Source organism: Amycolatopsis sp. NPDC005232, from assembly GCF_040607795.1.
Taxonomy (GTDB): domain Bacteria; phylum Actinomycetota; class Actinomycetes; order Mycobacteriales; family Pseudonocardiaceae; genus Amycolatopsis.
The window spans coordinates 115,343-173,013 of record NZ_JBEXHL010000005.1; the positions used below are offsets into that span (position 1 = coordinate 115,343).

The following is a 57,671-nucleotide window of genomic DNA, read 5'->3' on the forward strand; positions in this document are numbered from 1 at the left end:
GAGAACCACCTCATCCCGGTGCGGGACTTCGCCCACCGGCTCGGCATGACGATGCGCGTGCAGCCCTACGGCCTGCAGACCGACGCCATCCGCAGCGCGGCGCTGCTGGACGTCCCGGAAAGCGAGTCACTGGGGTTCAAGAACCTCGACGACTACCGCGTGCTCGCGTCCGGCCGCGACATGGGCGGGCGGAAACTGCTCTCGTGCGAGTCCGCGGCGTACGCGAACGGCGCGTATAACACCACCTGGGACAAGGTGCTGCAGACGATGGGCAGCGTGTTCGCCGGCGGGGTGAACCAGGCCGTGCTGCACGGGTTCGCCTACGCCATGGCGCCCGGTGCGTTGTGGCCCGGGTTCGCGGCCTTCTCGCCGTACAACGGCACCGGCATCGGCTATGCCGAGGCGTGGGGACCGCGGCAGCCGACGTGGGGGCACGTGCCGGACATCGCCGGCTGGTTCGCCCGCACCCAGCTGGTGCTGCGCACCGGGAAGCCACAGGTGGACCTCGCGTTCTTCCGGCAGAAGGGCTGGACTTCCACCGGCATCGGCGCGCCGTGGGCGACCAACGACGGCATCCCGGCCGGCTGGACCCACGGTTTCCTCAGCGAGGCGGTGCTGGACCTGCCCAGCGCGGTCGTCCGACGGGGTCGCCTCGCGCCCGACGGGCCCGCGTACAAGGCGATGATCCTCGGCGGCGACCAGTTCCACGGCAGCGAGCACACGCTGTCGGTGCACGCGGCGCAGCGGCTGCTGGACCTGGCCCGCGCCGGCTTGCCGACGATCGTCATCGGCACCTGGACCGACGTGCGCGCCGAGGGCATCGCGTTGCCGGGGGAGAACGACCGGCTGCGGAGCCTGGTCACGGCGTTGCTCGCGCAGCGCACGGTCCGAGTGGTCGCGGACGCCACCGGCATCCCCGCCGCGCTCGCCGAGCTGGGCGTCACCCGCGATGTGGAGCACGACCCGTCCACCGTGATGAGCGTGCACCGGATCGACGGAGACACCGACTACTACTACCTCTGCAACGCCCGGCACGCGGAGAACCGCAAGATCACCGCCGTCACGCAGGACGTGTGGCTGACCGCGCAGGACCGCGACGCCCAGCCGTCCGTGCTCAACGCCTGGACCGGCGAAACCGAGCGGCTCGGCGTGTTCGCCCGCTCCGGCGATAAGGTGCGGGTTTCGGTGTCGCTGAACCCGGGCCAGTCGGTGATCATCGCGCTCGGGCGCGGTGACCACGGTCCGAGCGCCGAGTCGAGCGACGCGCCCGAGGTGCGGTACCTCGACGGCAAGCTGGTGGTGCGTTCCTCGGCGGCGGGCACGTACTCGACGACACTGTCGACCGGCCGGGTCGCGCACACCACCGTCGCGGCCCCGCCGGCACCGATTGCACTGTCCACTTGGGACCTCGAAGTGGAGGACTGGCAGCCGGGCGCGACGCCGACTCAGACGGTCAAGCCGAAGCGACAGCTCTCGCTGACGGCGCTCGCGGCCTGGCCGTCGCTCCCCGGACTCGAGGACGTCTCGGGCATTGGTCGCTACCGGACCACTGTCGACCTCGGCCGGTGGGACCGGGGGCTCGGCGCGTACCTGGACCTCGGGGAGGTGTTCGACACCTACCGCGTGCGCGTCAACGGCACCTCGCTGCCTCCGGCCGACGTGCTCGACACCGTCGTCGACATCGGGCCCTGGCTGCGGTCCGGGCGGAACAGCATCGAGGTGGAGATCGCCACCACGCTAAACAACCGGCTCCGGGTGAGCCGTCCCGAGGTGTTCGGGATCGCGGCGCGGCAGGCCTACGGGCTGGTCGGGCCCGTGCGCCTGGTGCCGTACCGTCACGTGGAGGTCCGATGAAGGTCACCCGGCGCGCCGCGCTCGGCCTCGGTGCCGTGCTCGGTGTGGCAGCGGCAGTGCCTTGGGAGGCTTCGGCTTCGACTGCGGCACCGGTGCGGCCCGTCGCGCTCGGCGGCGTCCGGCTGCTGGAGAGCCGGTACCTGGCGAACATGCGCCGGACCGTGGCGTACCTGAAGTTCGTCGACCTCGACCGGCTGCTGCACACGTTCCGGCTGACCGCCGGGCTGCCGAGTGCGGCCGAGCCGTGCGGCGGCTGGGAAGCGCCGGACATCCAGCTGCGCGGGCACACCACCGGGCACCTGCTGTCGGGCCTGGCGCTCGCGGCCGCGAACACGGGTGATGCCGAGCTGGCCGCGAAGGGCGCGGAGGTGGTGGCCGCTCTGGCCGAGTGCCAGGCCGCGTCGCCGGCCGCGGGGTTCACCGAGGGCTACCTGTCGGCGTTCCCGGAGTCGGACTTCGTCAACCTCGAAGCCGGGAAGTCCGTGTGGGCGCCGTACTACACGATCCACAAGATCCTCGCCGGGCTCCTGGACCAGCACCGGCTGCTCGGCAGCGCCGGGGCCCTCGACGTCGCCCTCGGCATCGCGAGCTGGATCGACGCGCGCACGGCGCCGCTTTCCCGGGACGCCATGCAGAAGGTCCTGCACACCGAGTTCGGCGGGATGAACGAGGCACTGGCCAACCTGTACGCGATCACGCGGGACCCGCTGCACCTGGAGCTGGCCCGGCGGTTCGACCACGACGAGATCTTCACCCCGCTCGCGGCGCGCCAGGACACGCTGGCCGGGCGGCACGCCAACACCGACATCGCGAAGATCGTCGGCGCGGCAGCGGAGTACGACGTGACGGGCGAACAGCGCTACCGCACGATCGCGACGTACTTCTGGGACCAGGTGGTGCACCACCACAGTTACGTGATCGGCGGTAACGCCAACGCGGAGTTCTTCGGTCCACCCGACCAGATCGTCAGCCAGCTCGGCGAGAACACCTGCGAGAACTGCAACAGCTACAACATGCTCAAGCTCGGCCGGCTGCTGTTCCTGCAGGACCCGAGCCGGACCGAGTACCTCGACCACTACGAATGGACGCTGCTCAACCAGCTGCTGGGCGAGCAGGACCCGGACTCGCCGCACGGCTTCGTCACCTACTACACCGGGCTGGTGCCGGGCACCGAGCGCAAGGGCAAGGAGGGCGTGGACTCCGACCCCGGCACGTACAGCAGCGACTACGGCAACTTCACCTGCGACCACGGCACCGGCCTGGAGACGCACGCGAAGTACGCGGAGAACATCTACTTCACCTCGGGCGACACGCTGTCCGTCAACCTGTTCATCCCGTCCACAGTGGACTTCCACGGTGCCTCGGTGCGGCTGGAGACCGCGTACCCGTACGACGAGACGGTGCGGCTGCGGGTCGACGGCTCCGGTGAGTTCGCCTTGCGCGTCCGGATCCCGGCGTGGGTCTCGAAGCCCCGGCTGACGATCAACCACACGCCGGTGGCCGCTTCGCCCGGGTCTTTCGCGACGATCCGGCGGCGGTGGCACGAGGGCGACGTCGTCGAGCTGCACCTGCCGATGGCCGCGCGGTGGCTGCCCGCGCCGGACAACCCGGCGGTGCGGGCGCTGGCCTACGGCCCGCTGGTGCTCGCGGCCCGGCACGGTTCCGCGGTGCCGCCGGTGATCCCGACGGTGGATCCGCGCACGCTGCGGCGTGAGCCAGGCCCGGCCGAGTTCAGTGTGCGATCGGGGGAGCAGCGGCTGCGGCTGAGCCCGTTCCTCGACGTGCAGCACGAGCACTACAGCGTCTACTTCGCCTCGCCGCCGGACCGACCGGCGCCGAAGACCGTGGCGGTGTACCCGCTCGGTGCGGACCTGACGGAGGGGACGCATCGCTGGCCCGCCGCGGTGCTGGCCGGCGGCGCGGTGGCCGGGGAGCGGGGCATCGAGCTCGACGGCGTCGACGGGCACGTGCGATTGGCCCCGGGCCTGCCGGCGAACCTGACCGAGCTGACGGTGTCGATGTGGGTGCGGTCGGACACGATCGTCAACTCGGCGCGGGTGTTCGACCTCGGGTTCAACGCGCAGTCGTATCTGTTCCTGACCTCGCGCACGGGCAACGGCGTGGCCCGCTGCGCGATGAAGCTGGGCGGGATGGCGGCGGAGGACTACGTGGACGCCGCCATCGCGCTGCCCCAGGGCGTGTGGACCCACGTGGTAGTCACCGCGGGATCCGGGCTGCGGGTGTATTTCGACGGCGAGCTCACCGGGGTCAACCCCGCACCGCCGATGAGCCCGCTCCTGCTGGGCGCGACCCAGCTGAACTACCTGGGTCGCTCCCAGAACCCGAAGCACCCGTACCTGAAGGGCGCTGTCGCGGACTTCCGCCTCTACGGCCGAGCGCTGGGGGAGACGGAGGTGCGGGCCCTGGCGGCGGGACAGCACTGAGCACCGTCCGCGGTCCGGACACCGGCGGTGCAGAGCCGCATCCTGTTCCGACGCGCGGACACCGGCGATTGCCCGAGCCGATCTTGTGCCGCAGCTTGAACTCACTCCAGGTCAAGTTCGCGTGGCGAGTGTGGGCTCCGATGCGCTTTCGGGTACGTGGTCCGTGCGTCGGCGGGTGGCGATCGCGAGGCCCGCCAAGGACGTGGCGACGCCGGTGCCGAGGATCAGCAGCCAGCCGCGCCGGAAGGCTGCGAGGTCCTGTGTGTCGGCGTAGATCGCGACGAGCACGGCGGTGCCGAGCACCGTGCCGATCTGGCGGCTGGTGTTGATCATCGACGACCCTGCGCCCCAGCGGGCGGCGGGCAGGACCGTGGCGACGATGCCGGAGACGCTCGGCATGGTGAGGCCCACGCCGGCGCCGGTCAGGAGCTGTCCGGGCAGCATCGCCGTCAGGTAGGCCGGTTCGGATCCCATGCGCAGCAGCCACACCGTCACGCCGAGCGCCATGGCCAGGCCGCCGGCCGCGATCACCGGCCCGGGGCCCGTGCGGTGCGCGAGGCGGCCCGCGAGTTGCGACATCGGCACGACCACGAGCGGGCCGGGCGCCAGCGACAAGCCCGCCACGAGGATCGAGTCGTGCCACTGCGACGTCAGGAACAGCACGTTGCCGAACAGCATCGCGCCGAAGCCCGCCGAGTACACGGCGACCGCGAGGCACGCCAGCCACAGCGTCGGCACGCGCAGCGCCGGCAGGTCGAGAACCGGCACGGCGTGGCGCGCGGAGCGCCACGGGACCCACGCCAGCGCCACCGCGGCGACGGCGAACGCGATCAGCACGGCCGGCGAACCCCAGCCGCGGTCGGGCGCCTCGACCAGGGCGTACGCGAGCGCCCCGACGCCGACGAGCAGGCCGAGCGCGCCGAGGAAGTCGGGCACTCCGGTGGTGCCGTCGCGAGTTTCGCGCAGCACCCGCGGGCCGAACACGAGCGTGAGCACTCCGATCGGCAGGTTCACCAGGAACACCCAGCGCCAAGACGCTTCCACCAGCAGGCCGCCGACCGGCGGGCCGAGCGCCGCGGCCACCGCGCCGATCGACGCCCACACCCCGACCGCCATCGAGCGGCGGTGGGGTGGGAACGCGGTGAGCAGCAGGGCCAGCGCGGTCGGCATCACCAGCGCCGCGCCCACCGCCTGCAGCGCACGGAACGCCACGAGCAGCTCGATCGACGTCGCCGCCGCGCACGCGGCCGAGGCCAGCGTGAACACCGCGACGCCCAGCAGGAACAGCCGCCGGCGGCCGTAGCGGTCGGCCAGCCGGCCCGCCGGGGCGAGGAAGGCGGCGAAGAGCACGGTGTAGCCGTTGAGCACCCACGACGTCGTCGCGAGGTCGGCGCCGGTGAAGGCCGTGCGGATGGCCGGGAACGCGACCGTGACGATGAACAGGTCGAGGCTCGCCAGGAATGTCGCGGCCGAGACCACGAGCAGGACCGCGCCGGGACGGACCGGGGCTGGGGACATGGACGGGCTCCCGTCGAGCTCGGTTGGCAAAGGCAACCTAGCTGGCGGGAGTCGGTCCTCACAAGAGACTGTGCTGGTTGTTACCCGCCGGACTCAGCCGGCGACGGAGTCGTAGAGCCGCTGGATGTCGTCGTCGAAGTACGCGCTGTAGGACACGTCCGGGGTGTCGCCGCCCTGCTCGTAGCCGCCGATCACGCCGACCACCGTGCCGAGCCCGGTCGCGGGGTCGGCCGCCGTGACCCACGGGCCGCCGCTGGTGCCGTCGGGGAAGCCGGGGCATTCCACGCGCTGCTGGTAGGTGTCGGACTGCGTCGTGGTGTTCGCGCAGACGACCGGGGCGTCGGCCGTGTCCGGATAGCCGGTGAGCGTGATGGGGTTCGTGAAGCCCCGGTCGACGCCGAGCTGGTTCGCTCCGGTCAGGCTTTCCAGCGACGCGGCGGTGCCCGGCTGGTCGACGGTGAGGAACGCGAAGTCGAGGTCCTGGTCGGCCGAGGCCGTCCAGCCCGCCGGCACGGCCGCGGCGGTCACCGTCCAGCTGCCGTAGGGGGCGACGCCGTCGTGGTAACCGGGCTCGAACGTCAGGCCCTCGGTGCCGCCGCCGAGGCAGTGCGCGGCGGTGAGGACGAGGTCGCCGGCGGCGCTGTGGACCACGCTGGCGGAGCAGAAGTGCTTGCCCCCGGAGAGCAACGCGCCGACCGCGTCGGTGGCCGCGGTCGCAGGTGCAGGCGCCGGCGACGAGGGCACCGCCGCACTCGCGACGGTGTCGTCGCCGAGCAGCCCGCCGGAGTCCGCGACCGAGGCGGACACCGCCGCGCCGCCCGTCAGCACCAGCACCGCGGCGGCGGACACCGCCAGCGCCGCCCGGGAAACGTTGATCACCACCCGTTCAGGTCAGCACGCTTTCAGGCGCAAAGCACGCCGAGCGCCCGGATGCACAGCAACCTCACAGTGGCGCCGAACGGTGGTGCCGGCCCGGGGGATCCCGCCGCCGGGATCCCCCTGGTCCGGCTCAGAAGCGCGTCACCAGCAGGATCACGCCCGCTTCGCCGCCGCAGTCGACCAGGACCGGCCCGACCCCCGAGCCGATCTGGTCCGACACGCGGGCGGTGGCCCGGTAGTGCGCCGGGTTCGGGTCGACGACGTGGATGTCGACGAGCGCCGGGTGGTCCGGCAGCCCGCCCAGCACGGACTTCAGCCCGGTACCGCCACCGCAGTTCCCGGTGATCGAGACTTCCTGGCCCCGCGCGGTGGCCGGGTTGGGGCTCACGTGCACGGTGGCCCGCGCGCCCTCCGCGACTGGTCGCCGCTGGCCGACGCGGTGGTGATCCCGATCGTGCCCGCCGCCGCCAGCGTCACGGCCACGGCCGCCACCAGCACTGCTTTCCTGTTCCCCACGGCGTTCTCCCTCCTCGGGTGTCCACTTCGGACACCAGTCGGACGGCCCCACGGCGTGGGACCTGCCGGGCCAGACGCCCGGGGGTGACGGCGGAGGTTCTCCGTATGGTCCGGATCACCGAAGATCGTCGAGGAACGCGGTGAGTACGGCCTCGTACGCCTCCGGGGTCTCGTCCTGCGGGGTGTGGCCGGCGCCGGGCAGCACCTGCACTTCGCCGCGCCACAACCGGGGCGAGGTGATGGTGCGCAGGTACTCGCGGTTCACCAGCTGCTCCTCAGCGCCGTGCAGGATCGCCACCGGCACGCGGGAACCGGCGACGATCGCGCGCTCGTCGGCGTTCTCGACGCTCTGCAGGCTGCGGCCGAGCGCCGCGCGCGCCTCGGGGTCGGTGGCGAGGATGTGGGCGACCGCCGCGTCGACCCGCAGGGGCGAGCCGAGCGCGAGCTGGGCGCGGGCGTACGCCGTCGCGTCCTCTCGGGACACTTCGCCGGTGAACCCGGTGGCCACGGCCGGGTTCGGCAGGAACGCCGTGACGAGGTCGGCCGGCGACGCGACCGGCGGCGTGCCGTGCACGACGATCCCGCGCACGCCGGGCAGCCGCGTCGAGGCCGAGAGGGCGATGTGCCCGCCGAGGCTCCAGCCGACGAGCACGGCGTCGCCGGCGCCCGCCGCTTCGGCGAAGTCCGCGACCACGCGGGCGTAACCGGGGATCGAGTAGGTGGCCGGGTCCTGGGCGCGCGCGGACTCGCCGTGGCCCGGCAGGTCGAGCGCGAGTACGCGGAACCGCCGTCCGAAGGGGCCGTCGAGCACTCGCGCCCACGCCGCCGAGGACGAGGAGTTGCCGTGCACGAACACCACGGCGGGGCCGGAACCGGGGCTGGTGCGGTAGGCGATCCGCTGCCCGCCCGCGTCGAGGGTTTCCATGCGGCGAACGCTAGGCCGGGTGGCGTCCGCGCGGTAGCGGCCGCACGGCGGATCGTCCGGCGCTACGATGGCGTGAATCGTCGCCGGAGCCCCGCAGGGTGGTCGTTTCGTGGCAGAAGCCGGACAGACGCGGCAGCCCGGGGAGCGCCTGAGCCCGCGAGTGGCCAAGCAGGTTCGCGACCTCATCATGAGCGGCGCAGTCCGCGGCGGCGAACGGCTGCGCACCGAGCACCTCGCCGAACAGCTCGGTGTGAGCGCCACTCCGGTGCGCGAAGCGCTGATGTCGCTCACCGGCGAGGGCATGGTCGACTTCCGGCCCGGCCGAGGCTTCAGCGTCGTGCCGGTGACGCGCCAGGACGTGACCGACCTCTACGACACGCAGGCCTACCTCTCCGGCGAGCTCGCGGCCCGCGCGGCGGGGCGGCTCACCGCCGCGGACCTCGCCGGCCTGGCCGAGCTGCAGGACGAGCTGGAACGCGCCGTGGCCGCCGGAGATCTCGACGCCACCGAACGCGCCGACTTCGAGCTGCACCGCCGCGTGAACCACGCCGCGGCCGCGCCGAAGCTCACCTGGATGCTGTCGCTGACGCTGCGGTACGTGCCGTTCACCGCCTACGCCGAAATCCCCGGCTGGCCGCTCGCCGCGCGTGACGGCCACGAGCCGATCCTCGCCGCGCTGCGCGAAGGGGCCACCGCGCCGGCGCGCGCCGCGATGAGCGCGCACATCCGGCTCGCCGGCGATCTGCTCGTCGACTTCCTCGCTGCGCAGGGCGTGCTGGCGGGCGAGTGACGAATCCGCACTGGGCACACCGCCGGAGTTTTCTATAGAATCCGCCGCGAAGGCGGTTCCCGGTCGAAGGAGACTCGGTGCAAGAGCGCAACGTGCTGTACATCGGCGGCGAGTGGGTCCCGGCGGCGGGAGCCGCCACGATCGCCGTCGAGAACCCGGCCACCGAACAGGTGCAGGCGCAGATCCCGGAAGGCTCGGCCGACGACGTCGACCGAGCGGTGCGGGCGGCGCGTGAGGCTTTCCCGGCGTGGTCGGCCACCACGCGGGCCGAGCGCGCGGAGCTGCTGCGCAAGCTCCACGAAGGACTCGCCAAGCGCGCCGAGGAAATCGGCGAGACGATCGCGCGCGACGTCGGCACGCCGCTGCGCATCGCCACGCGCATCCAGGCCGCGCTGCCGCAGACCGACGTGCAGACGTACGTGGACCTGCTCGGCGAAGACGCGCCGGAGGAGAAGGTCGGCAACTCGCTGATCGTGCGCGAGGCCGCGGGGGTCGTCGCGGCGATCACGCCGTGGAACTACCCGCTGCACCAGATCACCTGCAAGATCGCGCCCGCGCTGGCGGCAGGCTGCACCGTGGTCGTCAAGCCCAGCGAGGTCGCGCCGCTGGGCGCCTACCAGCTGTTCGACGCGATCCACGAGGCCGGCTTCCCGGCCGGCGTGGTCAACCTGGTCACCGGCTTCGGCCCGGTGGTCGGCGAGGCGCTCGCGACGCACCCGGAGGTCGACGTCGTGTCGTTCACCGGTTCCGTGCGCGCCGGCACGCGCGTGGCCGAGGTCGCCGCGCGCTCGGTCAAGCGCGTGACGCTGGAGCTGGGTGGCAAGTCCGCCAACGTGATCCTCGACGACGCCGACCTGGCCACGGCCGTAAAGGTGGGTGTCTCCAACGCTTTCCTCAACGCCGGCCAGACCTGCACCGCGTGGACGCGCATGCTCGTGCCGCGCGAGAAGCACGAGGAAGCCGTTGCGCTGGCGAAGAAGTTCGCCGAGGGCTTCACCCCCGGCGACCCGCTGGACGCGAAGACGAAGCTCGGCCCGCTGGTGTCGGCCGCGCAACGCGAGCGCGTGCGGGAGTTCATCGCGAAGGGCGTCTCCGAAGGCGCGACGCTGGTGACCGGCGGCGCCGAGACCCCCGAAGGGCTCGACACCGGCTACTTCGTGCGGCCGACCGTGTTCGCAGGCGTGGACCCGGACTCGACGATCGCGCAGGAGGAGATCTTCGGCCCCGTGCTGTCGATCATCCCGTTCGACGACGAGGAAGACGCGCTGCGGATCGCCAACAACTCGAAGTACGGCCTGCACGGCGCGGTGTGGTCCGGGGACCAGGACCGCGCGCTGGCGTTCGCGCGCCGCGTGCGCACGGGCCAGATCGACGTGAACGGCGGCGCCTACAACCCGCTGGCGCCTTTCGGCGGCTACAAGGCCTCCGGCGTCGGCCGGGAGATGGGCCGGCCCGCGCTCGACGAGTTCACCGAGATCAAGTCCATCCAGCTCTGAACCAGTTCTCAGGCGCGACGAAGGAGAAGACACCGTGGTCAAAGCCGTGGTCGTGCGCGAGCCGGGTGCCGTGCCCGAGGTCCGCGACATCGTGCTGCCGCCCGTCGGACCGGCCGACGTGCGGGTGCGGATCGCCGCCGCCGGCGTCTGCCACTCCGACCTCTCGATGGTCGACGGCACGCTGAAACCGCAGTACCCGTTCGTGCCCGGGCACGAAGCTTCGGGCATCGTCGCCGAGACCGGCGCGCAGGTCACGCACGTGAAGCCCGGCGACCGCGTCGTGCTCAACTGGGCCGCGGCGTGCCGCGAATGCTGGTTCTGCCAGGCCGGGGAACCGTGGCTGTGCTCCACGATCGAAGGCATCACGACCTTGCCGCGTGGCGAGATCGACGGCGAGCCTCTCAACGTCGTGCTCGGCGTCGGCGGCTTCGCCGAGGAGACGGTGCTGCCCGGCAAGTCCGTGGTGCCGCTGCCCGACGGGGTGCCGCTCGACCTGGCGGCGCTGATGGGCTGCGCGGTGCTCACGGGCGTCGGCGCCGTGCGCAACACCGCGAAGGTCCGCAGCGGACAGTCGGTGCTCGTGATCGGCCTCGGCGGGATCGGGCTGTGCGCGGTGCTGGGCGCGAAGCTCGCCGGCGCGTCGCCGATCATCGCCGTGGACGTCTCGCCGGAGAAGGAAGAGCTGGCCCGCGCGGCGGGCGCGACGCACTTCCTGCTGAGCGAGGAGAAGCTCGCCAAGCAGGTGCGGGGCCTCACCGAGGGCCGCGGTGCCGACCACGCCTTCGAGTGCGTGGGCGCGGCCGCGACGATCCGCACGGCGTGGAGCTCGGTGCGCCGCGGCGGGCACTGCACGGTGGTCGGCGTCGGGCGGCGTGACCAGGAGGTGGTCTTCAACCCGTTGGAGATCTTCCACTTCGCGCGCACGCTCACCAGCACCGTCTACGGGGCGTCCGACCCGGACCGCGACATCCCGGTGCTCGCCGAAGAGGTGCGCGCCGGTGAGCTGAACCTGGAAAGCCTGGTGACGCACCGCATCTCTCTCGACGAGGTGCCCGAGGCGTTCGACCGGATGCGCGCGGGCCAGGGCGCCCGCTCGCTGATCCGGATCGCGGCGGAGGACTGATGGGGGAGCTCGACACCGAGGAACAGGCCATTGTGGACACGGTGGCCGAGTTCGTCGACCGCGACGTCCGCCCGGTGGCGCGCGACCTCGAGCACTCGGACACCTACCCCGAGGCGCTGATCGAGCGCATGAAGGAGCTCGGCGTCTTCGGACTGGCCATCCCGGAGCCCTACGGCGAGGTCAAGGTGTCCACGCCGTGCTACGCGCTCGTCACCGCGGAGCTCGCGCGTGGCTGGATGAGCCTCGCGGGCGCGATGGGCGGCCACACCGTCGTCGCGAAGCTGCTGCTCATGTACGGCACGGAAGAGCAGAAGCAGAAGTACCTGCCGCGCATGGCGACCGGTGAGCTGCGGGCCGCGATGGCGCTCACCGAGCCGGGTGGCGGCTCCGACCTGCAGGCGATGCGCACGCGCGCCCGCCGGGTCGACGACGGGTACGTGGTCGACGGCACCAAGACGTGGATCACCAACGCGCGCCGCGCCGGCCTGGTCGCGTTGCTGTGCAAGACGGATCCCGAGGCCGAGCCCAAACACCGGGGCATCAGCGTGCTGCTGATGGAGAAGGTGCCCGGCTTCGAGGTCTCGCGCGACCTGGGCAAGCTCGGGTACAAGGGCGTGGAGACCTGTGAACTGTCCTTTTCGGACTGCCGCGTGCCCGCCTCGGCGTTGCTGGGCGGGGAAGAGGGCCGCGGCTTCGCGCAGATGATGCGCGGCCTGGAGATCGGCCGGATCCAGGTCGCCTCGCGCGCGCTCGGTGTGGGCCGGGCCGCGTTCGACGACGCGTTCCGCTACGCGCAGGAACGCGAATCGTTCGGCAAGCCGATCTGGAAGCACCAGGCGGTGGGCAACCACCTCGCCGGCATGGCGACGAAGCTGACGGCCGCGCGCCAGCTCATCCTGCACGCCGCGCGCCAGTACGACTCCGGCGCGCGCTCCGACCTCGAGGCCGGCATGGCGAAGCTGTTCTGCTCCGAGGCCGCGATGGAGGTGGCGCTCGACGCCATCCGCGTGCACGGCGCCTACGGCTATTCCACCGAGTTCGACGTGGAGCGCTACTTCCGCGACGCCCCGCTGATGATCGTCGGCGAGGGCACCAACGAGATCCAGCAGGACGTGATCGTGCGCCAGCTCATCGCCCGCGGTGGTCTCTGACCGACCGCGGGCGATCGGCGCGTCAGTCCGCGACGTCCAGCGCGGCGCGGATGATGTTGTCGGTGTCGATGCCGTGGTGGCGGTACACGCTCTCCAGGTCGCCCGACTGCCCGAACCGCGTCACGCCCAGGTGCGCCGCCCGCACGCGGTGCACGTTGGCCAGGAACGCGAGCGTGTGCGGGTGCCCGTCGAGCACCGTCACCATCGGCGCGGAGCGCTCGGACGGCAGCGCCGAGTCGAGGATCCACGTGTCGGCGGTGTCCTGGCCCGAGCGCGCCTGCAGCGCACGGAAGAGCAGGCCCGTGCTCGTCACGCACACGACGTCGGCGTGCTTGCCCAGCGCGTCGAGCCGGTCGGCGGCGGCCAGAGCCTCGGTGACCATCGCGCCCATCGCCACGATCGTCACGTCCGGGCGCGCGACCGCGGCCGTGCGGATCGGGTAGGCACCGGCCACGACCTGGCGGCGGCGGCGTTCACGCGCGGCCGGGTCGGTGGGCACCGCGGCCAGGTTCTGCTCCACGGGCCGGGTCGAGAGCCGCAGGTACGCCGACGTGCCGTCGGGCCGGCCGAGGCGCGCCAGCGAAGCCAGCAGAGTCCACTCGACGTCGATCGCGAACGCGGGCTCGTAGGTGATGCAGCCCGGCTGCTCGAGCCCGACCGACGGCGTGGTCACCGACTGGTGCGCACCGCCTTCCGGCGCCAGCGTGACGCCCGAGGGCGTGCCGACGAGGATCGACTGCCCGCCGCCGTAGATGCCGAACGACCACGGTTCCAGCGCACGCTCCACGAAGGGGTCGTAGAGCACGCCGATCGGCAGCAGCGGCCGGCCCCAGCGTGACCACGTGGTGCCCAGCTCGCCCAGTGCGCTCACTAGGTTCACCTCGGCGATGCCCAGCTCCAGGTGCTGTCCGGTGGGCCGCTCGCGCCAGTGCAGGATGGTCTCGGGGTCGTCGGCGAACCAGTCCACGCGCTCCTGCGGCGACCACACGCCGACCTTGTTGACCCAGCCGCCGAGGTTGGTGCTCGACGAGACGTCGGGGCACAGCGTCACCACGAGCTTCGCGGCTTCGGGTGCTTCCCGCGTCAGGTCGAGCAGCGCGCGGCCGAGCGCCGCCTGCGTGGTCGTGCGGCCCGACGGCGTCCGGCCGATGTCGGTGGGAATGGCCGGAACCTCGTGGGCGACAACGGGTTCGCGGTGCAGCCGGGTCGCTGTTTCGGCGCACAGCCGAGCCGCGGCCGAGCCTTCGGGGAACTTGTGCCACGGGTCGTCGAGCGAGGTGCCGACGCGCTCGGCGAGCTGCCCGAGCTGCTCGGCCGTGAGCAGCGAGGAGTGGTTCTGCGGGTGGCCCTCGCTCGCGAGGCCGAAGCCCTTGACGGTGTAGGCGAAGATCACCGTGGGGCGGCGGTCGTCGATGGCGTCGAACGAATCGAGCAGCGCCGACAGGTCGTGGCCGCCGAGGTTGCGGATCGCCGCGTGCAGCGTCTCGTCGTCGAGCGAATCCAGCAGCGGCGCCAGCTCGGCCGACGCGAGGCGCTCGCGCAGCTGGGCCGGCGTGCAGCGCAGCAGGCGCTGGTACTCGGGGTTGGGCATGTCGTCGATGCGCTGGCGCAGGGCTTCGCCGCCCGGGCGCTCGAACAGCTCCTGCAGCAGGCGGCCGTACTTGACGGTGAGCACCTGCCAGCCCGCCGCGTCGAACATGCCCTGCAGGCGCGTGGCGCCGATGTTGGGCACCACGCGGTCGAGCGACTGGCGGTTGAGGTCGACGATCCACACGACCTCGCCGAGCTCCTGGACGTTCGGGTCGAGGATCGACTCCCAGACCGCGCCCTCGTCGAGCTCCGCGTCGCCGACGAGCGAGTACTGGCGGCCGGTGCCCGCGCCGCCGGTCGTCGACTCGACGTAGCGCCGGGCCAGCGCGCCCCAGATCGGCGCGGTGGCGCCGATGCCGACCGAGCCCGTGGAGTAGTCGACCTGGTCGGGGTCCTTCGAGCGCGACGGGTAGCTCTGTAGGCCGCCGAACTCGCGCAGCGACGTCAGGTACTTCTCGTCGAGGCCGTCGAGCAGGTAGTTGATCGCGTGGAGCAAAGGGGAGGCGTGCGGCTTCACCGACACCCGGTCCTCGGCACGCAGCCGCGCGAACCACAGTGCGGTCATGATCGAGACCATCGACGCGCTGGAGGCCTGGTGGCCGCCGACCTTGAGCCCGGTCGGGTTCGGGCGCACGCGGTTGGCGTGGTCGATGATCGCGGTCGAAAGCCAGAGCACGCGGTCCTGCACCTCGCGCAGGACTTCCGTGTCCGCTGCGGTTCCCGGTGTGCGCTCGGCGGCTGGACTGCTCACGACGACAACGACCTCTCTACGATCTTCTTGGGCGTAACGCGGTCTTCAGTCCAACAGAGCTGGGTATGCTGCACAACCGATGGTCTTTTCAGTGAGCAGAACGCCCAGAATCGCGCCTCAGGCGCCGAGAGGACTGCGCACCATGCCCAGTGGTCAGCGGCTCGATGCCACCGACGCCCGGATCCTGCTCGCGCTCAACCGCAACCCGCGCGCCACCGCGGTCGCGCTGGCCGATGAGCTCGGGCTCTCGCGCAACACCGTGCAAAGCCGCCTCGCGCGGCTGGAACAGGGCGATTCGCTGCGCTCGGTCGAGCACCGGATCGACCCTGCGGCACTCGGCTACCCGCTCACGGCGTTCGTGACCGTGCAGGTCACGCAGCGGCTGCTCGATGAGGTCGGCCGCGCGCTGGCCGCCGTGCCGGAGGTGCTGCAGGTCCGCGGGCTGACCGGGCAGTCCGACCTGCTGGTGCACGTCGTGGCACGGGAGGCCGACGACCTCTACCGCATCGCGGGGCAGATGCTCGAGATCCCCGGCGTGGAGCGCACGCACAACGCGCTCGTGATGCGCGAGATGGTGCCCTACCGGATCACGCCGCTGCTGGAGCGCGCCGTGGCCGGGAAGTGACCCGCGAGGGCACACTGGAGCCGTGAACGATCTTGTCGCGCGGGCGCGGGAGCTGCGGCCCCTGCTCACCGCCGAGGCCGCGCAGGGGGAGACCGACCGCAGGCTCACCGACAAATCCGTGCGCGCACTCGACGACGCCGGCCTGTTCCGGCTCGGCACGCCGGGGCGCTTCGGCGGCCACGAGGCGAGCCTGCGGACGCTCCTCGACATCGGCGCGGAAGCGGGCGAGGCGGACGGCGCGACGTCGTGGGTGCTCACGCTCGTGAACGCGTGCGCGTGGGTGGTGAGTCTCTTCCCGGAGCGAGCGCAGGAGGACGTTTTCGGGGCGGACGCGCAGGCGAAGATCGCGGGCGCGCTCGCGCCGACCGCCCGGGCCGAGCGGGTGCCCGGCGGGTACCGCGTCGGCGGGCGCTGGCCGTACGCGTCGGGGATCGCGCACGCGGGCTGGGCGCTGCTCGGGATTCCCGTGGGGGACAGCGGCGAACCCGCGATGGCGCTCGTGCCGGCGAGCGACTACGGCATCGAGCACACGTGGGCCGTCGCCGGCATGCGCGGCACGGGCAGTGACACCGTGGTCGCGGACGAGCTCTTCGTGCCCGAGCATCGTGTCGTGCGCACGGCCGCGCTTCTGGAACGTGTTTCAGTCTTCGCGCCGTACCTGACCGTGGTGCTGGCGGCGCCGCAACTGGGTCTCGGCCGGGCCGCGCTGCGCCTGGTGCGCGAGGCCGCGTCGGCAAAAGGTGTGACCGGAACCGCCTATGCGCGCCAAGCCGATTCGGCGGTGTTCCAGGTGCGCTTCGCCGAAGCCGCGTTGAAAATCGACACCGCGCACCTGCACTCCGCGCGGGCCGCGGACGACGTCGACGCTGCCCTCTCGAGCGGCGAACCGATGACCGAACTGGCGCGGGCGCGGGTGCACGGGGACATCGGACTGGCCGTGCAGAGCGTTGTCGACGCGATCGGGATCCTCGTGGCGGCGCACGGCACGGGAGGGTTCGCCGACGAGCACCCGTTGCAGCGCATCTGGCGCGATGCGAACTTCGCACTGACCCACGCGATGGCACAGCCGGCGGTGAACCACGAGATCTACGGCAAGGCGCTGCTCGGTGTCCGGCCGAACATCACCGCGATGCTCTGACCCTGCGCTAGGCCTTGGCGTCGTCGGCCGTGTGGTCGCGCTTGCGCATGAGGATCGACCGGTGGATCCAGACGAGCACCGGGATCGTGACGAGGCCCCACAGGAACATGCCGGTGCTGCCGGCCAGCAGCCCGACCACGATCATCAGCACCACCGTGACGTCGGCGAGGATCAAGGTGGTGAGCCACGTGCGTGACCGCACGGGCGGAGCGCCGGCGCTCAGCGCCGCGACGAAGTCAGGGTCGCTCGCGGCCAGCTCTTCTTCGATCTTCCGCAGTGCACTGCGGTCACGATGGGGAAGCATGACCCCCTCCTCAGGACGGATCGGGCCGGGTGATCGCCCCTACCAGTTCAGTCCCCCGGCCCACCCCACGTCAAGCGCCGTTTTTCCAGGAATAATCGCCAAACCGGGCGGGCGGTGCGGTGCTCCGTGGCCCGAGGGCCACCTGCGCACGGTAGAACACTTCCGGCGGCCAGGCGGATTTCGTTGCAAACTGAAACACGTTCTAATACTGTCGAGAGTCGTGAGATACGGCATCGTGCTCTTCACCAGCGACCGCGGGATCACTCCCGCGGCGGCGGCGCAGGCGGCCGAATCGGCCGGGTTCGACACCTTCTACGTCCCTGAGCACACGCACATCCCGGTCAAGCGCACGGCCGCGCACCCGCGCACCGGCGACGCGAGCCTGCCCGACGACCGGTACCTGCGCACGCTCGACCCGTGGGTCTCGCTCGCCACCGCGGCCTCGGTCACCACGCGCATCCGCCTGGCCACGGCGGTCGCGCTCCCGGTGGAGAGCGACCCGATCACGCTCGCCAAGGCGATCGCCACGCTGGACCACCTCTCGGGTGGGAGAGTCACGCTCGGCGTCGGGTTCGGGTGGAACACCGACGAGCTGGCCGACCATGGCGTGCCGGCGGGCAAGCGCCGCACTGTGCTGCGCGAGTACCTCGACGCGATGCGTGCCTTGTGGACCGACGAGGTCGCGAGCCACGACGGCGAGCACGTGGCGTTCGGCCCGAGCTGGGCGTGGCCGAAACCGGTGCAGGAGCGAGTTCCCGTGCTCGTGGGCGCGGCCGGAACCGAGCGCACGTTCCGCTGGATCGCGCGCTCGGCCGACGGCTGGCTCACCACACCGTCCGAAGTGGACGTCGAGGAGAACGTCGGGCTGCTGCGCGAGATCTGGCGCGCCGAGGGTCGCGCCGGCGAGCCGCAGGTGGCCGCGCTCGGCCCGCGGCCCGATCCCGAAGGCCTCGCGCGGCTCGAAGCGGCCGGGGTCACGGAGGTGGTCTTCGGGTTGCCGGACCGCGAGCCGGCCGAGGTCGTGGCCTGGCTCGGGCGGCTCGCGGGTAAACTCGATCACGGAACCCTCATCCGGCCCTGACAAGTTCCTGACCGGTTCGGCCCGCCGTTCTGCCAGCCTGGCGCGGTGCTGAAGAGAGTGTGGGCGACCGCGGTCGCCACCGGCTCGATCCTCGTGCTCGCCTCGAGTACGGCGGTCGCCGCCCGAGCCCCGGGTCCGACGGCGTCGGCGACCCGCTGTTCCCGCAGGACGGCAACGGCGGCTTTCGCGTGAGCCACTACGACGTCGCGTTGGACTACGACCCCGCGAAACCCGATTTCCTTACCGGCGACACGACGGCCGACGCCGTGGCCACCCAGGACCTGAGCCGTTTCGACCTCGATCTCGAGGGCTTCACCGTGCAGAGCGTGACGGTGGCGGGCGCGCCCGCGGCCTTCACGCGCACCGGCGAGCACGAGCTCGTGATCACACCCGCCGAACCCCTGCGGCGCGGGCAGTCCTTCCGGGTGCGGGTGCGATACCAGGGCACGCCGGGCTTCTTCTGGATGACGGCCGACGACGCCGGTGCGGTGCACGCGTTCGGCGAGCCGCATTCCGCGTCGAGCTGGTACCCGGTGAACGACCATCCGTCGGACAAGGCGACGTTCCACCTCGCCGTGACGATGCCGGACCTGCCGGGCTGGGCCGTGGTGGGCAACGGGGTGCCCGCGCCGCCGGTGGTGCGCGGCGGGCGCAAGACGTTCTCGTGGACCGAGGACCACCCCGTGGCTTCCTACCTGACGGGCGTGGTGATCGACCGGATGACAGTCCACACGGGACGCCTCGCCGACGGGACCCCGGTCGTCGACGCGTACACCACGGGCGCGGAGGCCGCGAAGCCGTTCGAGGACCGGCTGCCCGAGGTGCTCGGCTTTCTGTCCAGCCGCTTCGGCGAGTACCCGTTGTCCTCGGCGGGCGGGATCTTCTACCCCGGCGACACCGGCGGCGGGTTCGAACTGCAGGACCGGCCGGTCTACCCGGGCGGGGTCCCGCCGGAGCGGTTCACCGACATCGTGCACGAGCAGGCGCACCAGTGGTTCGGCGACAGCGTCTCGGTGGCGCGCTGGTCCGACATCTGCCTCAAGGAGTGCTTCGCCACCTACGCGGAATGGCTGTGGCGGGAGGCGAAGGAGGGCCACGACCTCGACGCCGACTACCGGGCCGCGCTCACCGCCGCCGCTGACCCGGACTTCTGGAAGATCCCCCTCGCGGACCCGGGCGACGGGTTCTACGGCGGCTCCTACACCGTCGGCCCGCTCATGCTGCACGCGCTGCGCCGCACCGTCGGCGACCCCGTGTTCTTCCGGACGCTGCGCGATTTCCTCGGCCGGCACCGCGACGCCAACGCCTCCTGGGCCGACTTCGAGCACCTCGCGGCCCACGAGTACAGCCACGACCTCACCGGCTTCTTCACCGCGTGGGCACACAGCACCGTGATCCCGCCCGAGCCCTACCTCCACCCTGGAACCCTGAAGGAACAAGCATGAGCTGGTACAAAGCGCTCGCACTCGTCGCGAGCGGAGCGGCGGCGCTCGGCATGGCGCAGCCGTCGGCGATCGGCGCGGACGGCGTCGGCGACCCGTACTTCCCGCAGGACGGCAACGGCGGTTACGACGTCTCGCGCTACGACGTGAAGGTGTCCTACGACCCCGCGAACCCCGGTTCCTTCACCGGCGACACCACGGTCCACGCGGCCGCGCGCCAGGACCTCGACCGGTTCGACCTCGATCTGGAGGGCTTCACGGTCTCGGCGGTGACCGTGAACGGCGTGCCGGCCAAGGCGATCGCCCGGTCGGGCGCGCACGAGCTGGTGATCACGCCGCGCACGCGGGTGCGGCGCGGCAGCACCTTCGCCGTGCGCGTCGTGTACTCGGGCCCCCCGGTGGGCGCGAGCCGGCACCGGCTCGTGGGCGGCGGCATCGACGTGAGCGGCGAGCCGCACTCGGCCACGGCGTGGTTCCCCTTGAACGACCACCCCTCGGACAAGGCGGCGCTGCACCTGGAGGCGACCGTGCCGACCGGGTGGACGGTGGTGGGCAACGGTTTGCCCGGCCCGACGACCACGAACGCCGGCCACACGACGTTCCGCTGGCACGAGGACCACCCGATCGTCTCCTACGCCACGACGATGGCGATCGACAAGTTCACCGTGCACACCTCGAAGCTCGCCGACGGCACTCCCGTGATCACCGCGTATGGGCAGAACACGAGCATCCTCCCCGACTCCGAGGCGCTGCTGCCGAAGATCATGGGCTTCCTGACCGACACGTTCGGCCCGTACCCGTTCGACTCGACCGGCGCGATCGTCGTCGAGCCGGAGGCCACCGAGGGCAGCCTCGCGCTGGAGACGCAGACCCGCCCGACCTACGACGGCGCGTTCTTCGACGCGTCGGCCGTGCACGAGCTGGCGCACCAGTGGTTCGGCGACGCGGTGTCCTTTTCGGACTGGCGCGACGGCTGCCTGGCCGAATGCTTCGCCCAGTACGCCGGGCAGCTGTGGGACGAGGCCGAGAACGGGGCCGACCTCGATGAGAGCTACCGCTCGATCGTCGAGCAGAACGCGGGCGACGCGGCCTACTGGCAGGTGCCGATCTACGACCCGGGCAAGGACCGGCCGCTCGACTACGCCCTGTACGACCGCGGCTCGCTCATGCTCCACGCGCTGCGCCGCACGATGGGCGACGACAAGTTCTTCGGCCTGCTGAATCACTGGATCACCGCGCACCGCGACGGCAATGCGTCCTGGCCCGACTTCGAGCACTTCGCGTCGGCGCAGGCGGGGCAGGACCTGTCGGGCTTCTTCACCGCGTGGGCGCACAGCTCCGTGATCCCGCCGGCCCGATACCTGTACCCGGGCTCGCTCGCGCGCTGAGCGGGGAGAACTTCACTCGAACAGGTGACGTGCGTCCCCACGCGTCATTCTGTTCACCGGATGGCCTCTCGGTGGGTGTGGCGGTGACCGGCCGGCACGCCCCCCGACTGGCCGGTCACCGCTGTACGCATCCGGCATTCGGGTGCCGCCCGGCGAGGCGATTGGCGCGCCCCGGCGCGGGCCGCGACACTGGGCCGGTGCAGAGCCCGACCGCCTCCGGATCACCGACCCCCGACGTTTCGCCCGAGCTGGCCGAGCTGGCCGCCGCCTACGGCGTGGCGACCCACTACGAGAACTCCGACCGCGTGGAAGTCCGGGTCGAGGCCGACGTGGTCGTCGCCGTCCTCGCACAGTTCGACGTGGACGCCTCGAGCGCGGAGTCGATCCGCCGGGCACTGGAGCGCGTCCGGGAGTCCCGGGCGTCGGCCGATCTGCCGCCCACGATCGTCGTGCGCGCCGGTGACACGCGCGAGCTGGGCCGCGAGGTCACCGTCGAGCTGGAGGACGGCACGACTCGCGACGTCGGCACCACGCTGCCGGCCGACCTGCCGCTGGGCTGGCATCACGTCGTCGCCGGCGAGCGCCGGATGCCACTGGCCGTGGTCCCGGCGAAGCTGCCCGAGGTGCCCGCCGCGTGGGGCTGGATGCTGCAGCTCTACGCCCTGCACTCGGCCGGGTCGTGGGGGATGGGCGACTTCGGCGACCTCCGGACCACGGCTACGCGCTCGGCCGCCGAGCTCGGCGCGGGAGTGCTGCTGGTCAACCCGGTGCAGGCGTTCAGCCCCGCGCACCCTGTGGAGCGCTCGCCGTACTCGCCGTCGAGCAGGCGCTTCGCGAACCCCGTGTACCTGCGGGTCACCGACACCGAGGCGTTCGCCCGGGCCGGCGAGGCCACGCGCACGAAGGTGCTGGCCCTGGCCCCGGACGCGGTTCCGGACCTGATCGACTACGACGCCGTGTGGGACGCCAAGCGCACCGCGCTCGAGCTGCTGCGCCCGCACCACCCGCGGCCCGTCGAGCTCCACGGCGATCTGCGCGACTTCGCGACGTTCGGCGCGCTGGCCGAGGTGCACGGCGCCGACTGGCGCGAGTGGCCCGAGGCCCTGCGCGACCCGGCGAGCCCCGAGGTGGCCGCGGCCCGCGAGAAGCTGGCCGACCGCGTCGAGTTCCACGGTTGGCTCCAGCAGCTGTGCCACGAGCAGCTCGACGAGGTCCGTCTCGCGGCGCGTGAGGCCGGGATGACGGTGGGTGTCGTGCACGACCTGCCCGTCGGCGTGCACCCCGGCGGCGCCGACACGTGGGCGCTGCGCGACGTGTTCGCGGCCCGCGTGCGCGTGGGCGCGCCGCCCGACGCGTTCAACCAGCAGGGCCAGGACTGGAACCTCCCGCCGTGGCGGCCCGACCGCCTCGCCGAGGCCGGGTACGCGCCGTTCCGCGACGTCATCCGCGGCGTGTTGCAGCACGCCGACGGCATCCGCGTGGACCACATCGCCGGCCTGTGGCGCCTGTGGTGGATCCCGCCGGGCGAGCCCGCCGGCCGCGGCACCTACGTGCACTACGACGCCGAGGCGATGCTCGGCGTACTCGCGCTCGAGGCTCACCGCGCCGGCGCCGTGGTGGTCGGTGAGGACCTCGGCACGGTCGAGGAAACCGTTACCGAGACCATGCACGAACGCGGCGTGCTCAGCTCCGCCGTGCTGTGGTTCCAGCGCGACTGGGACGCACCGGGCAAACCGTTCGTCCGCCCCGCGGACTGGGACCCGCACGCGATGGCGAGCATCTCGACCCACGACCTGCCCACCGTGTCCGGCTGGCTCGACGCGGAGCACGTGCGCGTCCGGGCCGAGCTGGGCCTGCTCGACCGGCCCGTGGAGCAGGAGTACACGGAGGCGGCGGCCGAACGCAGCGCGCTGCTCGACCTCGTTGCGCGCGAAGGCATCCCCGCCGACGACCCGGTGGTGGCCCTGCACACGCTCCTGGCCTCGGCGGCGTCACGCCTGGTGCTCACCTCACCAGCCGACGTGGTCGGCGAACGGCGCCAGCCCAACCTGCCCGGGACGATCGACCAGTACCCTAACTGGCGGATCCCGCTCCCCGTCAGTGTCGACGGGTTCTTCGCCGACGCGCGGGTGCGTGCGGCGGTCGCCCCGCTCAAGGCCGCCCGCCCGCTCCCGTAACCGCCCGGGCCGGCCTTCGTGGTTCGAGACCCGCCCGCGCGGGTAAGTCAGTCTTCCCCGAGAAACCCGACAAACCGATGTCCCCCAAGGAGAGTCCCGTGCGTCCCTGGCCCGGAAGGCCCTACCCGCTCGGCGCCACCTACGACGGGGTGGGCACGAACTTCGCCCTGTTCTCCGAGGTCGCCGAGTACGTGGAGCTCTGCCTGTTCGACGAGGACGGCACGGAAACGCGTTCGCGCCTGGAGGAGGTCGACGGGTTCGTCCACCACGGCTACCTGCTCGGCATCGGTCCCGGCCAGCGCTACGGCTTCCGCGTGCACGGCCCGTACGACCCTGACCGCGGCCTGCGCTGCAACCCGAACAAGGTCCTGATCGACCCGTACGCCAAGGCGCTTTCGCGTGGCGTCGACTGGTCGGAGGCGCTGTTCGGGTACGAGTTCGACAACCCGGAGACGCGCAACGACCAGGACTCGGCCGGGCACGTGCCGTATTCGCTGGTGGTGAGCCCGTTCTTCGACTGGGCCAGCGATCGCGCGCCGCGCACGCCCTACCACGAGACCGTGATCTACGAAGCGCACGTGCGCGGCATGACGATGACGCACCCGTTCGTGCCCGACCGCCTGCGCGGCACGTATGCCGGCCTTGCGCACCCCGCCGTGATCGAGCACCTGAAGAAGCTCGGCGTCACGGCGGTGGAGCTCATGCCCGTGCACCAGTTCGTGACCGACCACGGCCTGGACCAGAAGGGCCTGCGCAACTACTGGGGCTACAACACCATCGGCTTCTTCGCGCCCCACGACGCCTACGCGGCGATGCCGGGCCAGGGCGGGCAGGTGCAGGAGTTCAAGGGCATGGTCCGTGCCCTGCACGAAGCCAACATCGAGGTGATCCTCGACGTCGTCTACAACCACACCGCCGAGGGCAACCACCTCGGGCCGACATTGTCCATGCGCGGCATCGACAACGAGGCCTACTACCGGCTGGTCGAGGACGAGCCGAAGTACTACATGGACTACACGGGCACGGGCAACTCGCTCAACGTCCGCAACCCCCACACGTTGCAGCTGATCATGGACTCGCTGCGCTACTGGGTCACCGAGATGCACGTGGACGGGTTCCGCTTCGACCTCGCCTCCGCGCTGGCGCGCGAGTTCTACGACGTCGACCGCCTGTCCACGTTCTTCGAGCTCGTGCAGCAGGACCCGATCGTGAGCCAGGTCAAGCTCATCGCCGAGCCGTGGGACGTCGGCCCCGGTGGCTACCAGGTGGGCAACTTCCCGCCACTGTGGACGGAGTGGAACGGGCAGTACCGCGACACCGTGCGCGACTTCTGGCGCGGCGAACCTTCGACGCTGGGGGAGTTCGCCTCCCGCATCACGGGCTCGTCGGACCTCTACCAGGATGACGGCCGGCGGCCGTTCGCGTCGATCAACTTCGTCACCGCCCACGACGGCTTCACCCTCGAGGACCTGGTGTCCTACAACGAGAAGCACAACGAAGCCAACGGCGAGGACAACCGCGACGGCGCCGACGACAACCGGTCGTGGAACTGCGGCGTGGAGGGCCCGACCGAGGACGAGGAGGTCCTCGCGTTGCGCGCCCGTCAGCGCCGCAACCTGCTCGCCACCGTGCTGCTGTCCCAGGGCGTGCCGATGCTGCTGCACGGCGACGAGCTGGGCCGCACGCAGCAGGGCAACAACAACGCCTACTGCCAGGACTCCGAGCTGTCCTGGATGGACTGGGCGCTCGCCAAGGAGAACGCGGACCTCGTCGAGTTCACCGCGGCGCTCACCGCGTTCCGCAAGCGCCACCCGGTGTTCCGCCGCCGCCGGTTCTTCCAGGGCAAGCCGGTGCGCAAGGGCGAGGAGCTCGGCGACATCGCCTGGTTCACCCCGGCCGGCGAGGAGATGACCGAGCAGAACTGGGACGACGGCTTCGGCAAGTCCGTGGTCATCTTCCTCAACGGCGAGGGCATCTCCGACCTCGACCCGCGCGGCATGGCGGTGGTCGACGAGTCGTTCCTGCTCGCGTTCAACGCGCATTACGAGGACATCGCGATGACCTTGCCCGCCAACGGGTACGGCACCGAGTGGACGGTCGTCGTCGACACGGCCACCGGCCAGGTCGGACAGTCCGATGTGGACCCGGTGCCCGGTGGCGGGAAGCACACGCTCGCCGCGCGGTCGCTCGTGGTGCTGCAGCGCACCGGCCGGGAGGAGCAGGCGTGAACGCGCCGTCCTCGACGTACCGGGTACAGCTGCGCCCGGAGTTCACCTTCACCGACGCCGCCGGGATCGTCGACTACCTGCGGGCGCTGGGCGCGGGTGCGCTCTACGCGTCGCCGGTGCTCGACGCGACCACCGGCTCCGCCCACGGCTATGACGTGGTCGACCCGACCCGCGCGCGGCCGGAGCTGGGTGGCGAGGAAGCCCGCCAGGTGCTGGTGGCGCGGCTGAAGTCCGCCGGGCTCACGCTCGTGGTCGACATCGTGCCGAACCACATGTCCGTGGAGGTTCCGAAGCTCAACCGCTGGTGGTGGGACGTGCTCCGCCACGGGCAGGCGTCGGAGTACGCGGGGTTCTTCGACATCGACTGGAGCCGCGGCAAGGTGCTGCTGCCCGTGCTCGGCGAGGACGCGGCCGTCGCCGAGCTGACCGTGGACCGCTCCGGTGACGACGACGAACTGGTCTACTACGACCACCGCTTCCCGATCGCGCCCGGCACCGGCGAGGGCACGCCGCAGGAGGTGCACGCGCGCCAGAACTACGAGCTCGTCGGCTGGCGCCGCGGCAATGCCGAGCTGAACTACCGCCGCTTCTTCGACATCACCAACCTCGCGGCTGTCACGGTCGAGAAGGCCGAGGTGTTCGCCGAGACCCACGGCGAGGTGCTGCGCTGGGTGGCCGACGGCGACGTCGCCGGCCTGCGTGTGGACCACCCGGACGGCCTGGCCGACCCGGGCGGCTACCTGCGCCGCCTGCGCGCGGGCGCTCCCGACGCGTGGCTGGTCGTGGAGAAGATCCTGCACCCGGGCGAGGCCCTGCCGCAGAGCTGGCCGGTAGACGGCACCACCGGCTACGACGCGCTCAACGAGATCACCGGCGTCTTCGTGGACCCGGCCGCGAAGCCGGTGTTCACGCGGCTCGCGGGTGAGCTGGGCGGACGCACCGACTACCTCGCCGTGGAAGAGGAAGCGCGGCGCCTGGTCACCGACCGGATCCTCGTGGCCGAGGTGCACCGGATCGCGGGCCTGGTCGAGGGGGTCGAGCCGGACGCCGCGCGCGCCGCCGTGGCCGAGGTGATGATCGCCTTCGGCGTCTACCGCTCGTACCTGCCGGAGGGCGCCGCCGAGTGGACCGGCGCCGTCGAGCGCGCGCGGTCGCGCCGGCCCGACCTGGGCGAAGCCCTGACCGCGCTGGACACGCAGGTCCGCGCGGAACCCGGCGGCGAGCTGGCGACGCGCGTCCAGCAGACGTCCGGCATGGTCGTGGCCAAGGGCACCGAGGACACGACCTTCTACCGCTTCACCCGCTTCGCCGCGCTCAACGAGGTCGGCGGCGACCCCGACCGCTTCGGTCGCGGCGTGGCCGAGTTCCACGAGCTGGCCGCGGGCCGGGCCGCGGGACGTCCGGCGAGCATGACCACACTGACCACACACGACACCAAGCGCTCCGAGGACACACGGGCGCGGCAGGTGGCGTTGTCCGAGCTGGCCGAGGAGTTCGGCGACGCCGTGCGCCGCTGGACGAAGCGCCGCGGCATCGACGAGCCGGCGCTGAACCTGCTGGCCTGGCAGACGCTCGTGGGCGCGTGGCCGATCGCGCCCGAGCGCCTGCGCGACTACCTCGACAAGGCGGCGAAGGAGTCGAAGCTCCGCACCACCTGGACCGACCACGACGAGGCGTTCGAGCAGGCAGTCGCCGCGTGGCCCGAGCAGGTGCTCGGCGACGCCGAGCTGGTGGCCGAGGTCGAGGAGTTCGTCGGGAAGCTGCGCGGTCCGGGCTGGGTGACCTCGCTGGGCCAGAAACTGGTGCAGCTGGCCGGGCCGGGCGTGCCGGATGTCTACCAGGGCACCGAGTTGTGGGACTTCTCGCTCGTGGACCCGGACAACCGGCGCGAGGTCGACTACGGCGCGCGCCGCGAGATCCTCGAGCGCGTGCTGGCCGGCGAACAGCCGGAGGTCGACGAAACCGGTGCCGCGAAGCTGCTCCTGGTCCACCGGACGCTGACGCTGCGGCGCGAACGGCCCGAACTGTTCACCGGCTACCGGCCGCTGAAGGCCGAGGGCGCGGCCGACGAGCACCTGCTGGCGTTCCAGCGCGGGGAAGACCTGGCGGTCGCTGTGACGCGGCTGCCCGTCGCGCTCGAGAAGTCCGGCGGCTGGCGCGACACCGTGCTGCCGCTGACCGACGGCTTCTGGACCGACGTGCTCACCGGCCGTGCGGTCGGCGACGCGCCCCTGGCCGCGGCGCTGTTCGACAAGTATCCGGTGGCTCTTCTGGTGCGAGGGGATTCCTGAATGTTCACCGTGTGGGCGCCCGCCGCGGACCGCGTGCGGGTGCGGGTCGACGGCTCTGACCACGAGATGCGCCAAACCGCCGGCGGCTGGTGGCAGGCCGACGTCACCGGTACCGACTACGCCTTCCTCCTCGGCGACGACGACAAGCCGCTGCCGGACCCGCGATCGCTGCGGCAGCCGGCCGGCGTCCACGAGGCTTCGCGCGTGTACGACCACGCCGAGTTCGAGTGGACCGACGGCGCGTGGACGGGCCGTCGGCTGCCCGGCGGCGTCGTCTACGAGCTGCATCTGGGCACCTTCACCGAGGGCGGCACGTTCGACTCGGCGATCGAGCGCCTCGGCCACCTCGTGGACCTCGGCATCACGCACGTCGAGCTGCTGCCGGTGAACTCGTTCGACGGCACGGCCGGCTGGGGCTACGACGGCGTGCTGTGGGGCGCGGTGCACGAGCCCTACGGTGGACCGGACGGCCTCAAGCGGTTCGTCGACGCGTGCCACTCCCGCGGCCTCGCCGTGGTGCTGGACGTCGTTTACAACCACCTCGGCCCCTCAGGCGCCTACCTGGACCGCTTCGGCCCGTACTTCGCCGGCCACACCGACTGGGGCGCGGGCCTCAACCTCGACGGCCCGGGTTCCGACGAGGTGCGCCGCTATGTGCTCGACAACGCGCTCGGCTGGCTGCGCGACTTCCACGTGGACGCGCTTCGGCTCGACGCCGTCCACGCGCTGGTGGACAAGCGCGCCACGCACCTGCTGGAGGAGCTGGCCACCGAGGTCGGCGAGCTGTCCGCGGCCGTGCGCCGCCCGCTCACCCTGATCGCCGAGTCGGACCAGAACGACCCGCGGCTCGTCACCCCGCGTGAGGGTGGCGGCTACGGCGTGCACGCGCAGTGGTCCGACGACCTGCACCACACGCTGCACGTCCGCATCACCGGCGAGACCTCCGGTTACTACGCGGACTTCGCCGCGCCCGGCGCGCTCGCGAAAACGTTGCGCGAGGTGTTCTTCCACGCCGGAACCTGGTCTTCGTTCCGCGAACGCACCCACGGCCGCCCGGTCGACACGCGCAAGGTGCCGGGCGACCGGTTCCTCGCGTACCTGCAGAACCACGACCAGATCGGCAACCGCGCCACCGGCGACCGGCTCTCGGCCACCGTCGCGCCCGGCCTGATCGCGGCCGCGGCCGCGGTGGTGTTCTGCTCGCCGTACACGCCGATGGTGTTCATGGGCGAGGAGTGGGCAGCGAGCACGCCGTGGCAGTTCTTCGCTTCCTTCCCCGACCCGGAACTGGCCGAGGCCGTGCGCACGGGCCGGCGGCGCGAGTTCGGCCGCCACGGCTGGGGCGAGGCCGACGTGCCGGACCCGATGGACCCGGCGACCGTCGCGCGCTCGCGGCTCGACTGGTCCGAGCCGGAGCAGCCGGCGCACCAGCAGATGCTGCGGACCTACCGCACGCTGATCCGGCTGCGCCGCGAACGACCCGAGCTGGCCAACCCGAGCCTCGACGGATTCGTCGTGCGGGCGGCACCGGACGATTCGTGGCTCGTGCTGCACCGCGGCGCGCTGAGGCTCGTCTGCAACTTCGGCGAAACCACGGCGACCGTCCCACTCGGCGGGACGCCGGGGGAGGTCCTGGCGTCCTGGGACACGCCGGAGTTCGACCATGCCGGTGAATCCGTAAGGTTGCCTCCCGCGTCTTTCGTGCTGGTGGCCACCTCCTGACCGGCGTTTACGGGGGAGATCCGGCACTTTCCCGGGAAAGTTCAGCCGGGTAGCCGGACCCGCGGGACGGGCCGGTTTGGGAGGATCTCCCCATGGCAACACGACCCGCTTCCGACACCCAGGTCCTGGCCGGCCGCCCCTTTCCGCTCGGCGCTCACCCGGAAGCCGGAGGGGTGCGGTTCGCCGTCACCTCGGCGGTGGCCGACGCAGTGGAGGTCTGCCTCCTCGGTGACGACGGCTCCGAGCGCCGCATCGAGCTGACCGAGCGGACGTTCGGCGTGTGGCACGGGCTGGTCCCGGGCGTGACGCCGGGGCAGCGGTACGGCTACCGCGTGCACGGCCCGTACGACCCGGGACGAGGGCTGCGCTGCAACCCGGCGAAGCTGCTCGTGGACCCGTACGCGCACCGGATCAGCGGCCGGCTGACCGACCTCGCGGCCGCGCAGGGCTTCGTGGGCGACCCGGACCGCGGTCCCGCGTCCACTGTGGACTCACTCGGCAGCGTGCCGCTGTCGGTGGTCACCTCGCCCGGCGGGCCGGACACGGGCGTGAGGCCCGAGGTGCCGTTCGAGGAGTCGGTGATCTACGAGCTGCACGTGAAGGGGTTCACCGAACTGCACCCGTTCATCCCGGAAGCGCTGCGCGGCACCTACCTGGGTCTCGCGCACCCGGTGGCGATCGAGCACCTCACCCGGCTCGGCGTGACCACAGTGGAGCTGCTGCCGGTGCACGCGTTCGCCGACGAACCGTCGCTGGTGAACGCGGGCCGGCACAACTACTGGGGCTACTCGCCGCTGGGCTACTTCGCCCCGCACCCGGGGTACGCGAGCGAACCCGGCCGCGAGATCGAGGAGTTCCGGACGATGGTGGCGGCGCTGCACGCGGCCAACATCGAGGTGATCGTCGACGTCGTCTTCAACCACACCTGCGAGGGCGGCCCCGACGGGCCCACGCTGTTCCTGCGCGGGCTCGACGCGCCGGCGTACTACCTGCACACCAAGCGCGGGCAGATGGCCGACATCACCGGCTGCGGCAACACCCTCGACTCGGGCTCGCCGACCGTGGTCCGGCTCGTCACCGACTCGCTGCGGTACTGGACGCAGGAGCTCGGCGTGGACGGCTTCCGGTTCGACCTCGCGAGCACGCTGGGCCGCCCGCGCGGCGGCATGTTCGACCGCGACTCCACCATGCTCACGGCCATCACCACCGACCCGGTCCTGTCGCGGTGCAAGCTCATCGCCGAACCATGGGACGCGACGGGGGAGGGCTACCGCGTCGGCGACTTCGGCGCCCAGTGGGCCGAGTGGAACGGCCGCTATCGCGACAGCTTGCGCGACTTCTGGCGCGGGGTCACGGGCGTGCGTGACCTCGCGTTCCGGCTCTCGGGTTCGTCGGACCTCTACGACCACAACCTGCGCCGGCCGTGGCAGTCGGTCAACTTCGTGACCGCTCACGACGGCTTCACGTTGCGGGATCTGGTGTCCTACAACGAAAAGCACAACGAGGACAACGGCGAGGACAACCGCGACGGCACCACCGACAACCGCTCGTGGAACCACGGCGTGGAGGGCGAGACCGCCGACCAGTCCATCGTCGCGCTGCGCACCCGCCAGGCGCGCAACCTCTTCGCCACGTTGCTGCTGTCCACCGGCACGCCGATGTTCGTCGCGGGCGACGAGATGTGGCGGACCCAGGGCGGCAACAACAACGCCTACTGCCTCGATGACGAGACGTCGTGGGTCGACTGGACGCCCTCGGCCGCGTCGGAGCCGATGCTCGCCTTCGCCCGGCGCGTGGTGCGCCTGCGCGCGAGCAGCCCCGCGCTGCGCCAGCCGGAGTTCTTCGAAGGCCGCACCACGCCGACCGGCAAACCGGACCTCATCTGGTTCCGGCCCGACGGCGAGGAGTTCGACGAGATCGACTGGTTCGACGAGAGCCGCCGCACGCTGTGCATGTGGATCGACGGGTCCAACTCCCAAGCCCGCAACCGCGAGGGCGAGCTCGTCACCGACCACTCGTGGCTGCTGATCCTGCACGCCGGCGAGGACGATGTGGAGGTGGTGCTGCCCGGACCCGAGTACGGTGCCACCTACAAACCCACGCTCGACACGGGCACGGCCGACGGCAGCCCCGCGTACGTCGGGGTGCTGGAACCGAAGAGCCGCATCGTCGTGGCGGCCCGGTCGTTGCAGCTGCTCCGAGCGCCACGGGACTTCGTGTCGGGCCCCCAGCCGCTTTAGTGCGGGGCCCCGGCGGTCCCCGAGGTGCATCGATCAAGAGGTTTCGCAGAAATCGGTCAAGAGATCACTCTCACCTCGGATCGCCGGAATCCCCCTCGTCATCCGGATCGTTGGATGTTGAAATCCAGCGTGGCTATCCCCGAGGAGAAGTGCATGAGCGACGACGGCACCGGATCCGAGCCCGGTCTGCGTATCGGACTGGTCGCGGAGTCGACGAAAACCGAGACCCGCGTCGCGCTGACGCCGGACACCGTGCGCAAGGCCATCGGCCTGGGTTACCGCGTGCTGGTGGAGTCCGGGGCCGGCGTGCGATCGGGGTTCGACGACGAGGCCTACCTGTCCGCGGGCGCCGAGGTGTCGGCCGATCCGGTGTGGGACGCGGACGTCGTCGTCACCATCAACGCGCCCGACCCGGGCGAAATCGAGAACTTGCGCCCGGGCACGACCCTGGTGTCGATGCTGGCTCCGGCGCTGGAGCCGGACCGGCTGGCGGCGCTGGCCGCCCGCGGCGTCACGGCGCTCGCGATGGACGCGGTTCCGCGCATTTCGCGGGCGCAGTCGCTGGACGTGCTCAGCTCGATGGCGAACATCGCCGGCTACCGGGCCGTGATCGAGGCCGCGCACGTGTTCGGCCGGTTTTTCACGGGCCAGGTCACGGCGGCCGGGAAGGTGCCGCCGGCGAAGGTGCTGGTGGCGGGGGCCGGGGTCGCCGGGCTCGCGGCGATCGCCGCGGCCAACAGCCTGGGTGCCGTGGTCCGCGCGACCGACCCGCGGCCGGAGGTGGCCGACCAGGTCCGTTCGCTCGGTGGCGAGTACCTCGCCGTCGAGGTCGAGCAGGAGGCCAGTACCGACGGGTATGCGAAGGCGACCTCGGAGGCCTACGACCGGCGGGCGGCGGAGATCTACTCCGAGCAGGCCGCCGACGTGGACATCGTCATCACGACCGCGCTCATCCCGGGCCGGCCCGCGCCGAAGCTGCTCACGGCCGAGCAGGTCGCGTCGATGAAGCCGGGCAGCGTCGTCGTCGACATGGCCGCCGCGCAGGGCGGCAACGTCGCCGGCACCGAGGCCGGGGAGGTCGTGACGACCGACAACGGCGTCACGCTCATCGGCTACACGGACTTGCCAGGACGGCTCCCCACGCAGGCCTCGCAGCTCTACGGCACCAACGTCGTGAACCTGCTGAAGCTGCTCACGCCCGAGAAGGACGGCCGGCTCGCCCTCGACTTCGAGGACGTGGTGCAGCGCGGGCTGACCGTGGTCCGCGACGGCGAGGTCCTGTGGCCGCCGCCGAAGGTGTCGGTGAGCGCGGCACCGCCGCCCGCACCCGCCCCGCAGGCTGCGCCACAGCCGGAGAAGCCCAAGTCGCCGTGGGCCCGGGCGGTGGTCGCTGTGATCGGCGCGGTGGTCCTGTTCCTGGCGTCGGCGTTCGCCCCGCCGGAGCTGGCCGGGCACCTGACGGTGTTCGTGCTCGCCATCGTGATCGGCTTCTACGTGATCGGCAACGTGCACCACGCGCTGCACACGCCGTTGATGTCGGTGACCAACGCGATCTCGGGGATCATCGTCGTCGGCGCGATCCTGCAGATCGCCGGCGGCGGGATCGCCACCACCATCCTGGCCGCCGCCGCCGTGCTGCTGGCCGCCATCAACATCGTCGGTGGGTTCATGGTGACCCGCCGGATGTTGTCGATGTTCTCGAGGAGCTGAGTGACCAGTGCACGCTGAAACGTGGAAGTCGGCGGCGTACCTGATCGCCGCCCTGTTGTTCGTGGCCAGCCTCGCGGGGCTCGCCAAGCACGAGACCTCGCGCCGGGGGGTCTGGTTCGGGATCGCCGGCATGGCGATCGCGCTGGTCGCGACCGCGGCCACCGCGCTGGGCCTGGCCTCAGGCCTCGGCATCACGCTGCTGCTCATCGCGCTCGTGATCGGCGCGGCGATCGGAGTCTGGCGGGCGCGCGTGGTCGAGATGACCGGCATGCCCGAGCTGATCGCGCTGATGCACAGCTTCGTCGGCCTGGCCGCGGTGCTGGTCGGCTGGAACGGGTACCTCGAGGTCGAAGGGAACGACGCGCAGACGGAGCTCGTGGGGTCGCTGCTGGGCATCCACCACGCCGAGGTCGTGATCGGCGTGTTCATCGGCGCCGTGACGTTCACCGGCTCGATCATCGCCTTCCTCAAGCTGTCGGCGCGGATCCCGTCCAAGCCGCTGCAGCTGCCGGGCAAGAACATGCTCAACCTCGGCGCGCTGGTCGCGTTCGCGGTGCTCACGGTGTTCTTCGTGATCACCCCCGCCACGTGGCTGCTCGTGGTGGTCACGGTGCTCGCGCTGGCGCTCGGCGTCCACCTGGTCGCCTCGATCGGCGGCGGAGACATGCCGGTGGTCGTGTCGATGCTCAACAGCTACTCCGGCTGGGCCGCGGCCGCGTCGGGCTTCTTGCTGGGCAACGACTTGCTGATCATCACCGGCGCGCTCGTCGGCTCTTCCGGTGCCTACCTGTCCTACGTGATGTGCAAGGCGATGAACCGTTCGTTCATCTCCGTCATCGCGGGTGGCTTCGGCGCGCCGGCGACCAGCGGCCCGGCGGAGGTCACGGGCGAGCACCGCGAGATCGACGCCGCCGGGGTGGCCGAGCTGCTGTCGAACGCGAACTCGGTGGTCATCACGCCGGGTTACGGCATGGCGGTCGCGCAGGCGCAGTCGCCGGTGGCCGAGCTGACGCGGCGGCTGCGCGAGCAGGGCGTGAACGTCCGGTTCGGGGTGCACCCCGTCGCCGGCCGGCTGCCCGGGCACATGAACGTGCTGCTCGCCGAGGCGAAGGTGCCCTACGACATCGTCCTGGAGATGGACGAGATCAACGACGACCTCGCCGACACCGACGTCGTGCTCGTGATCGGGGCCAACGACACGGTGAACCCGTCGGCCGCGGAGGACCCGGGCAGCCCGATCGCCGGCATGCCGGTGCTGCGGGTCTGGGAAGCCGCCAACGTCGTGGTGTTCAAGCGGTCCATGGCACCGGGCTACGCGGGCGTGCAGAACCCGTTGTTCTTCCGCGACAACAGCCAGATGCTCTTCGGCGACGCCAAGGAGCGGGTGCAGGACATCCTCGCCGCGCTCCCGGCCCGCGTCGGGTAGCACCCGAGCAGTCCCGCCCGACACCCGCGCCGCCGGCTCCCGGAGCCGGCGGCGCGGTCGTGTTCGGAGCCCATTGTGGACAGTCGGGCGCGAACCACCGCGCGGCGACTCGCGCCTGATTGTGAACGGCGCTCGACTTCCGTGTTACGGGGAAACCGCGGAAACCAGGCGCGGGGTGATTGTTCCGGCGTTCGAGTTGCGATCGAACCGAACGTGTGGGAACGGCGAAAACTTCGTCCGGCCGGAGCCGTTTCGCCCGACCGGGTGGCGGGTACAACCGTAAAAGGCCCCGCTGTCAAGGGCTTTGAGGGAATCAGGCACACTGACCGTGCTCGCGTTCGCGGGGGATCAGCGCAGTCAAAAGAGGGGCGTTGCCATGACCGGCCGGCTCGGTATCGACGACGTCAGCCCCACGGTCAGCTGCGGCCGGTACCCGGCCAAAGCCGTTGTGGGGGAACACTTTCCGGTGTCCGCGACGGTGTGGCGTGAAGGTCACGACGCCGTGTCGGCCACCGTCGCGTGGCGCGGTCCCGGCGACCGCGTGTCGCGGCAGACGCGGATGGCCGAGCGCGGCAAGGGACTGGACCTCTTCGCCGCGGTGATCGTGCCCGACACCGAGGGACTGTGGACCTACCGCGTCGACGCGTGGAGCGACCCGTGGGCCACGTGGGAACACACCGTGGAGGTCAAGATCGCGGCGGGGCAAGGGCCCGAGGACCTCGCCAACGACTTCGAGAACGGCGCGCGCCTGCTCGAGCGCGTGTCCCGACGGCCCGAGCGCAGGGCCGAGCGCGCGTTGCTCGCCGGCGCGGCCACCGATCTGCGCGACGCCGGCCGCGGCCTCGCCGAGCGCGTGGGCGCCGCGCTTTCGCCCGAAGTGCGCCACTTGATGCACGAATTCCCCGTGCGGGAACTGATCACCAAGGGCAAACCGCTGAAGCTGTGGGTCGACCGCAAGCGCGCGGCCTTCGGTTCCTGGTACGAGGTCTTCCCGCGTTCCACGGGCGGGGTCGACGAGCACGGCAACGCCGTCCACGGCACCTTCGCCACCGCCGCGCGTTCACTCGACCGGGTCGCGGACATGGGCTTCGACGTGGTGTACCTGCCGCCGATCCACCCGATCGGGCGAGTGAACCGCAAGGGCCCCAACAACACGCTCGTCGCCACGCCCGAGGACGTCGGCTCGCCGTGGGCCATCGGCGCCGACGAGGGCGGTCACGACGCGATCCACCCGGACCTCGGCACGTTCGAGGACTTCGACGCCTTCGTCGCCCGCGCCGACGAGCTCGGCATGGAGGTGGCGCTCGACCTCGCGCTGCAGGCCGCGCCCGACCACCCGTGGGTGCTCAAGCACCCGGAGTTCTTCACCACCCGCCCGGACGGCACGATCGCCTACGCCGAGAACCCGCCGAAGAGGTACCAGGACATCTACCCGGTCAACTTCGACAACGACCCGCGCGGTGTCTACGACGAGGTGCTCCGCGTCGTGCTCCACTGGGTGTCGCACGGGGTGCGCATCTTCCGGGTCGACAACCCGCACACCAAGCCGCCGGACTTCTGGGCGTGGCTGATCCAGTCGGTCAAGGACGCGCACCCGGACGTGCTGTTCCTGGCCGAGGCGTTCACGCGCCCGGCGCGGTTGTGGGGCCTGGCGAAGCTCGGCTTCACCCAGAGCTACACCTACTTCACCTGGCGCACGAGCAAGGAGGAGCTGACCGAGTTCGGGACCGACCTGGTCGAACACTGGAACGAGGGCCGCCCCAACCTGTTCGTGAACACCCCGGACATCCTCCACGAGTCGCTGCAGCACGGCGGCCCGGGGATGTTCGCGCTGCGGGCGGCGCTGGCCGCCACGCTGTCGCCGACGTGGGGCGTCTACTCCGGGTACGAGCTCTACGAGCACCAGCCGGTGCGCGAGGGCAGCGAGGAGTACCTCGACTCGGAGAAGTACCAATTGCGTCCGCGCGACTTCGAGCGGGCGCTGGCCGAAGGCCGCTCGCTGGAGCCGTGGATCACGAAGCTCAACACGATCCGCAAGACGCATCCGGCGTTGCAGGGCATGCGGACCCTGCGGTTCCACCACGTCGACAACGGCGCGCTGCTCGCCTACTCCAAACAGGACCCGGCGACCGGCGACACCGTCGTCACAGTGGTGAACCTCGATCCGCACGGTGCGCAGGAAGGCACCCTGTGGCTCGACCTGGAGTCGCTCGGCTTCGACTGGCACGAGCGGCTCATCGCCCACGACGAGGTCACCGGGGAGACCTGGGACTGGGGCCAGGCGAACTTCGTCCGGCTCGAACCGTGGCGTGCGGTCGCGCACGTCGTCGCGGTCCGGCGCCGGCTCGCGGGTTAGCCGTGCTTCTGGTTCCCGATCCGACCACAGCCACGGCGGGAACGGTTGCCACACGCAGTAACGCTCAGTTGGGTGCCCGCCTACTTTTGGTCGGATCGGGTACGGGGCTCTGAACGATTTTTTCCAGCCACCCTGCACGCACGGCACGCGGCAGGGACGATCGAACGTACCGCCGGAACGCGGGACGAGGTGGAGTTTGATGGACGACGAGAGCCGGCCCGACGCAGCTCTGGGCCTGGACGGTGTTCCGCACACGGGCGAGGCGATGACCGCCGAGGGCCTGCTCGTGGAACCGCAGGCCGACGAGTTCGCACACGCCGAAGCGGCGCCGCGCGACCCGCACTGGTTCAAGGGCGCCGTGTTCTACGAGGTGCTCGTGCGCGCCTTCACCGACTCGAACGGGGACGGCACGGGCGACCTGCGCGGCCTCGCGAGCCGGCTGGACTACCTGGAGTGGCTCGGCGTCGACTGCCTGTGGCTGCCGCCGTTCTACGCGTCGCCGCTGCGCGACGGCGGTTACGACATCAGCGACTTCCGCTCGGTGCTGCCGGAGTTCGGCACCGTCGAGGACTTCGTGTACCTGCTCGGCGAAGCGCACAAGCGCGGCATCCGGGTCATCACCGACCTGGTGCTGAACCACACCTCCGACGCGCACCCATGGTTCCAGCAGTCGCGTTCGGACCCGGACGGCCCGTACGGCGACTACTACGTGTGGAGCGACGACGACTCGCGCTACGCCGACGCGCGCATCATCTTCGTCGACACCGAGACGTCGAACTGGACCTACGACCCGGTGCGCGGCCAGTTCTACTGGCACCGCTTCTTCAGCCACCAGCCGGATCTCAACTACGAGAACCCGGCCGTGCAGGAAGCGATGATCGACGTGCTGCGGTTCTGGCTCGACCTCGGCATCGACGGGTTCCGGCTCGACGCCGTGCCGTACCTGTTCGAGCAGGAGGGCACCAACTGCGAGAACCTGCCGCGCACGCACGAGTTCCTCAAGCACTGCCGCAAGGTCGTCGACGACGAGTTCCCCGGCCGGATCCTGCTGGCCGAGGCGAACCAGTGGCCCTCGGACGTGGTCGAGTACTTCGGCGACCAGGCGGTCGGTGGCGACGAGTGCCACATGGCGTTCCACTTCCCGCTGATGCCGCGCATCTTCATGGCTGTGCGGCGCGAGTCGCGGTTCCCGATTTCGGAGATCCTGCTGCAGACCCCGCAGATCCCGAGCGGCACGCAGTGGGGCATCTTCCTTCGCAACCACGACGAGCTCACGCTCGAGATGGTGTCGGACGAAGAGCGCGACTACATGTACTCCGAGTACGCCAAAGACCCGCGGATGAAGGCCAACATCGGCATCCGCAGGCGCCTGGCGCCGCTGCTGGACAACGACCGCAACCAGCAGGAGCTGTTCACGGCGATGCTGCTGTCGCTGCCGGGCTCGCCCGTTCTGTACTACGGTGACGAGATCGGCATGGGAGACAACATCTGGCTCGGCGACCGCGACGCGGTCCGCACGCCGATGCAGTGGACACCGGACCGCAACGCCGGCTTCTCCTCGTGCGACCCCGGCCGCATCTACCTGCCGGTGATCATGGACCCGGTCTACGGGCACCAGGCCGTCAACGTCGAGGCCCAGTCGAACAACGCGTCCTCGCTGCTGAACTGGACCCGGCGGATGATCGAGGTGCGCAAGCAGCACCACGCGTTCGCCGAGGGCGACTTCGTGGACCTCGGCGGGTCCAACCCGAGCGTGCTGGCGTACAAGCGCGAGTGGCGTCGCCCCGACGGGTGCATGGACGTGGTGTTGTGCGTGAACAACTTGTCGCGGTTCCCGCAGCCGGTGGAGCTCGACCTGTCCGGTCACCGCGGGTCCGTGCCGGTGGAGCTCACCGGCGGGGTGCGATTCCCGGAGGTCGGTGAACTGCCGTACCTGCTCACGCTGCCCGGTCACGGGTTCTACTGGTTCCAGCTCCTCGAGCGGGAAGCCGAAGGCGAAATGAGGTGAGTGCCTTGACCGACCACGGGCACCTGGTGGAGCAGCTCGTCGCCGAGCTGCCGGCCTGGCTTCCGGCGCAGCGGTGGTTCGCGGGCAAGGACCGGCCGATCACGGCCGTCCGCGCGCTCGCGTCCACCGAGCTGGTCGAAGGCGACCCGCAGCTGCTGCACGTGGTCGTCGAGGTGGTGCAGGGCGAGCGGTCCGAGCCCTACCAGCTGCTGGTCGGGCGCCGTTCGCATCCGCCGGAGATCTCGTCGTCGGCGTGGCTCGGCGCCGACGGCGGCCTCAACTTCTACGAGGCGAGCGGCGATGCGGACCTCACCGCGGTGCTGCTCGACCACATGGTGGCCGGCGACCGCGTCGGCCCACTGGTGTTCGAGCACGAGCCCGGCGCGCAGCTGACCGGCGGGCTGCGCGCGCGGCCCATCACCTCCGAGCAGAGCAACACGTCGCTGGTGTACGGCGGGCAGTACATCCTCAAGCTGTTCCGCAAGCTCAGCCCCGGGACGAACAAGGACCTGCTGCTGCACCGCGCGCTGCAGAAGGCGGGCTGCGAGCACATCGCCGAGGTCGTCGGCTCGATCACCGGCGAGCTCGCCGGTGAGCCGGCGACGATCGCGATGCTGCAGGTGTTCCTGCCCGACGCCGTCGACGGCTGGGCCATGGCCACCACGAGCGTGCGCGACCTGATGGCCGAGCCGGAGCTGCACCCGGACGAGGTCGGCGGCGACTTCGCCGGCGAAGCCGAGCGCCTCGGTGCGGCGGTGGCGCACGTGCACACCGACCTCGCGGCGGCGCTGGGCGCGCACCCGGTGGACGAGTCCGAGCTCGCCCGCACGGTGGCGGGCATGACCGAGCGGCTCGACCGCGTCGCGCGCGACGTCCCGGAGCTGGCCGAGCACGCACCCGCACTGCACAAGGTGTTCGCCGCGCTGCACGAGCTGCCGCCGGGCCGGCCGGAGATCTCGATGCAGTACATCCACGGCGATCTGCACCTGGGCCAGGTGCTGCGCACGGTCGGCGGCTGGCTGCTGCTCGACTTCGAGGGCGAGCCCGCCGCGCCGCTGGAGGAGCGGCACGCGCTGCGCTCGCCGCTGCGCGACGTCGCGGGCATGCTGCGCTCGTTCGACTACGCGGCCCGGCAGCTGTTGGTCGGGCAGCCGGAAGACCCGGCCACGACGGAGCGCGCGCTCGAGTGGGCGCTCCGCAACCGCACGGCTTTTTGCGACGGGTACGCCGGGGCCGCCGGCCCGATCGGCGACCCGCGCGAGCACGGAGAGCTGCTTCGTGCGTTCGAACTCGACAAAGCGGTGTACGAAGTGGCCTACGAGCACGCGAACCGGCCCGACTGGCTGGCCGTGCCCATGGCGGCGATCGCCCGCATCGCCCACGGAGGTGTGTGAAGACGTGAACGCGGTTTCCCGGGATCTGCCCGCGGCGGCTCCGTCCCCGCAGGACATCGACCGGCTGCTGGCCGGCTCGCACCACGACCCGCACTCGGTGCTCGGCGTGCACGCCCAAGGCACGGTGGGCATCGGCAGCACGAGCCCCGGCACTGTCGTGGCGCGCGCCTTGGTGCCGGGGGCGAAGTCCGTCTCCGTGCTGACGGCGGACCGGCGGTTCCCGCTGGAGCGCGTGGCCGACGCGTTGTTCGCGTCTCCGCTGCCCGAGCACCCCGGCGACTACCGCCTCGAGGTCGACTACGACGGGCACACCGTGGTCACCGATGACCCGTACCGCTGGCTGCCCACCGTCGGCGAGCTCGACCTGCACCTCATCGGCGAGGGCCGCCACGAACGGCTGTGGGACGTCCTCGGCGCTCACGTGCGCGACTACGACACGTCCCACGGCGCGGTCGAAGGCGTGTCGTTCGCGGTGTGGGCGCCGACCGCGCGCGGCGTGCGGGTGATCGGCGACTTCAACGGCTGGGAGGGCCGCGGGCACGCGATGCGCTCGCTCGGCTCGTCGGGCGTGTGGGAGCTGTTCGTGCCCGACGTGCCGGTCGGCTCCTGCTACAAGTTCCGGATCCTCGGGGCCGACGGGCACTGGCACGAGAAGGCCGACCCGATGGCGTTCGCCACCGAGGTGCCGCCCGCGACCGCGTCGAAGGTCACGAAGTCCGCCTACACCTGGGCCGACGACGAGTGGACCGCGCGGCGCGAGGCGACGAACTGGGCCGACGCCCCGATGAGCGTCTACGAGGTCCACCTCGGCTCGTGGCGGCCCGGGCTGAACTACCGCGAGCTGGCCGACCAGCTCGCCGACTACGTGAGCGACACCGGCTTCACCCACGTCGAGTTCCTGCCCGTGGCGGAGCACCCCTTCGGCGGTTCGTGGGGCTACCAGGTCACCTCGTACTACGCGCCGACCTCGCGATTCGGCTCGCCCGACGACTTCCGCTACCTCGTGGACCACCTGCACCAGCGGGGGATCGGCGTGCTCGTGGACTGGGTGCCCGCGCACTTCCCGCGCGACATCTGGGCGCTCGCGCGCTTCGACGGCAGCCCGCTCTACGAGCACGAGGACCCGCGCCGCGGCGAGCAGCCCGACTGGGGCACGCTCGTGTTCAACTTCGGCCGCAACGAGGTGCGCAACTTCCTCGTGGCCAACGCGCTGTACTGGCTGGAGGAGTTCCACCTCGACGGCCTGCGTGTGGACGCCGTCGCGTCGATGCTCTACCTCGACTACTCGCGCAAGGACGGCGAGTGGCTGCCCAACGAGTACGGCGGCCGCGAAAACCTCGACGCCGTGCGGTTCCTGCAGGAGCTGAACGCGACCGTCTACAGGCGACACCCGGGTGTGGTGATGGTGGCCGAGGAGTCCACGGCGTGGCCGGGCGTCACGCGGCCGACGCACCTCGGCGGGCTCGGCTTCGGCTTCAAGTGGAACATGGGCTGGATGCACGACACGCTGCGCTACCTCGGCCACGAGCCGATCCACCGCGCGTACCACCACAACGAGATGACGTTCTCACTCGTCTACGCGTGGAGCGAGAACTTCGTGCTGCCGCTCTCGCACGACGAAGTGGTGCACGGCAAGGGTTCCCTGTGGCAGCGCATGCCGGGCGACGACTGGAACAAGGCGGCGGGCCTGCGTTCGCTGCTGGCCTTCATGTGGGCCCACCCGGGCAAGCAGCTGCTGTTCATGGGCGGCGAGTTCGGGCAGCCGCGGGAGTGGTCGGAGTCGCGCTCGCTCGACTGGCACCTGCTGGAGCAGCCGCTGCACCGCGGGGTGCAGGACCTGCTGCGCCGGCTCAACGACATCTACCGGTCCACGGCCGCGCTCTTCAGCGGTGACGTGCGGCCGGAGGGCTTCCAGTGGATCGACGCCAACGATTCGGCCGGCAACGTGCTGAGCTATCTGCGCATCGGCTCCGACGGCTCGCGGCTGGCGTGCATTGCGAACTTCGCGGGCGTGCCGCACCACGACTACCGTGTGGGCCTGCCCGCCGCCGGGCGCTGGACCGAGCTGCTGAACACCGACGCCGAGGTCTACGGCGGGTCCGGGGTCGGCAACCTGGGCGCGGTCGAGGCGGTCGCCAAGCCATGGCACGGGCTGCCGGCATCGGCCGTGCTGCAGCTGCCGCCGAACGGTGTCCTGTGGCTGCTGGAGGAGGCCACGGTTACCGCCGAGTGAGGCTGTCGGAAAATTCCTCACGTTTGCTCTTGTCGGTGAACGTTGCCGCGGGTTAGCTTTGTTGTGATCCACAACAAACCCGGGGTGGCGCCGCCAGGCCGCCCCTCGAGTGACGAGGGATGACGACGATGAAGTCTCTGAAGACGTCTGCCCGGTGGCGGCTGCTGGCGATTCCGGCGGCTCTGGCGATGGCGGCCGGCCTGACCCTCGCGGTCGCGCCCGCCGGCAGCGCGGCGCCCGCCGCCAGTTTCACCGACGACTTCGACGGGCCCGCGGGCAGCCCGGCCGACGGCTCGAAGTGGAACTACGAGACCGGCGACAACGTGAACAACCACGAGCGCGAGTGGTACACCTCCGGTGCGGCCAACGCGGCGCTCGACGGTCAGGGCCACCTGGTGATCACGGCGAAGAAGGAGAGTTCGGGCAACAACTGCTGGTACGGCCCGTGCGAATACACCTCGGCGCGGCTCAACACGTCCGGCAAGTTCTCCACGAGCTCCGGCCACGTCGAGGTCCGCATGAAGCTCCCGCGCGGGCAGGGCATGTGGCCCGCCTTCTGGATGCTCGGCGGCGGCAACTGGCCGACGGACGGCGAGATCGACGTCATGGAGAACATCGGCAAGGAGCCGAACACCGTGCACGGCACGATCCACGGCCCGGGCTACTCCGGAGCCAACGGCATCGGCGCGGCCTACAACGGGCCGAACTTCTCCGACGACTTCCACACCTACGCGGTGGACTGGTCCACGAACAAGATCGTGTGGTCCGTGGACGGAAACGCCTACGAGACGCGCACGCCGGCCGACCTGAACGGCAACAAGTGGGTCTACGACCATCCGTTCTTCCTCATCCTCAACCTCGCCGTGGGCGGCGACTGGCCCGGTGACCCGGACGGTGGCACGCAGTTCCCGCAGCAGCTCGTGGTCGACTACGTGCACGTGAGCTGAGCGTCCACTTCGGACGTTTCACCCGGGCGGTTCACGCCACCGGACGCCTCCGCGAATTCGGGCCGCGGCGGCGGGCGGAGATCAGGCGGGCGCGGATCTCCGCGGCTTCGCCCGGCTCGACTTGCGGCGAGCCGGGCGAGGCTCCGGACACCGGCCGCCCGGGGTGATCAGACCTGGCCCGGGCCGGGGTTTTCCGTTGCGGCGGCGGGAAGCCTCGGCTCGGGCCGGAACCACGTCCGCGGTTCTGTGGACCTAAAGCCAGCCGCGAGCTTTCGCGTTCATGCCGGCCTGGAATCGGGTCGTGGCGTTGAGCTCGGTCATCAGCCGCTGCACGCGCCGCTGCGTGGTGCGGGGGCTCCAGCCGAGGGCGCGGCCGATGCCGGCGTCGGTCTGACCGGCGGCGAGCAAGGTGAGCAGTGTCGTCGTTTCGGGATCGCGATCCGGGGCCGGGTCGGTGAAGGCCTCGCCCATCGGCACGGCGCGGTCCCACTCCGCTTCGAACAGCGTGACGAGCGCGTCGAGCAAGGCCGAGGCGTGGATGATGTAGGCCGCGTCCACGACGTGCGGTGACGAGCTGATCGGGATCACCGCGACCTCCTCGTCGGCCATCACCATCTTGATCGGCAGCTGCGGGCGCACGCGCGAGCGTTCGCCGTGGGTGCCGCTGACGAGGATGTCGTTCTGCAGCCGGCCGGGGAAAGCGATCGCCTCGCGGTCGTAGATCACGCGGAAGACGATGCCGGCCTTGAGCCGCTGCCGTTCCAGGTCGAGGTTCTCCCCGGGCACGCTGACGTACGGTGGCCGGTCGAACCCGCGGATCTGCGTGCGGGCTTCGTCCTGCAGCCGTCGCACGCGGACGTCGATGTTCTCCGCGCCGGTCACGACCTCGACGAGCTCGGCGGGGTGGGTGAACCGGCTGGCTTCGCGGTGCACGGCCATGAGGTCCTCGATCGCCGCGCGGGCGCTGCGCAGCTCGGCCGCGCGTTCGGCCGCGAGCGCACCCAGTGCGATGTCGGGGGCTGCGGCGAGGTAGCGCGGGGGGCGGCCGGGCACCCGGCTCGCCATGCCGCTCGCGGTGAGTCGCGAGAGCGCCCGCGCCACCTGCTGGGCGGAAAGTCCGCATTGTTCCACCAGGTCCACGGCCCGAGTGCGCGGATGGCCGAGCAGTGCCGTGTAGACACGCGCGTCGGTGGCCGGGACGCCGAGCGCGTCGAGGTCCCGCAGCTGCTGGCGGGAACCCGCCACCTGGCGACTATTGGTCATGGTGGCTATCTTGCGCCACCGCTACCACGGCTGGGAAATTGATCCGATCACTGGCCGACCGCACAGTGTTTCCCCGCCAACGACCCTGTGAACTCCCCGTCCCCCCGACCCGAAAGGGAGCCAGGTGCCCCGCGCCCGAACGATCCCGTTTCGCCGTGTCCTGACCGCTGTCACCGCAGCCGTGACCCTCACCGGTCTCGCCGTCGCACCGGCCACCGCCGCACCCGAGCCCGATCAGCCACCACCGTCGAGACACGTCGCGATGCCCGACGGCGGCGCCATCACCGTCGCCCCCGACGGCACCGCGACCCGCACCGATGCCCACGGCAAAACACTCGGCAAGACCGTGCTCGCGCTGCCGCAGGGCACTTCCGCCCTCGGCTCGCTGGCCCCGACCGACGACGCCGTGCGCGCCGCCTTCACCCAGGGCGCCACGCCCGAGCAGCCGAGTGACGTCCTCGTGCAGCTCGCCGCGTCCACCGCCGTGACCGGCGCACCGCTCGCGGCCGGTCGCCGCGCGGCCAAGACGTCGGACAACGGCGTCAACGCGGCCCTGTCCGCGGTCGGCGCGACCTCCGTCGAACCGGTCTTCCCCGACGCCACCGACGTGCCCACGCTGGCCAAGACCGTGCTGGTGCACCTGGCCGACAACTTGCACACTGACGCCGCCGTGCAGAAGCTCGCCGCCACGCCCGGTGTGGAGAGCGCGCAGCCCGACCGTCGCGTTTCGGCGATGTCCACCGGCCCCGTGCCCTTGCCCCAGCCGGCAGTCAAAGCCGCGAAACTGCCGCAGGCGCACCAAAAGCCGCCGACCGGCCTGCCCTCGAACTACGGCGTGACGTCGTCGGCGCAGAGCTACCTCAACGCGGGCGGCACCAACGCGCTCGGCGCGTACAGCCTGCTGCACGGGAAGCTCCCGGGCAGCGGCGAGATCATCACCAACGTCTCCCTCGGTGACCTCACTGACCAGGGCATGGCCGACGCGGGCGACACCTACGTCCGCAACTACGGCCCGACCACCGTCGTGCAGGGCGGCCAGCGCTACCTCGACGTGCCGTCGATGCCGCTGATCCCCACCTACACCGCCGACTCCTCGGGCCGGCTCGACCCGCTCGGGTCCGTGGAGAACGAGGACCCCGCGCTCGGCGAGGTGCTGCTCGACTTCGGCGTGATGGCCCCGCTGCCGCACGACGCGCAGCGCGCCGGCGCTCAGGGCGACGGCTTCACCGATCTGCTCGGCATCGCGCCCGGCGCGCAGTACCGGCTGGTGGTGCCGCAGGAGCCGACCCTCGACCAGATCTCCGTGGCGCTGCTGGCCGCCGCGCGCCAGACGCCGCGGCCGGACGTGATCACCGCGAGCCTCGGCGTCGGCACCGACAGCGCGGGCTTCCCGGGCCGCTACCTCGAAGACGACCCGGTGGCGCAAGCCGTGATCTCGACGATCGTGAAGCAGTACCACATCGTCGTCACCATCTCCTCCAACGACGGCACGCGCCTCTACACCCCGGCCGCGGTCGGCCCGGACGGCGGCAGCACGCCCACCGACGTGACCAAGGACGCCCGCGACACCACGGACATCGCGGACGACCAGTTCTCCACCACACCGACGAAGGTGGTCGACAGCGGCGCGATCGCGGTCGGTGGCACCACGCTGGACGACACGCTCGCCGTGCCGCAGCAAGCCGGTGGCCCGGCCGCGCACAACCCGACCTTCGCCACCACCCGCACCGACGGAGCCGGGAACTTCTCCTCGGGCTTCGGCACGCGCGTGGACGTTTCCGCGCCCAGCGACGGCATCCTCGTCGTGGAGCACACGCAGCGCGGCGGCGCGCAGGACGTGACGCCGGTGCTCAACGGCGGCACGTCGGCGTCCGCGCCGATGACCGCGGCCGCGGCGGCGGTGGTGCTGCAGGCGGCGAAGCAGGCCGGCCGCTCGCTGAGCCCGGCCGACGTCCGGTCGGTCCTGCAGCACACGGCGCGGCCGGTCGCGTCGCCGCCGCAGATGGACCGCCCGGTGACGGTCGGTCCGCAGATCGACGTGACCGCGGCCGTGCAGTCGGTGCTCGGTGATCGTCGTGGTGACCCGGCGGTCACGAGGGTTTCCGTGGCGCACCGCGTGACGGTGGGCGGGCTCGGCGGTTCCTTCACCGAGAACGCCGACGGCGGCCGCATCGACCTCGACACCGGTGGCACGGGGGAGGGGCTGGTCGGCCCGGTTACCGTCGGCGCCGACGTGGTGGGTGCTCCGGCGAGCGCGACCTACGCGGTGAAGATCCACGGCCACGAGTTCACCTCGGCCGTGCCCGCCGTGCGGCTGAGCCCGAAGGAAATCCTGGCGGCAGCGGGACTTCCCGTGGTGTCCACAGAGGACCGTGCGGTGCCCGTCACCTTCGAGGTCCGCTCGGGGCACCGCGTGGTGGCGTCGGCAGCGCAGACGCTCACCTTCGGCCCGACTGACGGCACCTACGCCGAGGCGCTCGCCCCGGTGGCGCCGGCGACCGTGGCCGTGGGCAAGGAAGTGCGAGTGCACTACGATCTCACCGGCGTGCGGAACCTGTCGAACCCGCAGGTGGTCGTGTCCACGCTGGGGCACTGGAACCCGGTCAGCGCGCCGCTGTTCGGCACGGGGTTCGTCGCGCCGATCACCGCGACCTCCGGTGACGTGGTCGTGCCGGCTTCGGCATTCGCCGGCGGTGCCGGAATCTACGGCATCGGGATCGTGCAGCGTTCGGTGACCGGCACCGCCGGTGACCCGACGTACGGCGAGTTCGCCGCGATCCGCATCGGTGGCGCGGTGCAGCGGCCCGACGCGCCGATCCTCACGGCGGGCGGGACTTCCGGGCACTTCGCGGAGATCACCCGGGCCGCGCCGGCGTTCTCGCTCGGCTACGACGTGCGCGGCGTGCCGGGTGCGACCGGTGCGGCGGTGGAGGTGTCGGCTCCCGCGCCGACGTTGTACAACTCGCTCAACACCGTGACCAACGCCAACGGCGACCGGCGCGACCAGGGTGGCCCGAGCGCGGGATCCGTTGCTTATCAACAGCTCCCGGCGCGCAACGGCGTCGCGAAGCTGGACGCGGTGAAGCTCGGGCTGGGTGGTTCGGTGGCGTACGACGTGCGCGTGCTCGCCACCGATAGCCACGGCAAGGTGCTCGGCCAGGCGTCGCCGACGTCGTTCCTCGCGGTCGACGACGGCTACGCGCCCGGCAACACCGTGGTGACGAGTTTCGCCGCGGCGGCCCAGGGAATGTCGTACGCCGCGCTGCGCACGCCCGGCGGTGGTGAGTCGGTGCAGGAGTACGACGCCGTGAAGGGCACGTACGGGCGGGTGCTCACGTCCGACGCGTCCGGCGACGGCGGCTACCAGGTGCTCGGCGCGGACGCTGCCGCGCACCGGCTGGCGTTGCTGCACTTCACGAACGCCGGGTGGACGCTGGAAACGTACGACACCACGTCGTTGCAGCGGGTGGCTTCCGTGACCGCGGACGGCTACTCGGTGCAGGGCGGCCGCGTGGACGCGACCCGGCACCGCGTGGCGATCCTCGCCAAGCGGACGGCGGACAACACCGACTTCGTCCTGCCGCTGACGCTGGCCGACGGCGCGCTCGGCACGCCGCTGCTCGCGGACCCGCCGGGTGCTGTGGCGGGCGCGTTCAAGATGATCGAGCTCGACCAGGCCACCGGGGTGGTCTACCTCGCCCGCACCGGCGGCGGCCCGATCTGCTTCGGCGGCGGCGCGGCCTCGATGGCGAGCGTCGACCTCGACTCGGGCGCGACGACCTTGTCGGGCGCGGGCAGCATCTGCGCGAACGCGATGGCCTACGACGACGGCGCGAACAAGCTGTACCAGCTGGTGTACCGCTCGGTGAGCCTCAACATCGTCGGCACCACCTCGCTGGGCTCGATCGCGGGCGACACGCTGACGGCGGGGGACTCGTACACCGTGCGCCAGCAGCAGGCGGCGTTCCTCGCCGTGGACGGGGTGCACCACCTCGGCCTCGTCGCGTTCCGCACGCCACCGGTGATCTCGCAGTTTGGCAAGGTGGGCGGCGTGATCACGGACAACAACGCGACGAGCCAGCTCGCGGTGATCGACCTGGCGACCGGCAAGCAGCTGTCGGTGGTGTCCGGGCTGAACTTCGTATCGGGCCCCTTCGGCGGCGAATACAACTCGCTCACCGAACGCTCGGTCCAACTCGACCCGGCGACGCGCACGGGCTGGGTGCCTTCGTACGACGGGAGGCAGCTGCAGCAGTTCCGGTACTGAGGGTTTGGTGATTGCGGCGGGGCCGGTCCGAAGTGGACCGGCCCCGCCGTGGTGCGGGTGGGTTGCGAAGGGCGCTTGGGGCCGGCGGCTCGGCATGGTCCGGCGCGCAAGGGTGGATTTTCGCTTTCGCGGTCCGGCGGCTTTCCACAGTCCGTTGTGGCCGGTTCCGGACGAGAGGAAGCGCCCCTTCCCACGCCGGCGGCTTGCCGCAATCCGGCGTGCCCGGCGCGGCTGCCCGAGGAGCGCGGCTCGGCGGTTGACCGCGGGCCGGTGCGGGCGGAAGCGCGGTTTCGCGCTCGGCGGCTCCACAGTCCGTTGTGGCCGCTGCCGGCAGACAGGAAGTGCCAATTCCCACCGCTGAGGTTTGCCGCAGTCCGGCGTGGGGGTCCGGAAGCGCAGCTTCGTGCTCGGCGATTCACCGTGGTCCGATACGGCCGGTGCCGTCAGGCGGGAAGCGCGAGGTCGGAGCCGGCGGGGAGGCTGGTCGCGGTTCGGTGGCTTGCGGGGTCCGAGGTGGCCGGTGCGGGCGGGCAGGAAGCGTGCCTTCCCAGGCCAGTCGTTCGCTGAGATCCGGGGGCGAGGGTTAGATCGGGATCATGAACGGACCTTTGGCGGGCAAGATCGCGGTGGTCACGGGCGCGACCCGGGGCGTGGGCAAGGGCATCGCCCTCGAGCTGGGTGCGGCGGGGGCGACGGTGTACGTCACGGGCCGCACCGCCGAACCCGGGCCGTTGCCCGGCACGCTCGCCGAGACGGCCGCCGAGGTGACCGCCCTGGGCGGCACCGGCATCGCCGTGCGGTGCGACCACCACGACGACGCCCAGGTGGAGGCGGTCTTCGCGCGCGTCACCGAGGAAGCCGGGCGGCTCGATGTGCTGGTGAACAACGTCTTCTCCGCGCCCGACCTGGCGGCCTGGCTGAACCGGCCGTTCTGGGACCTGCCGCTGACCGCGTGGGACGAGGTCCTCGGCATCGGCGCGCGCTCGCACTACGTCGCCAGCGTGTTCGCCGCCCCGCTCCTCTTCACCGCGGGCGGCGGCCTGATCGCCAACATCTCGTCCTCCGGCGCGGCGGCGTACCAGCAGAACACCGTCTACGGCGTCGGCAAAGCCGCGGTCGACAAAATGACCGCCGACATGGCGCTGGAACTGCGCGACCGCGGCGTCGCGGCCGTCTCGATCTGGCCGGGCCTCGTGCGCACCGAACTGCTCGCCTTCGCCGGCCGCGCCACCCCCGACGGCCGCACCGTCCTGGACATCCCGGGCGCCGGCGAGTTCGACCTCGCCGCGGCGGAGTCCCCGCGCTTCGTCGGCCGCGGCGTCGCGGCCCTCGCGGCGGACCCCGCCGTGCTCACCCGCTCGGGCCGCGTCCACACCACCACGGACCTCGCCACGCATTACGCCTTCACCGACCTCGACGGCACGCTGCCGGGTGAGGTCGCCGCGTCCTGACCCCCCTGCCTGCCATCGCCGGCGGACAAGACCTATTGATCCCAGGGATGCAGGGCGCTCCAGGTACCGCCGGACGCTGCGAAGACCAACGCCGAGCCGTCGAAGACCTCCTCGGCGTTCTCCGGGTGCAGGTTCCCGAAGCGTTCGGCGCACAAGTCGACCTGCAGCAGGCCGTCGAAGCGGGTGAACTGCGGCGGATCGTAGAGGATCCACGATCCCTCGACGTTCTCGTCGATGCGGAACCGTCGCACGTCGAGCAGGTCCAGGGACACCGTTTCCCAGCGGAGATCTTCCCAGCGGGCACCCTCGCTCAGAACCCTGGCGTCGATCACGAGCCGGACGACCCGTCTTGCCGGCACGCCCCATTCCTGATCAACGACGACGCGGCGGACGAGGGAGTCGTGGAACTCGTAACGGCCCAGCAGTGCCGAGACCCCCTCCTCAGTCAACGGATACGGCCCGCGCTTCCGCTCCGGCACCGGCGGTCTGGTGTCCACTGTGCTCCTTCGTGAGCCGGCGATAGTCAGGGCGTGGCCTCATCACGCGGCGGGCTGCTGCCCGGAAGCAGCCCGCTCCGGGCCGGCTGGCAGGAGCAGGTGCTGGGACGAACTCCGCGATCGAGGTCGGGCGCCCCGACGGTTGTCGAGGCGCCCTGCGCAGCGGTGGAAGCGATCAGCCACCCATCTTCTTCACGATCTCGCTCATGTCCGCGATCTGGTCGGCCGGCGGAGCGGTGATGGTGACGGGGGCGCACCAGTCGCTGTACTTGAGCGTGGTCTTGCCCAGACCGGCGCCGCCCGTGCCCTCGGCCTGCGTCAGCGCGGTCTCGTCCATCGTGATCTGCCGCGGGAGCTGGTTCTTGTCCACCCAGAGCTCGGTCGGCAGCATGATGTGCTTGCCCTTGACCTGCTGCTCGAGCTTGGCCTTGGTCGCGGCCGGCATGAACGCGGTGAACTTGTCCAGAATCTTGTCGAGATCGAGCTCCACCTTGTAGTGGTTCACCTTCTCACCGTCCAGGGTGGTCTGGTCGGAGCTGACGATCCGGCCGGCTTCGGCGACCCGGTCGAGCAGCTCGGTCGGGTCACTCGCCTGGGAAGTCGAACCCATGCTGCCCGACATCGCCTGCGAGAGCGCGTCGTCGGCACCTGGCGTGATCTTGAGCCACGGCTTGTCCGTGCCGAATCGGCTCGCCTCGGCCGGCGGAATCTTCACATACAGGGTCTTGTCGACGATCCGCAGCTCGACCTGCTGGCCTTCGACGGTCTCGGTCAGCGAAAGCTCGATGTTTCCCGGCTGGAACAGGTAGTCGCCTTGGGCCGTGACCATCTTGCCGGCCGCGTTCGCCACTATCGAGACTTTCGCTGATTTCGACTTCTGCGTGCCTTGCTTCGAGGCGGACGACAATTCCAGCACATTCTGGAACGGCGCGGCGAGCCCCAGTTCCGGCTTGTCGCCGGAGGCCGACGTCGCCCCGCTCTGGCCCTTGGCGCCACAGCCCGTCAGCACGAGCGCCAGCGCGGCGCCCGCGGCGACGACGAAAGTGGTTCTGCGCATGCAATCCCCCTGGGAGGTCATTGGTTCACCCGCATATCGCCGTGGTGAGCCGGCGGTTACGCCGTTTCGGTCACGATTCGGGGTCGCCGTATCGCGTGCGGAACCAGAGGCGTGCAAAACATTCAAAATGGATGGATAAACCCAGTTCTTCGAAAAGGCGTCATCCTGGGCCAAAACCGTCAAGGGAAAGGTATGTGTAGTGGTGGCGAGGCACCCCACCCCACGGCAGAGGCAGCCGGGCGGAATAGTCCGAAGAGGGCCGGTTTGACCGAAAAATCCCCGACATACGGTGACACATCCCCGCAGGTTCACCCCGCAGGCCGAGAGGAACACCACTCTCGACATTCGCTTAGGTTTGCCTAAGCTCACTCTGCCCGACCTGCCGGGCAGTCCTCTGGAGTCCGGAAAGGACCTTCGCCGTGAGTACCCCTGTCACTCAAGCCGCGCCTGTCGCGGGTTCCGTGTCCCCCACCTTCCGGCGGCTGCACGCCGCTGCCGTCGCCCGGATCGTGTTCGGCGTGGTGTGGGCGATCGACGCCACGTTCAAGTGGCTGCCGGGCTTCGTGCACGGCCAGACGCTCGGCAAGGAGCTGGGCAAGGCCGACAAGATCACCATCCCTGTGGTGCACCAGTGGCTGGAGCTGTGGCACACCGTCGCGAGCTGGAGCCCGGCGGCGTTCGCTGTGGGCACCGCGGTGATCGAGACGCTGATCGCGCTCGGGCTGATCTTCGGGGCGTTCTCGAACCTCGTGTTCATCGGGAGCGCGGTGTTCTCGTTCGGCATCTGGTCGGCGGCCGAAGGCTTCCACCTGCCGTGGGACGCGCCCGGCATGACGGACCTCGGCCCGTCCGTCGGCTACATCTTCGCCTCGCTCGGCCTGTTCTACGCGGCCGCCGGATCCGTGTGGAGTGTGGACACGGTCCTGCAGCCGAAGCTCGGCAAGCTCTCCTGGCTGGCCGCCAAACCGGCCACCGTCTAGTCCGAGCCGCCGCCGGACCGCTCGTGGCCGAGGTCGAGCAGCTCCTCGAAGAACCCCCCGATCCGCCGTTCGCGGTCGACGAGGTGGACCTCGAGGATCCAGTGCGACGTCTGCCCGTTGCGGTCCGGCCGGCGCATCGGCCGGTCGCTGCCCGGCGCGATGTAGGACTCGATCCGCTCGCCGTCGATCGTCTCGTGCGGGAACTGGCCGACGAGGTGCCCGGAGTGCGCGCCGCCGAACTCCCAGCCGGCCTCGGCGGCGAGCTTGGTGACGTGGTCGTACAGTTCGGCGCCGGTCACGTCCGGGTGGGCCTCGAAGTACTCGCGCCCGGCCTGCCACACCACGGGCAGGCTGTCGCGCAGCCGCAGCTTCACCGGGTCGTCGCCGAGCACGAACGTCCGCCCGAAGTCCGCCTCGAACTCCTCGAAGATCGGTCCGAAGTCGACGAACACGATGTCGTCCTCGGCGATCACGCGGTCGGGCGGGTTCTCCCGGTACGGCCGCAGCGTGTTCTCGCCCGCGCGCACGATTCGCTTGTGCCAGTAGCGGTCCACGCCGAACAGCTCGGCCGCGAGGTCGCGCACCGCGTTGCTCGCCTCGGTCTCGCGCACGCCAGGCGCGAGCAGCCCGCGCCGCTCGACCTCTTCGAACAGCTCGACGGCCTTGGCCTGCGCGTCCAGCAAACGCGCCGCGCGTCGTGCCTCGTCCTCGATCAGCTCACCCATGCCCCCGACGGTAACCAACGCCGCGCGCGGCCACCAGGCGAGTCCGATTTGGGCGCCTGCGGGAGGAATCACCCGATCCGCAGCCGAACCTGGGAGAACTCCACAGGTTTCCCACGGAGCCCGGCAAGGAAAATCTCAGGTACGGGGTGTGTTCTGGTCGAGGCGGTAGCCAGGAGCGGGACGAGGCTGGAGCAGGAACATGAGCGAACAGGAGCCGGGGTCGACCGGTGGGCAGACCGGCGGTTGGCCGTACGGACACGGTGACCAGACCCAGCCGGGCGCGTACGGGCAGTACGGACAGCAGGGTGAAGCGGGTCAGCCGGGCACGCCGGGCGCAGCGGGTCAACCGGGCACCCCGGGTCATCAGGGTCACTACGGCCCGTACGCCGGCTACAACCAAGGCTGGGCACCGCAGGGTGCGTGGGGCCAGCACCCGGGCACCCAGCAGTTCCCGCAGACGCCGTACCACCGGCCGCCGCGGCCGATGCGCAGCGCGGCGATCGCTGTCGGCGCCATCGGGCTTTCGGTGGTGCTCGGCCTGGGCATCGGGCACTTCGTGTGGACGCCCGGCTCGGATTCCGCCGGGGGCAACCAGAGCTTCGGGTCCGTGGCACCTCCCGGGGGCACGTCGAGCACGTCGATCGACCCCAACGGGATCGCGACGAAAGTCGACCCGGGCCTGGTCGACGTGAATACCGAACTCGGTTACCAGAGCGCCGCCGCGGCGGGCACCGGCATCGTGCTGACCGCCGACGGCGAGATCCTCACCAACAACCACGTCGTCGAAGGCGCCACCAGCATCAAGGTGACCGACATCGGCGACGGCAAGACCTACACCGCCTCCGTGCTCGGCTACGACCGCAGCCACGACATCGCGGTGATCAAGCTCAACGGCGCCTCCGGCCTGAAGACCGCGACGCTCGGCAACTCGTCCGCGGTCGCGGTCGGCGACGCCGTGGTCGGGATCGGCAACGCGGGCGGCGCCGGCGGCACCCCGGCCGTGGCGGCCGGCAAGGTCACCGCGCTGAACCAGTCGATCACCGCGTCGGACGAGTCCGCCAGCTCGTCGGAGCAGCTCACCGACCTGATCCAGGTCGACGCCGACATCCAGTCCGGCGACTCCGGCGGCCCGCTGGTCAACGCCAACGGGCAGGTGATCGGCGTCGACACCGCCGCGTCGCAGGGATTCCAGTTCAACGGCGGCCAGGGCCAGGGCGGGCTCGGCCGCGGCCGCGGCGGGCTCGGCCAGGGGCAGGGCGGACTCGGGCAGGGAGGACTCGGGCAGGGCGGTCTCGGGCAGGGCCAAGGCGGTCTCGGCGGCCTCAGCCAGGGCGACGGCGGTCTGGGCCAGGGGCAGGGCCAGGGCGCCGGCGGCCTCGGCGAAGGCGACGGCCAGCAGGGCACCTCGGGCGGGCACCAGGGCTTCGCGGTCCCGATCAACCAGGCGATCGACCTCGCCCACCAGATCATCGGCGGCAAGTCGTCCGACTCCGTCCACATCGGACAGAGCGCCTTCCTCGGCGTGTCGGTGAGCGACGCCGGCCAGGCGCAGCAGTCCCCGGGCGGGCTCGGCCGGGGACAGGCGCAGGGCGGCCAGGGCCAGGGCCAGGCCCAGGGCGGCCAGGCCCAGGGCGGCCAGGGCCAGGCCCAAGGCGGCTCGACCGGCGCTCAGATCCAGGACGTCGTCGCGGGCGGCCCCGCCGCCTCGGCCGGCCTCGCGGGCGGCGACGTGATCACCGCGGTCGACGGCAAGGCCGTCGACTCGGCGACCGCACTCACCACCCTCATGGACACCCACCACCCGGGCGACAAGCTCACCATCACCGTGGTGGACCAGACCGGCCAGCAGCACGACGTCTCCGTGACCCCGGTCAACGGCCCGGTCGGCTGACCTCGAGCACATCAGGAGGGGTTCCGGTCCATCACGGACCGGGGCCCCTCTCGTCGTTGCGGCGGCGACTTCGCTGCCAGTCGCCCGCCGCCGCGCGGCATGTCGGTGACACCGGCAGGTCGGGTCGGCTGGGCGCAAGCACACCAGGCCGGGTTCCGGACGATCGCGAACCGGGACCCCTCCCGCCGTCGCGGCATTACCTTCCTCCCGACGCGAGCGAGCGCGCGAGGGAGGAAGCCCCCATGAACCGCAAATGGCTCACCCCGTTGCTGCTGCTGGCGGTCGCCGGCTGCAGTACCAGCACAACCGGCGAGGCACACCCCGCCGGTGAGGTCCTGCCGAACGCGGCCGACGGGCGGAACTACGCCGCCTGCGCCGATGGCAACTGCGAAGTGCTCGTGACGAAGCCGGTCGACCTGCCGGCCGGCGGGCGCGGCGACGTCGACACGCTGTCGATCACCCGAATCGGGCCCGGCGGTGTGGACTACGAGCTCAAGAGCGCGCACGGCAGCGGCTCCGGGAACCTGACCACCGGCTGCGTCTCGACGTTCTACGAGGGTGGGGGCGGGTCGGCGTGCTACTCCGGTGACGTGCCGCGGCCGGAGGCGCAGACCGGGGTGCTCGCGGTCCGGCTGACGGGGGCGCCGGCGGTCGGGGCCGTCGTGCAGCTGGTTTCGGGGCCGCCCGGACCGCCGCCGGAGTCACTCGTGCCTCACATTCCCGGTTTCGGAGGCTGAGCGCGGCCTATTCTCTGCTGCGGCACCGTCGCCGAAGCCGGGAGAGGAATCCGTGGACTCCATCAGCACCCTGTCGTACGAGCCGCTCACCCCGACCGCCTACCTCGACCGCGCAGCGGCCGCGCACGGCGAGCGGATCGCCGTCGTCGACGGTGAAGACCGCTGGACCTACACGGAGCTGCACGAGCGGTGCCGCCGGCTCGCCGGGGCGCTGGCGCCGCTCGCGGACGGGCGGCCGGTGGCCGTGCTGGCGCCCAACACCCACGTTCTCCTCGAGGCCAACTTCGGGGTGCCGTGGGCGGGCGTGCCGCTCGTCGCGGTGAACACGCGGCTCGCGGCGCGGGAGATCGCCTACATCCTGGAGCACTCGGGAGCGGCAGTGCTGGTGCACGACCCGGTGTTCGACGAGCTCGTCGAGGACGCAGTCGGGCTGCTGCCGGGCAAAAAGCCGCGCCGGATCCGCACCGGCGAGGAGTACGAACGGCTGCTCGCGGCCGCCGAGCCGCTGGCGATCATGCCCGAGGACGAGCGGTCCGTGCTGTCGATCAACTACACCTCCGGCACCACCGGTCGGCCGAAAGGCGTGCTGTACAGCCATCGCGGCGCGTACCTGCAGGCGCTGGCGATGGTCGGGCACACCGGCCTGTCGCCTTCGTCCGTGCATCTGTGGACGCTGCCGATGTTCCACTGCAACGGCTGGTGCTTCCCGTGGGCGGTCACGGCGGCCGCGGCCACGCACGTGTGCCTGCCGAAGGTCGAGCCCGCCCGGGTGTGGCAGCTCATCCGCGAACAGGGCGTGACGCACCTCAACGGCGCGCCGACCGTGCTGTCGATGCTCGCCTACGCCCCGGAAGCGGCACCGGTCGAGACGACGGTGCGCGTCGCCACCGGGGGAGCGCCGCCGTCGCCCGCGATCCTGCGCCGCATGAGCGAGCTCGGCTTCGACGTGACGCACCTCTACGGCCTGACCGAAACCTACGGCCCGGCGATGATCTGCGACTGGCGCCCCGAGTGGAACGCGCTCGACGAGCAGGAACAGGCGCGGCTCAAGGCCCG

Annotated in this window: 39 protein-coding genes and 1 pseudogene (2 of these 40 running past the window's edge); 29 read left to right on the top strand and 11 right to left on the bottom strand. The window is 71.3% G+C overall.

Translation table 11 applies throughout. The features are described from left to right. Together ABZU76_RS11935 and ABZU76_RS11940 are read left to right on the top strand one after the other, a co-directional pair. Positions 1 to 1,854, top strand: the 3' portion of a protein-coding gene (locus tag ABZU76_RS11935) for a glycosyl hydrolase (protein ID WP_354867814.1). Its footprint begins 1,059 nt before the window's first position; the window shows 1,854 of its 2,913 coding nt (coding positions 1,060-2,913); its start codon lies off the left edge, out of view; its stop codon occupies positions 1,852 to 1,854. Then, positions 1,851 to 4,298, top strand: a complete 2,448-nt coding sequence (locus ABZU76_RS11940) for a beta-L-arabinofuranosidase domain-containing protein (RefSeq protein WP_354867817.1) — start codon at positions 1,851 to 1,853, stop codon at positions 4,296 to 4,298. Before ABZU76_RS11935 ends, ABZU76_RS11940 begins: the two co-directional genes overlap by 4 nt. A gap of 111 nt (positions 4,299 to 4,409) precedes the next feature. Here the strand turns inward: ABZU76_RS11940 and ABZU76_RS11945 are convergent, their stop codons facing one another. From ABZU76_RS11945 to ABZU76_RS11965, 5 genes are all read right to left on the bottom strand, one after another. Next, on the bottom strand, positions 4,410 to 5,816 hold the full coding sequence (locus ABZU76_RS11945; RefSeq protein WP_354867820.1) for an MFS transporter: 1,407 nt from the start codon (positions 5,814 to 5,816) through the stop codon (positions 4,410 to 4,412). Positions 5,817 to 5,909: 93 nt separating this feature from the next. Then, a complete protein-coding gene (locus tag ABZU76_RS11950) occupies positions 5,910 to 6,698 on the bottom strand; it encodes a trypsin-like peptidase domain-containing protein (protein WP_354867822.1) in 789 nt (262 codons plus the stop codon). A 127-nt stretch (positions 6,699 to 6,825) separates the two neighbouring features. After that, positions 6,826 to 7,083, bottom strand: a complete 258-nt coding sequence (locus ABZU76_RS11955; protein ID WP_354867825.1) for a hypothetical protein — start codon at positions 7,081 to 7,083, stop codon at positions 6,826 to 6,828. Continuing rightward, positions 7,080 to 7,211 (bottom strand): hypothetical protein, encoded by a 132-nt coding sequence (locus ABZU76_RS11960; RefSeq protein ID WP_354867827.1) that lies wholly within the window; start codon positions 7,209 to 7,211, stop codon positions 7,080 to 7,082. Before ABZU76_RS11960 ends, ABZU76_RS11955 begins: the two co-directional genes overlap by 4 nt. 115 nt (positions 7,212 to 7,326) lie before the next feature. After that, the gene (locus tag ABZU76_RS11965) at positions 7,327 to 8,136 is read right to left on the bottom strand and encodes an alpha/beta hydrolase (protein WP_354867829.1); all 810 of its coding nucleotides are present in this window, start codon (positions 8,134 to 8,136) and stop codon (positions 7,327 to 7,329) included. 109 nt (positions 8,137 to 8,245) lie between these two features. Here ABZU76_RS11965 and ABZU76_RS11970 point away from each other — a divergent pair, with 109 nt between their 5' ends. From ABZU76_RS11970 to ABZU76_RS11985, 4 genes are all read left to right on the top strand, one after another. After that, complete coding sequence (locus tag ABZU76_RS11970; protein WP_354867832.1) at positions 8,246 to 8,926, top strand: GntR family transcriptional regulator; 681 nt, start codon at positions 8,246 to 8,248, stop codon at positions 8,924 to 8,926. Between the two features lie 77 nt (positions 8,927 to 9,003). Continuing rightward, positions 9,004 to 10,422 (top strand): aldehyde dehydrogenase family protein, encoded by a 1,419-nt coding sequence (locus ABZU76_RS11975; RefSeq protein ID WP_354867834.1) that lies wholly within the window; start codon positions 9,004 to 9,006, stop codon positions 10,420 to 10,422. 34 nt (positions 10,423 to 10,456) lie between these two features. Continuing rightward, positions 10,457 to 11,545 (top strand): Zn-dependent alcohol dehydrogenase, encoded by a 1,089-nt coding sequence (locus ABZU76_RS11980; RefSeq protein ID WP_354867836.1) that lies wholly within the window; start codon positions 10,457 to 10,459, stop codon positions 11,543 to 11,545. Further along, positions 11,545 to 12,696, top strand: a complete 1,152-nt coding sequence (locus ABZU76_RS11985) for an acyl-CoA dehydrogenase family protein (protein ID WP_354867839.1) — start codon at positions 11,545 to 11,547, stop codon at positions 12,694 to 12,696. The genes ABZU76_RS11980 and ABZU76_RS11985 overlap by 1 nt, the downstream gene beginning before the upstream one ends. Before the next feature lie 22 nt (positions 12,697 to 12,718). Here the strand turns inward: ABZU76_RS11985 and ABZU76_RS11990 are convergent, their stop codons facing one another. Next, the gene (locus ABZU76_RS11990) at positions 12,719 to 15,037 is read right to left on the bottom strand and encodes a transketolase C-terminal domain-containing protein (RefSeq protein ID WP_354867842.1); all 2,319 of its coding nucleotides are present in this window, start codon (positions 15,035 to 15,037) and stop codon (positions 12,719 to 12,721) included. Positions 15,038 to 15,179: 142 nt separating this feature from the next. Here ABZU76_RS11990 and ABZU76_RS11995 point away from each other — a divergent pair, with 142 nt between their 5' ends. Together ABZU76_RS11995 and ABZU76_RS12000 are read left to right on the top strand one after the other, a co-directional pair. Next, positions 15,180 to 15,662 (top strand): Lrp/AsnC family transcriptional regulator, encoded by a 483-nt coding sequence (locus tag ABZU76_RS11995; RefSeq protein ID WP_220241846.1) that lies wholly within the window; start codon positions 15,180 to 15,182, stop codon positions 15,660 to 15,662. A 22-nt stretch (positions 15,663 to 15,684) separates the two neighbouring features. Then, the gene (locus tag ABZU76_RS12000) at positions 15,685 to 16,800 is read left to right on the top strand and encodes an acyl-CoA dehydrogenase family protein (protein ID WP_354867845.1); all 1,116 of its coding nucleotides are present in this window, start codon (positions 15,685 to 15,687) and stop codon (positions 16,798 to 16,800) included. 7 nt (positions 16,801 to 16,807) lie between these two features. Here the strand turns inward: ABZU76_RS12000 and ABZU76_RS12005 are convergent, their stop codons facing one another. Next, positions 16,808 to 17,104 carry a DUF3040 domain-containing protein gene (locus tag ABZU76_RS12005; RefSeq protein ID WP_354867848.1) on the bottom strand — a complete coding sequence of 99 codons (297 nt, stop codon included), beginning with the start codon at positions 17,102 to 17,104 and terminating at the stop codon, positions 16,808 to 16,810. Positions 17,105 to 17,324: 220 nt separating this feature from the next. Between ABZU76_RS12005 and ABZU76_RS12010 the strand changes: the two genes are divergently transcribed. The 15 genes and pseudogenes from ABZU76_RS12010 to ABZU76_RS12080 all read left to right on the top strand — a co-directional run. Then, positions 17,325 to 18,185, top strand: coding sequence for an LLM class F420-dependent oxidoreductase (locus tag ABZU76_RS12010; RefSeq protein WP_354867849.1), 861 nt, complete (start codon positions 17,325 to 17,327; stop codon positions 18,183 to 18,185). A 59-nt stretch (positions 18,186 to 18,244) separates the two neighbouring features. After that, positions 18,245 to 19,630: a M1 family metallopeptidase gene (locus ABZU76_RS12015; RefSeq protein ID WP_354867851.1), complete on the top strand. Its 1,386-nt coding sequence runs from the start codon at positions 18,245 to 18,247 to the stop codon at positions 19,628 to 19,630. After that, positions 19,627 to 21,015 (top strand): M1 family metallopeptidase, encoded by a 1,389-nt coding sequence (locus tag ABZU76_RS12020; protein ID WP_354867853.1) that lies wholly within the window; start codon positions 19,627 to 19,629, stop codon positions 21,013 to 21,015. The genes ABZU76_RS12015 and ABZU76_RS12020 overlap by 4 nt, the downstream gene beginning before the upstream one ends. A 197-nt stretch (positions 21,016 to 21,212) precedes the next feature. After that, positions 21,213 to 23,192: a 4-alpha-glucanotransferase gene (gene malQ / locus ABZU76_RS12025; RefSeq protein WP_354867856.1), complete on the top strand. Its 1,980-nt coding sequence runs from the start codon at positions 21,213 to 21,215 to the stop codon at positions 23,190 to 23,192. Positions 23,193 to 23,290: 98 nt separating this feature from the next. Further along, positions 23,291 to 25,420 carry a glycogen debranching protein GlgX gene (gene glgX, locus ABZU76_RS12030; RefSeq protein ID WP_354867858.1) on the top strand — a complete coding sequence of 710 codons (2,130 nt, stop codon included), beginning with the start codon at positions 23,291 to 23,293 and terminating at the stop codon, positions 25,418 to 25,420. Continuing rightward, complete coding sequence (gene treY, locus ABZU76_RS12035) at positions 25,417 to 27,711, top strand: malto-oligosyltrehalose synthase (protein ID WP_354867860.1); 2,295 nt, start codon at positions 25,417 to 25,419, stop codon at positions 27,709 to 27,711. Before glgX (ABZU76_RS12030) ends, treY begins: the two co-directional genes overlap by 4 nt. Further along, positions 27,712 to 29,433, top strand: coding sequence for a malto-oligosyltrehalose trehalohydrolase (gene treZ, locus ABZU76_RS12040; protein WP_354867862.1), 1,722 nt, complete (start codon positions 27,712 to 27,714; stop codon positions 29,431 to 29,433). Between the two features lie 92 nt (positions 29,434 to 29,525). Further along, positions 29,526 to 31,673, top strand: a complete 2,148-nt coding sequence (gene glgX, locus ABZU76_RS12045) for a glycogen debranching protein GlgX (RefSeq protein WP_354867864.1) — start codon at positions 29,526 to 29,528, stop codon at positions 31,671 to 31,673. 153 nt (positions 31,674 to 31,826) lie between these two features. Further along, on the top strand, positions 31,827 to 33,383 hold the full coding sequence (locus ABZU76_RS12050) for a Re/Si-specific NAD(P)(+) transhydrogenase subunit alpha (protein WP_354867866.1): 1,557 nt from the start codon (positions 31,827 to 31,829) through the stop codon (positions 33,381 to 33,383). A gap of 7 nt (positions 33,384 to 33,390) precedes the next feature. Beyond that, on the top strand, positions 33,391 to 34,809 hold the full coding sequence (gene pntB / locus ABZU76_RS12055; RefSeq protein WP_354867868.1) for a Re/Si-specific NAD(P)(+) transhydrogenase subunit beta: 1,419 nt from the start codon (positions 33,391 to 33,393) through the stop codon (positions 34,807 to 34,809). 376 nt (positions 34,810 to 35,185) lie between these two features. Further along, the gene (locus tag ABZU76_RS12060) at positions 35,186 to 37,165 is read left to right on the top strand and encodes a maltotransferase domain-containing protein (RefSeq protein ID WP_354867871.1); all 1,980 of its coding nucleotides are present in this window, start codon (positions 35,186 to 35,188) and stop codon (positions 37,163 to 37,165) included. Between the two features lie 199 nt (positions 37,166 to 37,364). Continuing rightward, positions 37,365 to 39,173: a maltose alpha-D-glucosyltransferase gene (treS, locus tag ABZU76_RS12065; RefSeq protein WP_220241832.1), complete on the top strand. Its 1,809-nt coding sequence runs from the start codon at positions 37,365 to 37,367 to the stop codon at positions 39,171 to 39,173. 5 nt (positions 39,174 to 39,178) lie between these two features. Beyond that, a complete protein-coding gene (locus ABZU76_RS12070) occupies positions 39,179 to 40,567 on the top strand; it encodes an aminoglycoside phosphotransferase (protein WP_354867874.1) in 1,389 nt (462 codons plus the stop codon). Between the two features lie 4 nt (positions 40,568 to 40,571). Beyond that, positions 40,572 to 42,800 (top strand): 1,4-alpha-glucan branching protein GlgB, encoded by a 2,229-nt coding sequence (gene glgB / locus ABZU76_RS12075; protein WP_354867876.1) that lies wholly within the window; start codon positions 40,572 to 40,574, stop codon positions 42,798 to 42,800. A gap of 137 nt (positions 42,801 to 42,937) precedes the next feature. After that, positions 42,938 to 43,744, top strand: a pseudogene (locus ABZU76_RS12080) (glycoside hydrolase family 16 protein); the annotation flags it as partial. A gap of 255 nt (positions 43,745 to 43,999) precedes the next feature. Here the strand turns inward: ABZU76_RS12080 and ABZU76_RS12085 are convergent. Next, positions 44,000 to 45,010, bottom strand: coding sequence for a helix-turn-helix domain-containing protein (locus ABZU76_RS12085; protein WP_220241828.1), 1,011 nt, complete (start codon positions 45,008 to 45,010; stop codon positions 44,000 to 44,002). A 124-nt stretch (positions 45,011 to 45,134) separates the two neighbouring features. Here ABZU76_RS12085 and ABZU76_RS12090 point away from each other — a divergent pair, with 124 nt between their 5' ends. Together ABZU76_RS12090 and ABZU76_RS12095 are read left to right on the top strand one after the other, a co-directional pair. Beyond that, positions 45,135 to 49,277 carry a S8 family serine peptidase gene (locus tag ABZU76_RS12090; protein WP_354867879.1) on the top strand — a complete coding sequence of 1,381 codons (4,143 nt, stop codon included), beginning with the start codon at positions 45,135 to 45,137 and terminating at the stop codon, positions 49,275 to 49,277. A gap of 596 nt (positions 49,278 to 49,873) precedes the next feature. Then, a complete protein-coding gene (locus tag ABZU76_RS12095; protein WP_354867882.1) occupies positions 49,874 to 50,728 on the top strand; it encodes an SDR family NAD(P)-dependent oxidoreductase in 855 nt (284 codons plus the stop codon). A 32-nt stretch (positions 50,729 to 50,760) separates the two neighbouring features. On the opposite strand, the gene ABZU76_RS12100 is transcribed toward ABZU76_RS12095, so the two are convergent. Together ABZU76_RS12100 and ABZU76_RS12105 are read right to left on the bottom strand one after the other, a co-directional pair. Continuing rightward, a complete protein-coding gene (locus ABZU76_RS12100; protein WP_354867885.1) occupies positions 50,761 to 51,225 on the bottom strand; it encodes a hypothetical protein in 465 nt (154 codons plus the stop codon). Between the two features lie 175 nt (positions 51,226 to 51,400). Next, positions 51,401 to 52,465: a hypothetical protein gene (locus ABZU76_RS12105; protein WP_354867887.1), complete on the bottom strand. Its 1,065-nt coding sequence runs from the start codon at positions 52,463 to 52,465 to the stop codon at positions 51,401 to 51,403. Positions 52,466 to 52,701: 236 nt separating this feature from the next. Here ABZU76_RS12105 and ABZU76_RS12110 point away from each other — a divergent pair, with 236 nt between their 5' ends. Next, positions 52,702 to 53,262 carry a hypothetical protein gene (locus tag ABZU76_RS12110; protein WP_354867890.1) on the top strand — a complete coding sequence of 187 codons (561 nt, stop codon included), beginning with the start codon at positions 52,702 to 52,704 and terminating at the stop codon, positions 53,260 to 53,262. On the opposite strand, the gene ABZU76_RS12115 is transcribed toward ABZU76_RS12110, so the two are convergent. After that, on the bottom strand, positions 53,259 to 53,987 hold the full coding sequence (locus ABZU76_RS12115; protein WP_354867893.1) for a M24 family metallopeptidase: 729 nt from the start codon (positions 53,985 to 53,987) through the stop codon (positions 53,259 to 53,261). The genes ABZU76_RS12110 and ABZU76_RS12115 overlap by 4 nt on opposite strands. A 199-nt stretch (positions 53,988 to 54,186) precedes the next feature. On the opposite strand from ABZU76_RS12115, the gene ABZU76_RS12120 reads away from it, so the two are divergent. From ABZU76_RS12120 to ABZU76_RS12130, 3 genes are all read left to right on the top strand, one after another. Beyond that, positions 54,187 to 55,878: a trypsin-like peptidase domain-containing protein gene (locus tag ABZU76_RS12120; protein WP_354867895.1), complete on the top strand. Its 1,692-nt coding sequence runs from the start codon at positions 54,187 to 54,189 to the stop codon at positions 55,876 to 55,878. 242 nt (positions 55,879 to 56,120) lie between these two features. After that, a complete protein-coding gene (locus tag ABZU76_RS12125) occupies positions 56,121 to 56,615 on the top strand; it encodes a hypothetical protein (RefSeq protein ID WP_354867897.1) in 495 nt (164 codons plus the stop codon). Positions 56,616 to 56,676: 61 nt separating this feature from the next. Next, positions 56,677 to 57,671, top strand: the 5' portion of a protein-coding gene (locus tag ABZU76_RS12130) for an AMP-binding protein (RefSeq protein ID WP_354868420.1). Its footprint extends 562 nt past the window's final position; the window shows 995 of its 1,557 coding nt (coding positions 1-995); its start codon is at positions 56,677 to 56,679; the stop codon falls past the right edge of the window.

Coding starts and splice junctions, on each gene's coding strand:
- treZ (WP_354867862.1), top strand. CDS start 27,712: ATGTTCACCGTGTGGGCGCCCGCCGCGGACCGCGTGCGGGTGCGGGTC.
- glgX (WP_354867864.1), top strand. CDS start 29,526: ATGGCAACACGACCCGCTTCCGACACCCAGGTCCTGGCCGGCCGCCCC.
- treS (WP_220241832.1), top strand. CDS start 37,365: ATGGACGACGAGAGCCGGCCCGACGCAGCTCTGGGCCTGGACGGTGTT.
- ABZU76_RS12020 (WP_354867853.1), top strand. CDS start 19,627: ATGAGCTGGTACAAAGCGCTCGCACTCGTCGCGAGCGGAGCGGCGGCG.
- ABZU76_RS11985 (WP_354867839.1), top strand. CDS start 11,545: ATGGGGGAGCTCGACACCGAGGAACAGGCCATTGTGGACACGGTGGCC.
- ABZU76_RS11940 (WP_354867817.1), top strand. CDS start 1,851: ATGAAGGTCACCCGGCGCGCCGCGCTCGGCCTCGGTGCCGTGCTCGGT.
- ABZU76_RS12005 (WP_354867848.1), bottom strand. CDS start 17,104: ATGCTTCCCCATCGTGACCGCAGTGCACTGCGGAAGATCGAAGAAGAG.
- ABZU76_RS11945 (WP_354867820.1), bottom strand. CDS start 5,816: ATGTCCCCAGCCCCGGTCCGTCCCGGCGCGGTCCTGCTCGTGGTCTCG.
- ABZU76_RS12120 (WP_354867895.1), top strand. CDS start 54,187: ATGAGCGAACAGGAGCCGGGGTCGACCGGTGGGCAGACCGGCGGTTGG.
- ABZU76_RS12050 (WP_354867866.1), top strand. CDS start 31,827: ATGAGCGACGACGGCACCGGATCCGAGCCCGGTCTGCGTATCGGACTG.
- ABZU76_RS12085 (WP_220241828.1), bottom strand. CDS start 45,010: ATGACCAATAGTCGCCAGGTGGCGGGTTCCCGCCAGCAGCTGCGGGAC.
- ABZU76_RS11965 (WP_354867829.1), bottom strand. CDS start 8,136: ATGGAAACCCTCGACGCGGGCGGGCAGCGGATCGCCTACCGCACCAGC.
- ABZU76_RS12095 (WP_354867882.1), top strand. CDS start 49,874: ATGAACGGACCTTTGGCGGGCAAGATCGCGGTGGTCACGGGCGCGACC.
- ABZU76_RS11995 (WP_220241846.1), top strand. CDS start 15,180: ATGCCCAGTGGTCAGCGGCTCGATGCCACCGACGCCCGGATCCTGCTC.
- ABZU76_RS12125 (WP_354867897.1), top strand. CDS start 56,121: ATGAACCGCAAATGGCTCACCCCGTTGCTGCTGCTGGCGGTCGCCGGC.
- ABZU76_RS12060 (WP_354867871.1), top strand. CDS start 35,186: ATGACCGGCCGGCTCGGTATCGACGACGTCAGCCCCACGGTCAGCTGC.
- ABZU76_RS12115 (WP_354867893.1), bottom strand. CDS start 53,987: ATGGGTGAGCTGATCGAGGACGAGGCACGACGCGCGGCGCGTTTGCTG.